This window comes from Peribacillus faecalis, assembly GCF_014712675.1.
GTDB classification, from domain to species: Bacteria; Bacillota; Bacilli; order Bacillales; family DSM-1321; genus Bacillus_AD; species Bacillus_AD faecalis.
The window spans coordinates 1-57,671 of record NZ_JACXSI010000022.1 but is presented as its reverse complement, the minus strand read 5'-3'; the positions used below and the strand labels follow the sequence as shown (position 1 = coordinate 57,671).

General features: G+C 38.4%; 50 protein-coding genes, 1 pseudogene and 3 riboswitches (1 of these 54 running past the window's edge). Of the genes and pseudogenes, 15 read left to right on the top strand and 36 right to left on the bottom strand.

From position 1 onward, the window contains the following. The 8 genes from IEO70_RS10085 to IEO70_RS10050 all read right to left on the bottom strand — a co-directional run. Positions 1 to 197: the beginning of a hypothetical protein gene (locus IEO70_RS10085; protein WP_190998252.1), read on the bottom strand. The gene continues 340 nt to the left of window position 1, outside the view; 197 of the gene's 537 nt are visible here — the first part of the coding sequence; its start codon is at positions 195 to 197; the stop codon falls past the left edge of the window. A gap of 12 nt (positions 198 to 209) precedes the next feature. Further along, on the bottom strand, positions 210 to 995 hold the full coding sequence (locus IEO70_RS10080; RefSeq protein WP_190998251.1) for an ABC transporter ATP-binding protein: 786 nt from the start codon (positions 993 to 995) through the stop codon (positions 210 to 212). 1 nt (position 996) lies between these two features. After that, positions 997 to 2,016 carry a FecCD family ABC transporter permease gene (locus IEO70_RS10075; RefSeq protein WP_190998250.1) on the bottom strand — a complete coding sequence of 340 codons (1,020 nt, stop codon included), beginning with the start codon at positions 2,014 to 2,016 and terminating at the stop codon, positions 997 to 999. Positions 2,017 to 2,018: 2 nt separating this feature from the next. Then, positions 2,019 to 3,002 (bottom strand): ABC transporter substrate-binding protein, encoded by a 984-nt coding sequence (locus IEO70_RS10070; RefSeq protein WP_190998249.1) that lies wholly within the window; start codon positions 3,000 to 3,002, stop codon positions 2,019 to 2,021. Positions 3,003 to 3,493: 491 nt separating this feature from the next. After that, positions 3,494 to 3,673, bottom strand: a riboswitch (cobalamin riboswitch). Between the two features lie 72 nt (positions 3,674 to 3,745). Then, complete coding sequence (locus IEO70_RS19865; protein ID WP_206711557.1) at positions 3,746 to 4,975, bottom strand: DUF1643 domain-containing protein; 1,230 nt, start codon at positions 4,973 to 4,975, stop codon at positions 3,746 to 3,748. Positions 4,976 to 5,085: 110 nt separating this feature from the next. After that, a complete protein-coding gene (locus IEO70_RS10060) occupies positions 5,086 to 6,141 on the bottom strand; it encodes an LLM class flavin-dependent oxidoreductase (RefSeq protein WP_190998248.1) in 1,056 nt (351 codons plus the stop codon). A 2-nt stretch (positions 6,142 to 6,143) separates the two neighbouring features. Further along, a complete protein-coding gene (locus IEO70_RS10055; RefSeq protein WP_190998247.1) occupies positions 6,144 to 7,088 on the bottom strand; it encodes a ring-cleaving dioxygenase in 945 nt (314 codons plus the stop codon). 16 nt (positions 7,089 to 7,104) lie between these two features. Further along, positions 7,105 to 7,554 (bottom strand): MarR family winged helix-turn-helix transcriptional regulator, encoded by a 450-nt coding sequence (locus IEO70_RS10050; RefSeq protein WP_190998246.1) that lies wholly within the window; start codon positions 7,552 to 7,554, stop codon positions 7,105 to 7,107. Positions 7,555 to 7,792: 238 nt separating this feature from the next. On the opposite strand from IEO70_RS10050, the gene IEO70_RS10045 reads away from it, so the two are divergent. Further along, on the top strand, positions 7,793 to 8,368 hold the full coding sequence (locus tag IEO70_RS10045) for a hypothetical protein (RefSeq protein WP_190998245.1): 576 nt from the start codon (positions 7,793 to 7,795) through the stop codon (positions 8,366 to 8,368). A 37-nt stretch (positions 8,369 to 8,405) separates the two neighbouring features. Here IEO70_RS10045 and ssuD read toward each other — a convergent pair whose 3' ends face one another. The 8 genes from ssuD to IEO70_RS10005 form a co-directional block, all read right to left on the bottom strand. Further along, on the bottom strand, positions 8,406 to 9,530 hold the full coding sequence (gene ssuD / locus IEO70_RS10040) for an FMNH2-dependent alkanesulfonate monooxygenase (RefSeq protein WP_190998244.1): 1,125 nt from the start codon (positions 9,528 to 9,530) through the stop codon (positions 8,406 to 8,408). A gap of 22 nt (positions 9,531 to 9,552) precedes the next feature. Further along, the gene (locus IEO70_RS10035; RefSeq protein ID WP_190998243.1) at positions 9,553 to 10,383 is read right to left on the bottom strand and encodes an ABC transporter permease; all 831 of its coding nucleotides are present in this window, start codon (positions 10,381 to 10,383) and stop codon (positions 9,553 to 9,555) included. A gap of 3 nt (positions 10,384 to 10,386) precedes the next feature. Continuing rightward, positions 10,387 to 11,355 (bottom strand): aliphatic sulfonate ABC transporter substrate-binding protein, encoded by a 969-nt coding sequence (locus IEO70_RS10030; protein ID WP_190998242.1) that lies wholly within the window; start codon positions 11,353 to 11,355, stop codon positions 10,387 to 10,389. 14 nt (positions 11,356 to 11,369) lie between these two features. Next, complete coding sequence (locus IEO70_RS10025) at positions 11,370 to 12,137, bottom strand: ABC transporter ATP-binding protein (RefSeq protein WP_190998241.1); 768 nt, start codon at positions 12,135 to 12,137, stop codon at positions 11,370 to 11,372. Positions 12,138 to 12,153: 16 nt separating this feature from the next. Continuing rightward, the gene (gene ssuE / locus IEO70_RS10020; RefSeq protein ID WP_190998240.1) at positions 12,154 to 12,687 is read right to left on the bottom strand and encodes an NADPH-dependent FMN reductase; all 534 of its coding nucleotides are present in this window, start codon (positions 12,685 to 12,687) and stop codon (positions 12,154 to 12,156) included. Positions 12,688 to 12,967: 280 nt separating this feature from the next. Then, the gene (locus IEO70_RS10015) at positions 12,968 to 13,618 is read right to left on the bottom strand and encodes a Bax inhibitor-1/YccA family protein (RefSeq protein WP_190998239.1); all 651 of its coding nucleotides are present in this window, start codon (positions 13,616 to 13,618) and stop codon (positions 12,968 to 12,970) included. A gap of 77 nt (positions 13,619 to 13,695) precedes the next feature. Next, a complete protein-coding gene (locus tag IEO70_RS10010) occupies positions 13,696 to 14,565 on the bottom strand; it encodes a carbon-nitrogen hydrolase family protein (RefSeq protein ID WP_190998238.1) in 870 nt (289 codons plus the stop codon). A gap of 16 nt (positions 14,566 to 14,581) precedes the next feature. Further along, a complete protein-coding gene (locus IEO70_RS10005) occupies positions 14,582 to 15,130 on the bottom strand; it encodes a TetR/AcrR family transcriptional regulator (RefSeq protein ID WP_190998237.1) in 549 nt (182 codons plus the stop codon). 153 nt (positions 15,131 to 15,283) lie between these two features. Here IEO70_RS10005 and IEO70_RS10000 point away from each other — a divergent pair, with 153 nt between their 5' ends. Then, positions 15,284 to 16,042: an SDR family oxidoreductase gene (locus tag IEO70_RS10000; RefSeq protein ID WP_190998236.1), complete on the top strand. Its 759-nt coding sequence runs from the start codon at positions 15,284 to 15,286 to the stop codon at positions 16,040 to 16,042. 580 nt (positions 16,043 to 16,622) lie between these two features. Here IEO70_RS10000 and IEO70_RS09995 read toward each other — a convergent pair. The 3 genes from IEO70_RS09995 to IEO70_RS09985 form a co-directional block, all read right to left on the bottom strand. Next, on the bottom strand, positions 16,623 to 16,895 hold the full coding sequence (locus IEO70_RS09995) for a GNAT family N-acetyltransferase (protein WP_190998235.1): 273 nt from the start codon (positions 16,893 to 16,895) through the stop codon (positions 16,623 to 16,625). A 1-nt stretch (position 16,896) separates the two neighbouring features. After that, a complete protein-coding gene (locus IEO70_RS09990) occupies positions 16,897 to 17,139 on the bottom strand; it encodes a (4Fe-4S)-binding protein (RefSeq protein WP_190998234.1) in 243 nt (80 codons plus the stop codon). 625 nt (positions 17,140 to 17,764) lie between these two features. Continuing rightward, a complete protein-coding gene (locus tag IEO70_RS09985; RefSeq protein WP_190998233.1) occupies positions 17,765 to 18,850 on the bottom strand; it encodes an L-dopachrome tautomerase-related protein in 1,086 nt (361 codons plus the stop codon). 131 nt (positions 18,851 to 18,981) lie between these two features. Between IEO70_RS09985 and IEO70_RS09980 the strand changes: the two genes are divergently transcribed. Beyond that, positions 18,982 to 21,390 (top strand): ATP-binding cassette domain-containing protein, encoded by a 2,409-nt coding sequence (locus tag IEO70_RS09980; RefSeq protein ID WP_190998232.1) that lies wholly within the window; start codon positions 18,982 to 18,984, stop codon positions 21,388 to 21,390. A gap of 40 nt (positions 21,391 to 21,430) precedes the next feature. Here IEO70_RS09980 and IEO70_RS09975 read toward each other — a convergent pair whose 3' ends face one another. Further along, positions 21,431 to 22,321 (bottom strand): LysR family transcriptional regulator, encoded by an 891-nt coding sequence (locus tag IEO70_RS09975; protein WP_190998231.1) that lies wholly within the window; start codon positions 22,319 to 22,321, stop codon positions 21,431 to 21,433. A gap of 187 nt (positions 22,322 to 22,508) precedes the next feature. Here IEO70_RS09975 and IEO70_RS09970 point away from each other — a divergent pair, with 187 nt between their 5' ends. Then, positions 22,509 to 23,384, top strand: a complete 876-nt coding sequence (locus IEO70_RS09970) for a DMT family transporter (protein WP_190998253.1) — start codon at positions 22,509 to 22,511, stop codon at positions 23,382 to 23,384. A 101-nt stretch (positions 23,385 to 23,485) separates the two neighbouring features. Here the strand turns inward: IEO70_RS09970 and IEO70_RS09965 are convergent, their stop codons facing one another. Then, complete coding sequence (locus IEO70_RS09965; RefSeq protein ID WP_190998230.1) at positions 23,486 to 24,196, bottom strand: EcsC family protein; 711 nt, start codon at positions 24,194 to 24,196, stop codon at positions 23,486 to 23,488. A 912-nt stretch (positions 24,197 to 25,108) separates the two neighbouring features. Beyond that, positions 25,109 to 25,252 (bottom strand): hypothetical protein, encoded by a 144-nt coding sequence (locus tag IEO70_RS09960; RefSeq protein ID WP_190998229.1) that lies wholly within the window; start codon positions 25,250 to 25,252, stop codon positions 25,109 to 25,111. 393 nt (positions 25,253 to 25,645) lie between these two features. Between IEO70_RS09960 and IEO70_RS09955 the strand changes: the two genes are divergently transcribed. The 7 genes from IEO70_RS09955 to IEO70_RS09925 all read left to right on the top strand — a co-directional run bounded on the left by IEO70_RS09955 (position 25,646) and on the right by IEO70_RS09925 (position 33,916). After that, entirely contained in the window at positions 25,646 to 26,551 is a 906-nt protein-coding gene (locus IEO70_RS09955) for a response regulator (RefSeq protein WP_190998228.1), read from the top strand. Then, positions 26,548 to 27,588: a HEAT repeat domain-containing protein gene (locus IEO70_RS09950; protein ID WP_190998227.1), complete on the top strand. Its 1,041-nt coding sequence runs from the start codon at positions 26,548 to 26,550 to the stop codon at positions 27,586 to 27,588. The genes IEO70_RS09955 and IEO70_RS09950 overlap by 4 nt, the downstream gene beginning before the upstream one ends. An 8-nt stretch (positions 27,589 to 27,596) precedes the next feature. After that, complete coding sequence (locus IEO70_RS09945; protein WP_190998226.1) at positions 27,597 to 29,021, top strand: glycosyltransferase family 2 protein; 1,425 nt, start codon at positions 27,597 to 27,599, stop codon at positions 29,019 to 29,021. Continuing rightward, a complete protein-coding gene (locus tag IEO70_RS09940) occupies positions 29,018 to 31,702 on the top strand; it encodes a hypothetical protein (RefSeq protein ID WP_190998225.1) in 2,685 nt (894 codons plus the stop codon). The genes IEO70_RS09945 and IEO70_RS09940 overlap by 4 nt, the downstream gene beginning before the upstream one ends. A gap of 53 nt (positions 31,703 to 31,755) precedes the next feature. Then, positions 31,756 to 32,769, top strand: a complete 1,014-nt coding sequence (locus IEO70_RS09935; RefSeq protein ID WP_190998224.1) for an IS1595 family transposase — start codon at positions 31,756 to 31,758, stop codon at positions 32,767 to 32,769. A 185-nt stretch (positions 32,770 to 32,954) separates the two neighbouring features. Continuing rightward, entirely contained in the window at positions 32,955 to 33,290 is a 336-nt protein-coding gene (locus tag IEO70_RS09930) for a hypothetical protein (protein ID WP_190998223.1), read from the top strand. A gap of 11 nt (positions 33,291 to 33,301) precedes the next feature. Then, positions 33,302 to 33,916, top strand: a complete 615-nt coding sequence (locus tag IEO70_RS09925) for a hypothetical protein (RefSeq protein ID WP_190998222.1) — start codon at positions 33,302 to 33,304, stop codon at positions 33,914 to 33,916. A 169-nt stretch (positions 33,917 to 34,085) separates the two neighbouring features. On the opposite strand, the gene IEO70_RS09920 is transcribed toward IEO70_RS09925, so the two are convergent. The 5 genes and pseudogenes from IEO70_RS09920 to IEO70_RS09900 form a co-directional block, all read right to left on the bottom strand. Next, positions 34,086 to 34,901, bottom strand: coding sequence for a MetQ/NlpA family ABC transporter substrate-binding protein (locus tag IEO70_RS09920; RefSeq protein WP_190998221.1), 816 nt, complete (start codon positions 34,899 to 34,901; stop codon positions 34,086 to 34,088). 10 nt (positions 34,902 to 34,911) lie between these two features. Next, positions 34,912 to 35,574, bottom strand: coding sequence for a methionine ABC transporter permease (locus tag IEO70_RS09915; protein WP_190998220.1), 663 nt, complete (start codon positions 35,572 to 35,574; stop codon positions 34,912 to 34,914). Beyond that, positions 35,567 to 36,322, bottom strand: a complete 756-nt coding sequence (locus IEO70_RS09910; protein WP_190998219.1) for a methionine ABC transporter ATP-binding protein — start codon at positions 36,320 to 36,322, stop codon at positions 35,567 to 35,569. Before IEO70_RS09910 ends, IEO70_RS09915 begins: the two co-directional genes overlap by 8 nt. 319 nt (positions 36,323 to 36,641) lie before the next feature. After that, positions 36,642 to 38,200 (bottom strand): annotated as a pseudogene (locus tag IEO70_RS09905) (IS1182 family transposase); the annotation flags it as partial. Between the two features lie 493 nt (positions 38,201 to 38,693). Beyond that, positions 38,694 to 39,686, bottom strand: coding sequence for a Gfo/Idh/MocA family protein (locus IEO70_RS09900; protein ID WP_190998218.1), 993 nt, complete (start codon positions 39,684 to 39,686; stop codon positions 38,694 to 38,696). 183 nt (positions 39,687 to 39,869) lie between these two features. Between IEO70_RS09900 and IEO70_RS09895 the strand changes: the two genes are divergently transcribed. Continuing rightward, entirely contained in the window at positions 39,870 to 40,610 is a 741-nt protein-coding gene (locus IEO70_RS09895; protein WP_190998217.1) for an SDR family NAD(P)-dependent oxidoreductase, read from the top strand. Between the two features lie 488 nt (positions 40,611 to 41,098). Here IEO70_RS09895 and IEO70_RS09890 read toward each other — a convergent pair whose 3' ends face one another. Both IEO70_RS09890 and IEO70_RS09885 read right to left on the bottom strand, forming a co-directional pair. Next, on the bottom strand, positions 41,099 to 41,323 hold the full coding sequence (locus tag IEO70_RS09890) for a hypothetical protein (protein WP_190998216.1): 225 nt from the start codon (positions 41,321 to 41,323) through the stop codon (positions 41,099 to 41,101). 214 nt (positions 41,324 to 41,537) lie between these two features. Continuing rightward, positions 41,538 to 41,816, bottom strand: coding sequence for a hypothetical protein (locus tag IEO70_RS09885; protein ID WP_190998215.1), 279 nt, complete (start codon positions 41,814 to 41,816; stop codon positions 41,538 to 41,540). Positions 41,817 to 42,130: 314 nt separating this feature from the next. Here IEO70_RS09885 and IEO70_RS09880 point away from each other — a divergent pair, with 314 nt between their 5' ends. Then, positions 42,131 to 42,925, top strand: coding sequence for an aspartate/glutamate racemase family protein (locus IEO70_RS09880; RefSeq protein WP_190998214.1), 795 nt, complete (start codon positions 42,131 to 42,133; stop codon positions 42,923 to 42,925). Positions 42,926 to 43,503: 578 nt separating this feature from the next. On the opposite strand, the gene IEO70_RS09875 is transcribed toward IEO70_RS09880, so the two are convergent. The 3 genes from IEO70_RS09875 to IEO70_RS09865 form a co-directional block, all read right to left on the bottom strand. Next, positions 43,504 to 44,379: a peptidylprolyl isomerase gene (locus IEO70_RS09875; protein WP_190998213.1), complete on the bottom strand. Its 876-nt coding sequence runs from the start codon at positions 44,377 to 44,379 to the stop codon at positions 43,504 to 43,506. A 169-nt stretch (positions 44,380 to 44,548) separates the two neighbouring features. Next, positions 44,549 to 46,831, bottom strand: a complete 2,283-nt coding sequence (locus IEO70_RS09870; RefSeq protein ID WP_190998212.1) for a M6 family metalloprotease domain-containing protein — start codon at positions 46,829 to 46,831, stop codon at positions 44,549 to 44,551. Positions 46,832 to 47,465: 634 nt separating this feature from the next. Next, complete coding sequence (locus tag IEO70_RS09865; protein ID WP_190998211.1) at positions 47,466 to 49,961, bottom strand: ADP-ribosylglycohydrolase family protein; 2,496 nt, start codon at positions 49,959 to 49,961, stop codon at positions 47,466 to 47,468. A 176-nt stretch (positions 49,962 to 50,137) separates the two neighbouring features. After that, positions 50,138 to 50,320: riboswitch (cobalamin riboswitch) on the top strand. A gap of 69 nt (positions 50,321 to 50,389) precedes the next feature. On the opposite strand from IEO70_RS09865, the gene bluB reads away from it, so the two are divergent. Next, positions 50,390 to 51,046: a 5,6-dimethylbenzimidazole synthase gene (bluB, locus tag IEO70_RS09860; RefSeq protein ID WP_190998210.1), complete on the top strand. Its 657-nt coding sequence runs from the start codon at positions 50,390 to 50,392 to the stop codon at positions 51,044 to 51,046. 199 nt (positions 51,047 to 51,245) lie between these two features. On the opposite strand, the gene IEO70_RS09855 is transcribed toward bluB, so the two are convergent. The 4 genes from IEO70_RS09855 to IEO70_RS09840 form a co-directional block, all read right to left on the bottom strand. Continuing rightward, positions 51,246 to 52,538, bottom strand: coding sequence for a globin-coupled sensor protein (locus tag IEO70_RS09855; protein WP_190998209.1), 1,293 nt, complete (start codon positions 52,536 to 52,538; stop codon positions 51,246 to 51,248). 72 nt (positions 52,539 to 52,610) lie between these two features. Beyond that, a complete protein-coding gene (locus tag IEO70_RS09850; protein WP_328820906.1) occupies positions 52,611 to 54,677 on the bottom strand; it encodes a sensor domain-containing protein in 2,067 nt (688 codons plus the stop codon). A 123-nt stretch (positions 54,678 to 54,800) separates the two neighbouring features. Further along, positions 54,801 to 54,926 carry an anti-repressor SinI family protein gene (locus IEO70_RS09845; protein WP_190998207.1) on the bottom strand — a complete coding sequence of 42 codons (126 nt, stop codon included), beginning with the start codon at positions 54,924 to 54,926 and terminating at the stop codon, positions 54,801 to 54,803. Positions 54,927 to 54,943: 17 nt separating this feature from the next. After that, positions 54,944 to 55,030: riboswitch (cyclic di-GMP riboswitch) on the bottom strand. 350 nt (positions 55,031 to 55,380) lie between these two features. Then, complete coding sequence (locus tag IEO70_RS09840; RefSeq protein WP_190998206.1) at positions 55,381 to 55,542, bottom strand: hypothetical protein; 162 nt, start codon at positions 55,540 to 55,542, stop codon at positions 55,381 to 55,383. Between the two features lie 277 nt (positions 55,543 to 55,819). Between IEO70_RS09840 and IEO70_RS09835 the strand changes: the two genes are divergently transcribed. After that, complete coding sequence (locus IEO70_RS09835) at positions 55,820 to 57,505, top strand: multicopper oxidase family protein (protein ID WP_190998205.1); 1,686 nt, start codon at positions 55,820 to 55,822, stop codon at positions 57,503 to 57,505. Positions 57,506 to 57,671: the final 166 nt, after the last annotated feature.

The window sequence follows — 57,671 nt, the reverse complement described above, 5'->3', positions numbered from 1 at the left end:
CGAACAGAACCATTAGCGTGATAGCACATTTCTTGAATAACGCGTAAATCTTCCAGAACGATTTGCTCTTTCTCTGTCAAATAGCAAAATACAGCACCAACACTCGTTGTCAAACTGTCTGTACGTATTTCATAATCGACTAAACAGCTTTTCTCGCGCATAAATGGATAGCTTGAATAGCGCCAATTCTTTTTCATGTTGTTCGCCCCCTAATTAGACACAGAATACGGAATGACCTGCCTTTTATCAAGAAACGGGTCATCATACGTATATGATTTTGTTTGAAACACTTTTTGCAAAAATTCCTCTGTTAAAGCCTCTGTCGGAGCTGCAAAGGCAGCGATGTCACCGTCGCGCAGCAGCAACAGCTGATCGCAATAACGGGCTGCCAAGTTAATGTCGTGAATTGCCGCCAATACCGTCTTCCCGTCTTGCGCAAGACGGCAAATAATCTCACTGATTTGCACTTGATGATAAATATCTAAATCAGATGTTGGCTCATCTAAAAGTATCACTTCGGATTGCTGTGTAATTGCTTTAGCGAGAAATACTAACTGCCTCTCGCCGCCCGATAATGTTGTAATAAAACGGTCTTTTAAATGATCAATACCTGTTTGTTTCATAGAATCTTCTACAATTTTAGAATCGTGCTTGTGCGATAGCTGCCATTTCTTCCGATGCGGATGTCTGCCCATCATGACGACTTGCTCAACTGTAAATTGATAATCCAATATCGTTGTTTGTGGCATATAGGTAATGGCCTTTGCAACCTCGATGTCAGTCATTTCATTCAAGTTTTTTTGTCCAAAATGAACGGAGCCCGCATAGGGTTTCAATAATTTCGCAAGCAACCGCAATAGTGTTGACTTGCCAGTTCCATTTGGTCCAATCAAGCCGATAAATTGGCCAGCTTCAATCGATAGATTCATATGATCGACAATGATACGATTGCCTCTTTTAAATGTCAGATCACGCATTTGCAAGATTGCTGTCATGTCACAACTCTCCTTGCTTTTTATATTTCATAATCAAATAAATAAAGAACGGTGCACCGAAGAAAGCAGTGACGATGCCGATTTGAATTTCCGCCGGACGAATGGCTATTCGCGAAATGAGATCAGCAATGATTAAAAAACTAGCGCCGCCAAAAGCACTCGCAAGCAACAAATAACGATGTGCCGGACCAATGATCATTCGAATCATATGCGGCACAATAAGTCCGACAAAACCAATTGCACCCGTCATCGCGACACTGATTCCGGTAACAAGCGATGCGACAATTAAGAGTATGTTGCGGGTACGCTGCACCGTTATCCCCATATTTTGCGCCTGTTCTTCTCCGAGCAGAAAGATATCCAGGTCATTGGCATAATACATGAATAAACCGATACTTAACATAATCGGCACTATTAAAATTTGCACATCTCCCCAATCACGCCCGTTCAGATTACCCATTAGCCACTGGACGATTTGCTGCATGACGCCGGCATTTGAGAAAGAAATCAACAATGACGAGCATGAACTCAAAAAAGAGCTGACGGCAATACCTGTCAAAAGCAATGTCATCATCGATGTCTTACCATGACTGGTCGATATGGCATAAACAATCATTAACGTTATAAGTGCCATCACAAAACCTAAAAGCGGTACGAATACTGCATGAATGGAGGCAAATCCGAAATAGATAGCGATGACACCTCCAAAAGCGCCGCCTGATGACACACCGATAATGCCCGGGTCGGCCATCGGATTACGAAACACGCTTTGCATGACAACGCCCGATATTGCGAGTGCTGCACCAATCAGACCAGCGACAATGACACGGGCAAATCGAATTTGCACTAATATCGTTTCGTACATCGGATTGTAGTCAAACTGAACAAAAGGAAGCAGCGAAAGTAATACTTTCACTGTTTCCTTAAAAGGTATTGTCACACCGCCATACATCGTCGCCATCACCAATGAACATATAAATAAACTAATTAATGTGATGAATGTAACAACATTTTTAGCCAATTTTATTCTCCGTAAAGAACATTATAAATATCTTCTGCACCTTCAATGACGAAATGCGCAGCTGTTGTTAAGTTTGCGCTGTCGATGACGTGGACTTCATCATTTTTGAATGCACTTATATTTTTCAGAGCCGAATCGTTTTTCCATGCTTCTACAAATGTAGCTTTTGAACCGTCATACTGCCAATCGCTCGTAATAATGACGTCTGGATTCAATTCTACAACTTTTTCTTTTGAAAGATTCGGATAATCAGGATACTCGTCACCTGTAATGCCGGCTTCAGTAATAACATTAATCCCCCCTGCAAGCGAAATCATCTCTCCGATTGATGTGTTATCTGTAACAGAAGAATCATATTGTGTTAAGTAAAGTACGCGTTTCTTCACGTCTTGTACTGCTGTTTTTTCTTTCAAATCTGCAATACGTTCTTCAATATCTGTTAAAATTTCTTCTGCCTTCTTTTCTTCTCCAACAAGAGCAGCTACTTCTTCAAGACCTGCTAAAATGCCATCAAATGATGTATCATCCTTCAATTGGTAAGTTGTCAATCCTGCCGCATCTAATTGCTCAAGCACAGCCGGGTCGACATATGTCGGCACAAGTATTAAATCCGGGTTCAATGAAATGACTAGTTCTGCTGTTACAGAATCAATTTTTGTTTTAATGCTGTCTGTTAACTCGGCTACATTTGAAATTGCCGGGTCGGTTGATAGTTTTGTCACCGCCGAAATACGCTCAGGATCTACTATCGCAAGCAAATATTCATCCATCGCTAATGTAGTTGATACAATGCGTGTCGGTTTTTCATTAAGTGTTACCTCTACTCCGCGACCATCTAGAAATGTCTTTGGATACTCAGAGGTTTCTGTTTTTGATGTTTGTTCTACTTTCTCTGTTATTTGATTGTTTGTTGCTTCTTCGCCACATGCTGCCAATAAACATACAGATAATAGCACCATCATTAATTGGCTTAAATACTTTTTCATCCCGTTTACTCCCCTAAAAAATTATTTATATTTGAGCGTAAAAACGCTAAATACCGATAAGAAAAATCGTCACCGGTCCTTTTTCATTTTGATTTTCCTCATTGATACCAATCAATGAAAAAGGAGACATGCGAGAACCGAAATGCGGAAGCGACCTGCAAGTAAGGAACAGCGACTAGGGACGCTACGTCCGCATATCTTCGTCGCTGTGACTCTCATCGTGAGAGCCCCGAACGAGAAACCCGCCTTTGGTTTCTTGGGCGAGGCAGGAAAAGGGAACATCGGCTAAGAACGCCACGTCCGCATGTCTTCGCCGATGTGACCTACATCCTGTAGGCCTCATGGCAGGTGTAAGGTTAGACAGCAAAAAAGCCTGTATTCTCGGCTAAAAGAATACAGGCTTTTGATCATTGTTATAAATAACTAGAGCAAAACAAAAATAAATAGAAACATAGTCCCTAAGTATCGCCTATACTTCTCCCACCGAAAAGTTAGTTACGCATTCGTAAGCAGGTTTCCTGACTCAAGCTTCACCTTACTCTCACGCCTTCCTCTAAAATGAGTGGCCCTGTGATTTCATCAGCTTTTACAGTAGCGGGGGCTGCTCCAGATTTTCACTGGATTCCCTTTTAACTCGCAAATTTGCGAGCACTTATGAATGTTAATATGAAATTGATTTACATGATTTACACCTTATCACAAAAAAACGAAAGTGAAAAGAATTTTTTGTTTTTTTAGAATTATTAAGTTAATATAAACTTTATATCCCTCCAATTGTACGGTGTCGGCTCCAATCTCCCATTAGCAAATAAAGGATGTTTTGGCTGTCCGTATTTTAAGACATCCAAACAATGCACTTCTATATTTTCACTTTCTAATAATGACAAAACTTCTTTATATCTGTTTTTATATGTTCCGTTTTCACCCCAAGCCGCGATCACTAAACCGGCGCTTTTTGCCGCATCTATTATGTAATCGTTTGTTTCCGGACCGATTGGATCGTTAACATGCTTGATTTTATAAAATTCTGTTCCGCAATAGGCGAACAAATTGACTATTTCTATCATGCCATATTTGCCTCCGTGCCAGCTTTTTGCGAATTTTATGCACTTTTTCACGGTATTATCATTGTACATTTCATCAGCAGTACTCGGATTCAGACAGATGAAAACCACCTTTTCTTTTATCGGATCCCATATGCGAGTTAAAGAATATCGGTACATTCTGCTCTCATCAAAAACAGCTCCATCTTTGATGATTCTCTTCATCAGCCAATCTCTTGCCTGGTTAGCAATGAATCTTTCAAATTCACTTACATTAGCAGGCAACATATTTAATGTTTCAAGAATGCGACTCCACTGAAAGACTCCGATTCCTTTAAGTCGTGATAAATAATCAGCCGGTATATACGGCAGTACCATTTTGCTTGCAATTGCCTGCTGATACTGATTCATAACGTCAATTCCTTTTTTTGAATGTTTTTCATCAAGAACGAGTAATGAAACGTAGACATCCTTATTTTGTCCGTAATGGAGCGCAACATCAATGTTGCGGATTATTTGATCTCTTGAAGCATCATAAGTGGTGCTCATGCTAATATCACTCTTATACTTCACTTCAATAACCCAGACAAATTCATCAGATTCTATGATTACATCTACTTCAGTCGGACCTTCTTTCTCTATATTGGCAGCAGGCTTCAACTTCTTCCACAATAAAATATCAATGTTTTCGCTGCAATAGTTGAATGGCAGATCAAAAGTTTTATGAAACAAATGCTTCAGCCAAAAATTCGGGTTGATTTGCTTTAAACTCTTAAAAACATTCCAAGTCATCACATCTTCGCTGTTCTCGCTCCTAAGCTGGTCAATTTTATCGCCTCTCATTCGGCTTAATTCAAGATCGTACTTATCAATAATTAAAGCATTTCGAAAATCTTCATGCAGCAATACACCGGTTTCGGATGTTTGCATTTTTTTCTATCCCCTTTTATTTTTCTTTTCACCAAATTATACCATATAATAAAAGGTTTCGACTTTAATGAATTGTAAAAGCGCACCCAAAATTTCGGGTGCGCCTTTCTTTAATCCTTCGTATACTTCTTAATCGCCGGAATGATATCATTGCCGATGATTTCAATATTTTTCATGATTTTCTCGAATGGTACGCCTCCGAAATCAATTTGTCCAAGAAAGCGCTGCATGCCGAACAGCTCGTATTGATATAGCAATTTTTCGATGATTTGCTGTGTGCTGCCGACCATAAGCGCATCACGAGTGTCCGGCGCCTGCTCGAATTGCATTCTCGGATAACCGCTACCCCTGATTGCTCTAAATCCGAAATCAAGATGCGGATACATGCCGTCAATTGCTTCCTCCGTTGTTTCTCCGACGTAAAATAGGCTTGTTGTTGCAATTGGAAATGTATTAGGGTCAAGTCCATTGCTTTTCAAAGCTTCGCGGTATGCGTCAACAGAAGGCTTGAAATGTTTCGCCGGTCCTCCCAATGTTGTCAGCACCATTGGTATACCCATTAAGCCTGCTTTTATCGCACTCCCAGGTGGTCCGCCAACTCCGCGCCATATTGGAAGATGGCCGTCTTTCGGTTGCGGCAAAATTTCCGCATTTCTTAATGGCGCCCGGAATTTCCCTTCCCATGTAATGCACTGTTCATCATTGATTTGTTTCAAAAGTGCTAACTTTTCTTCAAAAATCTCTTCATAATCTTCAAGTTTGACGCCGAGCAACTGATAAGCGCCGACTCTCGAACCGCGACCTGCGACAATCTCAGCTCGTCCATTAGAAATCAAGTCAATTGTCGCAAAGTCCTCGTATACGCGCACCGGGTCCGATACGCTAAGAACTGTTGCAGTGCTTGTGATTTTTATCGTTTTTGTCGCCTGAGCAATCGCGGCTAATATGACGGTATGTGCCTGTGAAGTGAAATATGTTTGGTGGCTTTCGCCGACACCGAATACATCAATTCCGGCTTGTTCCGCCAATTGGCTGGCTTCAATCAACTCATTAATACGCTGCTGAGCTGAAATGCGCTTGCCTGTTAGCGGATTTAAAATGTGATCACCTAACGAATACAGTCCGATTTCCATTCCTTTTGATGGGTCGATACGAAAATGCTTCATAATTATTTCTCCTCAATTGGTTTCAGATTTTTTTCGATTTCTGCTCTTCTGCTTTGTAGAAATGTCGGCAAATCAAGTTTTTCACCTAACGTTTCAATATCGCCGTCAACCGTGAATCCCGGTCCGTCGGTGGCAATTTCAAATAAAATGCCGTTCGACTCACGAAAATATAAGCTTTTAAAGTAGAAGCGATCAACGATGCCCGATGATTGAAACCCCCGATCCCGTACTTGCTCATCCCAATAGTGCAGCTCTTCTTCATTTTTGACGCGAATCGCTAAATGGTGAATGCTGCCGCGTCCCGGTTTTTCAGTCGGTCCATCTTCCTGCTTCACAACAATTTCACCAAACACTTCTCCTTCTGTTGATTGAAAAATCGCTTCCGCTTCTGATCGAGATATTTCGGTATAGCCGAACATTTCCGTCAATGTACGTCCCAGTTTTTCGAGACGGCGCACCGTTATTTCGACTGAACCCATTCCTTGAATTTGGTGTTGAGCCGGTACGTCGGATTTTTCCCACGTTTGCCAATGCTCGATTTTCGCACCGTTTGATACGAGGAGTACCATGCGAAGGCCTTCAGCATCTTCAAAATGTAGTGCTTGTTTGTTCGCATACGTTGTAATGTCGCCATGCACAACAGCATGCTGTTCAAAACGCTGTTTCCAATAATGCAGACTTTCTTCCGTCGGCACAAGCAAGCCGATACGGGTAATCGCATTAGTTCCTCGATATGTACGTCCGACCATCGGAATTTCAAAGAAAGACAATTCCGTTCCCGGGCTGCCGGTTTTATCGCCGTAAAACAGATGATACATCGACGGATCATCTTGATTGACGGTCATTTTCACCCTGCGCAAACCGAGAATGTCCCGATAAAAATGATTATTGCTGCTCGCATCTTTCGTAATCATCGAAATGTGATGATGCCCTGGTATTTGATACATGAAAAATTCCTCCCGGTTATCTATTTTTGTTCGTAACTTTTTTTTCAAGACTATTTTTATAAACGCGTGACATAAGCGAATACAGCTGCTTCTGTTCTTCCGACGATAAGCATTCGTCAAAAAATGATGATTGGAATGCAAGTTGACCCTCAAACGCTGCTTCAAGTTTCTTTCGTCCTTTTTCTGTCAGCGATATGTTTTTTGTCTTCCAATCTTGTTTGCGTACAATTAGCCCTTCTTTTTCAAGACGTGAAAGCATGCGCGAAATACCACCTTGTGTGACTGTTACCTTCTCTGCCAGCTCGCTTTGTGTGATCGGCTCATAATTAGATATTTGCATGAGCACATCAAATTGTGCTGATGTTAAATCGAATGGCTTCAGAAATTCATTCGATAATCCATTGCTTTGATGCGTAAAACGGGTGAGCCGCAGCCAAATTAATGAGCCGCGCGTATTCTTTTTCATATGCTCTCACTCCTTTGTTATCATCACTTTACTAATCAAGTGATAACCAATCAAGCAAAATGCTTCGAATTCGAGATAATTATAAAAAAGATTCTAAATACAAGCCTGTTATTTCGATTTATTCCGTGTCGTCACATCAAAAAATAACCGCTAAAAATCTCTAAATAGAAATAAATAATTCTTCTTTCTGGTGCTAAACTAAGACTATAATGGAATAAACAGGAAATGAGGTGGGTGTGTGAAACGAATCATCTTACATGCAGTAATACTCTCGCTACTAGTTGTTTTAGGCGCTTGCTCGAATGTTCCATCTATAGGGCTGATTGCTGCAGAAGTAGAGCTTACAAGCGACCCGCATAAAGTGGGTTATACAGAAGTCGAATTGGATAATGGTAAACATGAGAAAATCTCCACTACGTCGCTATACTACACCTTTTCTATAAAAAATGAAGGAAATCGGAAAATCGGAAAAGAGAACGCAGAAGAAGGCTTGCGTGTCAAAATCGAGCCGCATGAAAAATTATTGACTGCTTCCGAGAAAGTGATGGGCTTCAACCTTTTCGACGAAAGCACTTATGAAAATCACGGGGTGGGTAAGGGCTATAGCTATGTCAATGTACTTAAACCGGATGAGTCAAGTGATTTCATTATTTATTATGATTTAGGTTATGAAGCAACCTTCGAAGACTTCCCACCTGCTCCTACCCAGCAACAATTAGATTTATTGATAACCAATGCTTTAGAGGCCACTTTAATTGTAACGGTTGGGAATGAAGAAATTGCCCGCTTCGATTTAAGCAAAGAAGCAAAATAAGATGCCCCCATAATAGAGGTCATCTTATTTCGCTTGATTAAACGCGGCTGACTTCTGCCGGACGATATTTATTACCGATTGTTTCCCCGACACTGTTCTTCTCTTGTTTTGTTTTATATTGCAGCAGAGGGAAAACGAGTTCGGCGAAGCGATATGATTCCTCCAGATGTGGATAACCAGACAAGACGAATGTTTCGATACCGATTTCCTGGTATTCACGGATGCGAGCTGCCACTGTTTCCGCATCACCGACTAATGCTGTGCCGGCACCTCCTCGCACCAACCCGACGCCCGCCCAAAGGTTCGGACTGATTTCCAAATTGTTGCGATTGCCGTTATGAAGATTCGCCATGTTGCGCTGACCGGTAGAATCAGAATGGTTAAATGCTTCCTGTGCTTTTTGAATTGCCGCTTCATCTACGTATTGAATGAGCTCATCGGCTGCTGCCCACGCCTCTTTATTCGTTTCACGAACAATTACATGAAGGCGAATGCCGAATTTGATAGTACGTCCTTCTTTCGCAGCGCTGGCGCGGACTTTTTCAATTTTTTCTTTCACCGCTTCAAACGGCTCACCCCACGTCAAGTAAACATCAGCATGTTTGGATGCCACTTGAATACCGGCATCGGAAGATCCTCCAAAGTAAATCGGTGGATGAGGCTCCTGCACACCCGGATATAAAACTTCTCCACCTTCAACAGCTAAATGCTTCCCTTTAAAATCAACTGTTACACCAGCAAGCAGCTGACGCCAAATCGTTAGAAATTCATCTGCCGCCTCATAGCGCTCCGAGTGAGATAAAAATACACCGTCACCAGCTAATTCGACCGGATTTCCCCCGGAGACAACATTAATGAGTAATCGCCCTTTTGATATTTGATCCAAAGTCGCCGCCATTCGCGCTGCCACAGTCGGATTCATAATGCCGGGACGAACCGCAACGAGAAACTTCAGCTTTTCTGTTACCGAAGCAAGCGCTGATGCTGTCACCCAAGGATCTTCGCAGCTTTTCCCCGTTGGAATCAAAACACCTTCATAACCTAATTGATCGACAGCTTGCGCAATTTGTTTCAGATAAGCGAAGCTCGTGTCGCGTCCTCCCTTTGTTGTTGCTAAATAACGGCCATCACCATGTGTTGGAATAAACCATAAAATTTCCATATTCAATCTCTCCTTTTAATTGTTATTGAACACCTTCAAAACTGTTGCGCCATTTCAATAGGCGTCGCTCAAGCACTCGAACAAATGAGTCTGTCAATTTACCAACTATTCCGAAAATAATAATTCCAACAAATACTTTTTCCGTCTGTGAAAATTGACGGGCATCCATAATCATGTAGCCGACACCGGCACTAGAACCCATCAGTTCGGCAACAACTAAACTGAGCCAAGCAGCTCCAAGTGATAGACGGATACCAAGTAAAATGTGGCTTAAAGCAGCCTGCAAAATCAAATGCGTCAACTGTTTCTTCTTGCTGAACTCCAGCACACGGGCTACATCAAAAAACTTGGAATCTACTGAGCGCAGACCGTTAAACGTGTTGATATAAACCGGGAAAAAAGCAGCAAAAGCAATTAGCAAAATCTTCGACAGTTCATCAAAACCGAACCAAAGAATAAATAAAGGCGTTACCGCCAAACTCGGAATTGTTCGAAGTATTTGCATTGTCGGATCAACGTAGTCCTCTGAACGTTTCGAAAATCCGACCATTAACCCGAGCAACAAGCCAATTCCTGCTCCTAATAAAAATCCGCCAAGCGCGCGCAACACACTGATTTGCAAATGACCAAACAGCTCTCCGCTCACAATCAGCTCGACAAATGATTGGACGATGAGGAATGGACTCGGCAACACTGTGTCAGCGATCAAGCCTAAATCGGCGACAATTTGCCAAACTGCCACTATCACAATCGGCAAAACAAATCCTTTCACCCCTCTTGGAATGTGCCTGGTCGGTCTCTTCTTATTCTTCAAAGACACTGGGTACGACAATTCTTGTACATTTGCTTTCATGTCTTACTCTCCCACTGAAATTTTTTCTACAAAACTATTATCAACCACTTTCGATGTATCAATTTCTTTCTCAATCGCCTTCAATTCATACAGTAGATCGGCAACATCTTGCTGACTGGCGATGAATTCCTTTGTAATCGGCTTCGCAAAAGTATTCGTGTTCGTTAAAACACTATCTACCACTTCCGGATCCAAATCGCGCAGCTCAGAAAATAATTGAACGGCCTCTTCTTTATTTTCCATACGCCACTCAGCTGCTTTCGAAAATACTTCTATGAAAATATCAACGAGTTCCGGATTGTCTTCAATAATGCCGGTGCGGGCAATCGCAAATGAAAGAGAAGAACGTCCGATATCTTCCGCATTCACCAATACTTCCGCTTCGTTTTCAATTAACTGGATTGAGATGAACGGCTCCCAAATGCTCCATGCATCGACCGAACCGTTTTCAAATGCAGGGCGTGCTTCATCCGGCTGCAACTGAATGATTTCTACCTCTTCCGGGTTAACCCCTGATTGCTCCAGAACCTGATATAGAAAACCAAATGCGCTGCTTCCTTTAGCGACAGCTATTTTCTTGCCCTTCAGATCATCAACAGACTGAATATCGCTGCCCTTATTGACAAGAATGGCATTAGCTTTATATCCGTCTGCAGTCGCAGCAATTTCTTTAAAAGCCACACCAGCCGCTTGCCCGCCAATGACCGGTGTATTGCCGACTTCAGTGAAGTCAAGCTTATTAGCAGCAATCCCTTCAAATTGCGGAGGGCCGCTTTGGAATTCCACCCATTCTACATCAACACCGACTTCTTTAAACGCTTCTTCAAACCAGCCATTCTCCTTGGCAATCCATAACGGACTTAACGATTGCTGAATCCCAATTCTAACCGTGTCCTGCTCTTTGGCGGCGCTGTTTGAGCAACCGGCAGCCACCAATAATAAGCCAATTAAAAGCCATAAACGCAATTTCATTCCATACACCCTCCTTAAATCCCCGCTCCATCCGTATAGCTGGTGATTTCTGTTTTTTCAAATTCAAGTAATACTCGCTGCCTGACCTCCTGAAAAGAAGGATTCGTGCGGTTTCTTGGGTAGCTAAGCGGAACCCGCATCCATTTTTGCACCTTGCCCGGATTTGCGCGCAAGATGGCAATTTCAGTTCCTAAATAAATCGATTCATCAATATCGTGCGTCACAAGCACCATCGTAATTTTCTTTTTTTGCCAAATATCAATTAGCACATCCTGCAAATGCTGTCTTGTAAAGGCGTCGAGTGCTCCGAACGGTTCATCGAGAAGCAGCACCTCAGGTTCACGAATAAGCGCGCGGGCAATAGCGACACGCTGCGACATTCCGCCTGAAATCTCGCTCGGATATGCTTTTTCATAACCTTTCAAGCGGACAATCTCAATCATTTCATCAACTTTTCTTCTTACTTCTGCGTCCTTTAGGTTGAGATCGGCGGCAATATTTTGTTCAACTGTCATCCAAGGAAACAGCCGATGCTCCTGAAAAATAAATCCTTGCGTTATGCCCGGCTTCACGACCGGTTTTTCATTAATTAAAACAGTCCCGTTAAATTCAGTATCAAGGCCAGCGATAATTTTCAGCAAAGTACTTTTACCGCAGCCGCTTGGACCGATAATTGTCAAAAAATCACCTTTTTCGATCTTTAGATCAATATCATCAAGCACGACTTTTTTGCTATTTTCATGCAGAAATGCTTTCTCTTTGACTTGGACTGTAACAGTCATCTCTCTCACCTCGCCATCAGACTTTTTGCGTTTGTCGCTTCAACACCGGCTTCAATTCCGTTATCAAACGCTCCTCCACCTCATCCTCGAATGAAAAACTTCCATCTTCATGCTTCGAAATTTGTTTATCCAAAATATAGACTGACTTAGCAATTTCAGTTGCACCCAATTCTGATAGCAGCGGCTTCAAAGCATAATTGACAGCTAAGAGATGATTCAGCGATCCTCCGACTGCAACCGGAATGATAAATTTATTTTCCAACGCTTTTTGCGGCAGCAAATCTAAATACGTTTTTAAAATTCCGGAATAAGCTGCTTTGTAGATTGGCGTCAAAACGATGACTGTATCTGCCTTTTCCACAAGACGATTTACATTTTTGATGGCTTCACTTGCATAGTTGGCTGTAATCAAATCTTCCGCCGGTAATTCGTGAACTGTGATTACGTCTGTTTCTACATTATTTTTCTTCAAAAACTGCCCAACAAATTGTTCCACCCCTGTTACTCGCGATTGTTTCGCATTTGCTCCATTAATAATTACTGTACTCAATGTAAACACCTCTTTTAATTTTATTATTCACATAAGATTACTCGACTTTAGAAATACAAAATTGCCTATTTTAAAAAATAAGTGCAGAAAATACAATTTTATAAACAAAAAGGCTCCAAGCCCATATATATGGACCTGAAGCCTCTAGTTTTCTAGTCAGCGAATATTTTAATTCCGAGTAAATCTATATGTGAAATATACAAGACTTGGAAGGTTCTGTCAACAGTTAATTTTAAATTTCTTTCCCATGTTAAGCGTGCGTTCAAATCAACTGAGCTTATTAATCTTTGAAAATCGAAATTAATCTTAAAACATCCAAGAATATGTTTAAAAAGTCGAGAAACAGATCCAATACCGCTTCCGGCACTTCGTCTTCGGTAAATGCTGCATCTTTCATCCGTGAAATATCATACAATACGTAACCGCTGAAAATTAAAATACCCGCAAATGACAAGCCGATATGAAAAATATCTGTCTGAATCCAAATATCCGCTACGTTCAGCAATATTAAAGCGATTAGCGCAATAAATAAAAAGCCGCCAAGACTGCTGAAGTTCTGTTTCGAAATGTATGCATAAATTGCTAAAACTGAAAAAAGAACAGTGGTGATACCGAATGCAAGCAGCACCAATTCAGCACCTATATCTGATATATAAAAGGCAATCGACGGATAAACGCCAATCCCCATTAAAATGACGAAAAAGTAGACTGTCTTAAGCGTTAAATTAGAAGAGAAACCGCTCTTCCTTTTTCTCAATTTGACAAAGAAAGATATAATCAGCAGTACAATGACAACAAAAGGCATCAAGACTGCAATTGCAGGCGGTATGAATAAAAAGCCGATAATCATTCCAATTAAGGCAATAACTAATGAGCCTGCGAACTTAGGCAACACACTTCTGGTAATTAAATTTTTGTTACTATCATGCATTTGACTGAATTCTCCTTTATGTAGGGATCGTTTTATATACCCTATTTACGGGGAATAGCAGCTTTTAGTTTCATATTTTATTTTTTTGCTTTATAAAAACGGACGCCATCTCGAATATCTTTCGGCAAAATCAGCTTTCTGAACAAGAAGTTACCTTTAATGAGGTCGTTACCTTGAAATTTGATCGTTCCACATCTTTTCTTATCTGCTAATTGTGCTTCCAGTCCAATTACTTCTTGAACACTGCTGCTCAGCTCTTCACCTTCAAAATGATAGATTTTCGATAAACCGTTTAATACAAAGCCTTCTTTCGCCATTAGCTTGCCTGTCAGGCCGAGCATCGGATCCAGTTTGCCTACACTGTTGACGTAAACGACAGGAACATGGTACGCCTCTGCATACGTCTGACACATATAGTCGATGACCGCCCGTTCCTGTGCTTGCTTTTTCGGGTCGCTTGGTGCACCATGCGGGAAAAGGATGAGCGATATTTCATGGTCTCTAATATTGTCATAAAAATGCTTTCTGTGCGCATCGTAGCAAATGCCAACAGCTACATGACCGAATGGCATCGCAATGATATGTCCGAAATCTCCGCGTTTGAAAATATAAGATTCCCCCTCGCACTTTCGGACAATCCCATATACTCGGCTGCCATCAGCAATCATGTACGAATTATAATAATCGTTTCCTTCTTTCTCCAAATAACCGACTCCAATGTATGTTTTATATTTGTCGGCAATTTTCATCGCCCATTGTGACGTATCTTTGCTTTCCACATCAGCATATTGCCAAATCGTTTCATTCCCGATATAACTGCAAAACGCAAGCTCAGGAAGAACGACGAAATCCGGACTGTCCAGTTTGGCTATGAGCGACTCAATATAATTTTTTCGGGTTTCGATGCCTTTTAAATCATTGTTTAACTGCAATGCAAAAATCCTCATGCCATCACCTGTTTCACTAATAAATTTTTGAAAACTTCAGGATCATCTCATTCAATTCTTCGACCGTTTCTTTATATCCTCCTGTTACCCATTCAATAACGATACCAAGTACGGCATTTGCAGCATAGCTTGCTTGATAGTTTTTTTCTGTTACTCCTGTATCTGTTTCGAGGGACTTCAAAAGCCGTTCGCGGATGACATCCAATAAATCGTAATAATACATTAGCGGTGAGTTTTGATTAAAAACAATGGTATAAAAGCGAGAAAATTTTTTCACATGATGAAATATACGAATCATATGCGGTTGCAGGTCTTGCAATCTATGTTTCACTCTTTCGACAGGCTCATCGTATGCCTGACGCAAATCTTCGGTTATTTCTTGAAAATAGTGAGAAAACAAGTCTTCGACGCTTGCGAAATGCAAATAAAAAGTACCCCTGTTCACCCTAGCTTCTTTGCATAATTCAGAGATTGATATTTTCTCCAATTCTTTATCTTCAAGCAAATGAAGCAGAGCATTTTGTAAATTTTCCTTTGTTTTGATGACTCTCAGATCGGTTTTCATTTTTTTTATCCCCTTTAATGAACATAACATTCACCTTTTGTTCATTAATGTACAGTTATTCATTTTCTGTTTATTGTGACTTTTTAAACTATCTATTATAATAATTATAGAACAAATGTTCAATATCATACAAATGTATGGGGGATGAAAACTATGAAATTACAATCAAAAGTTGCCATTGTTACTGGCGCAGCATCCGGTATGGGGAAAGCAATCGCTGAAGGTTACGCTGCTGAAGGGGCAAAAGTTGTAGTATCCGATTTGAACCTTGAAGGCGCGCAAGCTGTTGCTGACGGCATTATTGCTACTGGCGGAGAAGCTTTCGCGATTCAAACAAACGTAGCAAAAGACGAAGATTTGACAACGCTATTTGATGAAACCGTTTCCAAATACGGTAAACTGGACATTTTAGTCAACAATGCCGGCATTATGGACGGTATGGAACCGGTAAACGAAATTACAGATGACCGCTGGGATCTAGTCTTTGCGGTAAACACTACTTCTGTTATGAAATCAATGCGTCTTGCAACTAATTTATTCCTTGAACAAGGAAATGGCATCATCATTAACAACATTTCTGTCGGAGGATTAAACGGCGGACGCTCTGGCGCAGCTTATGCAGCATCTAAACATGCGGTTGTCGGTTTAACTAAAAACACAGCCTTCATGTTCTCTCAAAAAGGCATACGCTGCAACGGTATCGCACCAGGCGCAGTCGCTACAAATATTGGACAATCTATGACAAACATCAGCCAATTCGGTATGGGCCAACAACAAAAAGGTTCCGCCCTAATCCCAAGAGTCGGCGAACCACAAGAAATCGCTAAACTAGCAATCTTCTTAGCCTCCGATGACTCAAGCTTCATCAATGGTCAAATCATTGCTGCTGATGGCGGTTGGACTGCATATTGATTTTGAGATTTTTTGGGCAGCTTCGAAGCGGATTTCAGCTTTGGAGCTGCTTTTTTTGGGGTATTTCCGGAGACGGACGAATTATTTGCGAATACAGATGAATTATTGCCGTAAGCGGATGAATTGTGGTTTAAGCGGACGAATTATTTTTGAATTTGGAAGAATTAATGATAAATGCGGATGAAATAATTACAAAAGTGGAAGAATTGTGGCTGGGCTTTTTGTAAAAAAGGTTCTTCAAAACTGCTCGCCCAATTACAGTTGGTTTTTGTCCAACCAGAGGATCAGCTCGACTATTTTGAAGTCTGGATATTATTCCTAAAACCAACTTCGATTTCATCGACTTATGGCAGATTAATTAAAGTATAGAGACAGTATGCTCTTAAACTATTTAAAGCTGATTAATTGAGAATAAGGAAACCCTCCGAAAAAATAAGGTTTCCTTTAGGTTTATCTAATAACCTTGAAAGATCTACAACACTATAAAAACCATTGTCCATTGCATTTTCCAATGCTGTTTTACCATTTAAAAATTCTATATTTGGATTAGCACCGTACATTAAGGTCCTTACATTTCAAATTACTTCAACACATCAGCATATGCTTCACGATTCTTTTCGAATTCACCTTTAGCAAACGGACATAGAGGAATGACTTTCATATTGTTTGAACGGGCATGCTCAACAAAAGTTTGAACCATTTTCTTTCCTAAGCCAAGACCGCGTGCTGCATCGGAAACACCTGTATGATCAATGATATAGAATTTATCATTGGAATTAACAAACGTCATTTCTCCAAGTGTTTCATTTCCCTCTGTTACGACAACACGAGCTTGTTCAATAGTAATTTCCATTCTATCGTTCCTCTTTTCGGATATATTTTAGAGCGCCAGCAGGACATGTTTCAATAATGCGTGCAACTTCATCTGCAGGCTCAGCGTCAGCAATTACCCAAGGTTTTCTCTTAGGATTAAATACCTCGATGCTCCCCTTCACACATTTACCTGCATGCTCACAGCGTTCTTTTGAATAAAACACATCGATTTCTTCTCCGCTATATTTTCGGTAACCTGCTTCTAATAGCTGCAGTTCTGTCATTTGTATCATTCCTTTAATATTTTTTAATAATTTAACTGGAAAACGTTTGTTATTTTCCCTTAATTATACTACTTACGAGGATTATAATATATTAAGAGATTAAATCAACTAATTCGTCTGATTAATAACTTTCAGTGCAAACTATATCATGCTCTAGATTAAAAAACTAAAGCCGGTGAGAGCTGAACTTAAGACTATTTTTATATTTACAAGGTATTCGGATTATATCTGGATAGCTTTTTGTATGCCCCTATTTAATATTCACTATATACATACATTTCCGAGTTGTTTTGAGATACAAAATAATACTGTTATGTTACAATTCCCCAAAAACTAAGGAGGTGATACTATTGCGTTAACAATAACATTAAGTTGCTATGCCTTTTCTTTTTAAAATTGCATACATATTTGCAACCCAAATTACGAGCTTGAAATAATTATTTCATTCTTGCGATTTAGGTTGCATTTTCAATTGTGTTAAATTGCATGAAACTCTGGTATTTTAATGAAAAGTGGACATCAAATTGGCTTGCAATTCGAAGTCCATTTTGCTTTATAATTTCAACTATTGTACTTCAAAGCTGAACTAATTAGAGCTGAACTTCACCGGCTTTTTCATTAATTATCAAAAGGTAGGAGCAGGCATTTCTCCAATCTTCATCCTAAGCAAACTATATGGCTTTTGTCGCAAGTCTTTTCCGTAATGAAATTTTGCCTGCCGATGCAATTGGTTGACAATGACGTATAAGTATTGGTCTGGGCCTATTGAGAAGGTATCCGGCCATAGTAGCCGCGGATCATGGGCGATGGTCATCATTTTTCCGTTGGGTTGTATTTTTCGAATGCTGTTATTTTCATAATCTCCGGCATAAACCGCTCCTTTTGCATCAGTAATCATGCCATCTGATGCTCCTTTTTCTCCTAAATATTTGACATGACTATGCAAATCCTTTTCCGGTATCTTTCTGTCTTTTAACGCTTCCGCTGAAATTGAGTACAGCTGACGGCTTGTCAGCGGACAAAAATACAAGGTCTTTCCATCAGGAGAAATCGCTATACCGTCAGCCGACATTGTAAGCGGAGAAGTGGTGCCGTCCTTGTTTCGGTTAATTAAAATCCGGCCTTCCACTTTTGGTATAAAAGTCGGGTCAGGTGACGTGGATTTTACGCCATGTAACCGTCTGAATGCCACTCCACTGTCTAAGTCGACAACGATGATTGCTCCAGGCCCTTCGGAAGCAGAATCGGTTATATATGCATAGCCTGCCTTTCCAACACGAAAATCGAAGCGGACATCATTTAAATATGTGGTCGGCAAAACGGAATCTTCTTTAAAAGCATAAACTTTTCTTATTGTATTGGTTTTCAGATCTACAGCGACCAGTTTTGCTCCACCAATAATCGGTTCGGAAAAGTTGGGTGCCGCTGTGTCTAATACCCAGAGGGTTCCCCTTCCATCCGCGACTACACTTTGCACACTAATGAAGGAAGTTTCAAGTTTCGCTGAGTTAGATATGTTTGTTTCCATATCAGGATAAGGCCTCAGCTCCCCCTCCACAATTTCCGCCACGGTAAATTTCACATCGTCTCCCCACTTCGGAAAGCAAACAAAAATCCTACCCGCTTCCGAAACCGTCACACCTGTGGGCATTGCCCCATAAAATGCATGCACCAACTCAAACCTTCCAAAATACCGTTCTGTAGGCAACATAGGTTGATCCTCCTTTTTGACGGTGCCTGTCACTTCCTGGGTTTTGTTAGTTTTTGTCGAACGAAACCCTCCACTATAACACCAGTCATATTGATCTCTGATAAAATGAAATTGAAAGCGAGGCGAGAACAATGAATAACACAATTGAAATATGGAATGCACATGAAAATAATTTAAAAAATATCGATTTGTCAATACCGAAGAATAAGCTTGTCGTCGTGACGGGAGTCTCTGGTTCGGGAAAATCATCGCTTATTTTTGATACGTTGCTGAAAGAATGTCAGCGTCAATATATGGAGTCAATCGGATTGCTGAATGAAGAGTTTGAAAAACCGCAATACGAGAAAATGACAGGTCTTTCCCCTGCAATTAGCGTATCGCAGCATCATACGAATAAAAATCCACGTTCGACTGTCGGAACAATGACGGATTTGTATTCCTATTTACGGCTGATTTTTTGTAAAGCTGGCTTGCGTGAGTGCCCTCATTGCCACGAATGGACAGCAGCGAGCGAAGATTCGGGAAATGAGACAATCTTATGCCACCATTGCAGCCAATCTTTAGACAATTTAACATTGCCGCATTTTTCTTTTAACAAGGCACAAGGAGCATGCCAAACGTGTAAAGGACTGGGAGAAATTTATGATGTAGTTATTCTGCGAGTCGTTGACGTTTCGAAATCAATTGAAGATGGCGCGATTTTTGAATGGGACCATCATTATATTAAGCGTTATCGCGAGACGTTTAGTAAGGCGAGCAACTTATACGGCTTGAATTTCGACTTTTCAGAGCCGATTGAAACATGGTCAAAAGAGGCGCAGGCATTTTTACTCTATGGTTCGCATGATCAGAGATTTACAACTTTTTATCCGGACATCGAGCCAGCCAAAAGTGTATCGGAAGGACGTTTTGAAGGGCTTATTCCTAATCTGAACCGTCGTTTGATTGAAAGCGGAAGCTCTCCTTCCAAGAAGGCAAAAATAGAGAAGTTTTTTGATATGGAAATTTGCCCCGCATGTAATGGGAAGAAACTGAATGCGACTAGTCGTGCTGTTCAAGTAGGAAATCAGCCGCTTGGAGAAGTTTCTGCTTTTTCCATTGAACAGTTAGGCAAGTGGGCTGAAACGTTACATATTCCTAATGTACAGCCGCTTATCGAGGAACTGAAAAATACGGTAAAAAAATTATTATCAATTCGCCTTGGTTATTTAACTTTAGACCGTGTCGTATCTACGTTGTCCGGCGGTGAATATCAACGTTTCCGATTAGCTTCCCTTCTTCAATCAGGATTAACGGGTGTTCTATATATTTTGGATGAACCGACGATTGGCTTGCATTCCAAAGATACGGATGAATTGGTGCAGTCATTACGAAAAATTCGTGATTTAGGCAACACGGTCATCGTGATCGAACATGATGTCGATGTCATTAAACAAGCGGATTGGGTCATTGAAATTGGGCCACATGCCGGAAAAGACGGCGGATATGTCGTTGCATCTAGTACTGTGGATGACTTGCTGCGGAATGAGCAATCAATGATTCGCCCGTTTTTACTTGAATCTCTTAAAATTAATGATTCACGGCCATCTTTAGAAAATGTCATCAAAATCGAAGGAGCCACAAGTCATAATTTAAAATCCGTACATGCTGTGATTCCGGTGAACGCTTTAACAACAATCACAGGAGTATCCGGTTCCGGAAAATCATCGCTCATATTTGACGCGCTTGCAAAGCAACGTAATATCGAATCGATTTCAGGATTGGAACAATTTGAAAACATTCAAATGATTGAACAGTCACCGATTGGAAAAAGCTCTCGTTCCAATGCTGCGACCTATACAGATGTATTCACACCTATTCGCCAATTTTACGGTAAAATTGCCAAGCAACAAGGAATAGATGTTACTGCAAAAGATTTTTCTTTTAACGTAGCAGGAGGAAGATGTGAAACATGCGAAGGTGCAGGAACTATTACGACAGTAATGCATTTTATGCCGGACGTCCAAACAAAATGCCACGCCTGCAACGGAATGCGCTATCAGTCACGTGTTTTGCAAGTAACTTATCAGGATGCCAGCATTTATGATGTGCTGCAAATGTCAGTTGATGAGGCGCTCGCTTTATTCAAAGGACAAAAAAGCATTACAGCAAAACTCCAGGTGCTGCATGATGTCGGCTTAGGCTACTTACCATTAGGACAACCAGCACCAACTCTTTCAGGCGGTGAAGCACAACGAATTAAAATCGCCAAAGAGCTCGGCACGAAAACGAGCGGTACGACCTTGTACTTATTGGACGAGCCAACAACAGGACTTCATCCGTTAGATGTGAAAGTTTTAATGCAATGTGTGCGGAAACTTGTCAAACAAGGACATACTGTCATTGCTATCGAACATCACCTTGGCTGGATTGCCGAGAGCGACTGGCTCATTGACTTAGGACCTGAAGGCGGAGAAAACGGCGGTTATATCATAGCTCAAGGAACTCCTGCTGAAGTAGCTAAATCAGAAACTTCTATGACTGGCAGGTTGTTAAGATAAAAAAATGATCAAGGCGTCATATAAGGCGCCTTGATTATTTTCAATAATCTAAAAGATTTTGCTGTTGTAGCCATGTTTTAACGATTTCGATAAATCGTTTTGCTGCGGGAGATATCTTTTTAAGTGATGGAGTAGCAAGACCGATTGTCCGAAAATATTCCCCTTCCATATTCATGACCTTAATTCCATGCAATAAATTGAACAGAACCATTTCAGGAAGGATTGTAATTCCAAGACCGTGTCGAACCATCGAAATAATAGCTTGATCATCTGCTACCTCATACTTCACCTTCAAAGACTGATTATTTTTTGTGATAAACCGAAGAATATCGTTATGTGTTCCCCATTTTGGCATAATAAATGCCTCATCTTTAATATCTTCATATGAGATATATTCTTTTTCGCATAACCGATGATTAATAGGAAGAATACAGCGAATTTCGTCTTTTTTTAACGGCAGAAAATCTAATGTTTTAGAGGACGGCTTCGTCAAAAAGCCTAGGTCAATTGAACCATCTAATAGCCATTGCTCAATTTCATCATAATGGTCCCCTTCAAGCAATTTTATTTGAATGGACGGATATTGAATTTGAAACTCTTTAATAATTCCAGGAATCCATTGTGTGGATACGCTTGTAAATGTTCCGATTCGAATTGTCCCGGTCTCCAATCCATGAATGGCAGCTACTTCTTGCTGCAATAATTCGTTGTGCTGTAATATCGTCCTGATATATTTAATCATCCGCTCACCATTGCTTGTCAAGCGAATGCCCGAACGGTCCCGATTCATAATTGAAAATCCCCACTCCGACTCAAGGCTTGAGATGGCATGACTAACTGCGGATTGCGTTAGACCAAGCGATTCAGCCGCTTTCGTTAAACTCCCTGTGTCAACAATTGTATTTATGATTTCAAACTTTGTAAGAGACATCCCCATACCCCTTTTATATGAATTTTATTCATTTAAAACATTAAAAACATTCATTTTATTTATGTAAATTGTACGCTTATAATAGCAATTAGGCAATCTTGGCTATAGAGCATTTGTAAAAGAAATATTTAGTTTTTTCAGAGGGGGAACGGCAGATTTGTTTGGCATAAAAGCAAATAAGCAAGTAATGGCAGATTTTATGATGTTAGTCGTAACTATTGGTTGGGGCTCATCTTATTTATTTACAAAAGTTGGCCTTGATTCTTTAGGGGTATACAACTTAATATTTTTGCGGTTTGGCATAGCCTTTCTATTAGCGGCACTTATTTTTTATAAACGTATATTGAGAGTCGACTTTAAAACGATTAAATATAGTTTTATATTAGGAAGTATTTTATTTATTGCTTTCGCATTCTTAAATAGCGGCATGCAATCTACTTCTGTATCCAATACCGGATTTTTAGTCAGTCTTTCCGTTGTGTTTGTCCCGCTTATCTCTGCAATATTTTTGAAGCAAAAAATAGAAAAAAGACTTATTGTTGGTGTCAGTGCTGCATTGGTCGGGATTGCACTGCTAACTTTAAATAGCCAATTGCAGCTGAGTCTTGGGGACATTCTCTGCATTATCTGTGCTCTTAGCTATTCTGTGCATATTATTGTGACGAGCAAAGTAACAAAAAATGTTGATTCCATTGCTTTAGGGGTTTTACAGCTTGGCTTTTGTGGCGCCTGGGGATTCTTATTCACATTGCTATTTGAAACACCTCAGCTCCCGCAAAATGCAAGCACTTGGTCTTCGATCCTGGCATTAAGCATTTTATGCAGCGCATTGGGCTTCATCGTACAATCAATTGCACAGCAGCATACAACCGCAACACATACCGGACTCATTTTCTCACTAGAGCCCATTTTCGCGGCCGTATTCGCCTTTATCTTTATCGGCGAAACACTATCAACAAGAGGCTACATCGGTGCAACCATAGTATTAATGGGTATACTCATTGCCGAAATTGATTTTAAGAAACTATTATTTAAAAGGAAGTTTTCTGAGCAAACAACATAACGGTGCCTGTCACTACCCGGGCTTTCGTAGATTTTGTCGTAAACTCACAATACAAAGGCGATTCTCTTAATGACAGAATTGCCTTTGTATCTATTACAATCTTATTCCATATCAATTATTATCGGATCAGCATCTTTTGAGTTTCTATTATTATAAGCAGTAGCGAAACCATCTTTTCCAATAAATAAATCTATTGCAACCTTCCCTATAATTTTAGTACCTACAGCGTCGGTTGTACCACCAATTACTCCTCCTAGTAAAGGAACCGCTTTACCCAAATTAATAACTCCCTTTTGCCCAAACTTTGTCAGTAACCTAAAGCCAACCTTTTGATTAATCTTCGTAATAACAGTTCCAGGTATTCGCTTAATAGTCGATACCGCCAGTTTTTTACCTAATTGAATACCTACATTTTTGAGAATATCCTTAGCTTCATTCCCAGCTAAACAAGCATATACAAATGTCTTTACTTCGTCATCTTTCACATCGTGCCCCCCTATATACGCTATAGCTGCAGCCATTCTTGTTTGGATGAAAAGAACACTAGCAATGTTGGCAGGTACAGCAACAGGTAGAGTAATAATTCCACCTAAGCCAGTAACGAACCCACTTGTCGCACTCTTAGACATTTGCCAATTTACTAAGCGTTTAGCTTGTTCTTCTGGAGTTCCACCTTTCTTTTGGTAGTTAATAGCTAGCTCAAGTGCCGTATCAGTACCCGGTATACCTCCATTAATAGCTTTGTCATAAGACCACTCCAAAGCCTTCATAATTGTTTGCTCTGTTAATGATTGTTCTTTCGCTTTTTTCATCGTATTAACCCCAATCGGATATATTAGTTTTTTAGGAATAATTAATTATTTTCATTTATTATACTCTCTATTTTAAGGTAAAAATAGTAAATTCCCGTATTGAAAGATTTTTTACAAGTTACAATACTTTTTTATCATTAGCTTGCAAGCATTTACGTTTTCTATTCTATTATTCAAAGAAAGCTATGTACTTTAATAAACAAAGAGTAATCAAAGAAAGATTTTGTCCCAGACTCTTTCATTTTTATATAAAAGCAAAGATTAGTCTTCCAAAAATCCAAGGCGTAACAGCCACCATGTTCAGTTCCTCTCAACCTGTTTCATCACAATTTTACTATGCGGAATGCTCGGCACTGATACGAGGCTGTAGCTTAGGTCTTGTGGTGGGATGTCATAGTTCTACATCCGGTGCCTGTCACTACCCGAGTTTTGTCTGTTTTCGACGAATAATTGCGCTTTAATAAATAAAAAAGCCTAAAACCTTAAGATGGCTTCAGGCAAATTTAATAATCTTCGACACATTTCGGGTGGTGACAGGCACCAAAAAAGCTGCCTATTAATAGGTAGCTTTCCATTAACATATAGTAGCGGATGATTGCTTCTTTTTATCTTTACTTCTCGTGTCACTCGAGAGGTTTGCTTTTTTGAAAGAATAATGGTGTCATCAACTTGGGTAGAAGTAACCTAGTCAAGGATTATGTGTTGATTGAGTTGACCATTTGTTCTTTCTAAAATACTTACAATTACTTTTTAACTAGTGTCTTGTTGTAATCTTACACGGTATAGCATTCATACTTCTAAATACTACTACTGTAAGCAATCATCCACTTTATGACGAGTGTTCGTATCGCCTCGTCCCTTATCTATACCCGCTTTATAGGATTATATGCATGTTTTCTAAATATTTTAAATTTACTTAATGACTCCAAGAATTTTTTTGTGAATATCCTTCCATGAAGCATCCAAATTAATTGTCATAACTTCCATCGACATTCGTTCGTCATAAAGGTAGCTTTCATCAACAGTCTTTCCGTTAAAAGGATACATACTCATCATAATTGCTCGGCTCCTTAAAAGCTATATACCTATGATAAGCAACATCAAGATAAGCATCCCTCAATAACAACTGTTCTAACTCCTGAATTCCCATATTTATCACCTTTTCACGTTATATATACCTATTCTACTTATAACTTATTGTATCTCCTATTATTTTTGCTTATCCGGTGCCTGTCACTACCCGATTATTGTTAGTTTTTGACGAACAATAGAAACACCCCATTTAACAAAATGGAGCTACAGATTCATGTAAAATACATCTTCTAATGTAAATATATTGAAAAATCTTGAAAGTTATACTAATATTAGTAGCTGTGTATCTAAAAGCGTTGAAGAGCACCTTGGAAATCTTATTAGAATTAAAAATTAGACAAAAAGAGGAATAATCTTATGAAGAACTCTCTATTGGATAGAGAACTATCCATTTCAAAAAGTGATTTTATTGACGAAAAGCAAATGGCAATCTTTTTTAATGTATTAACAGCTAACGTTGAACGCACACGAACATCAATGGTTGCTTCCCTTCTCACTTTCGGTAATCAAAAAAACCTGAATATGGAGGATCAACTTGAAATCGAAACAGTAATCGGGAATTTTTTGCAATCAAAAATCAGAAAATCCGATTTAGTCTGTAAATTAGTAAGACCTTTGGAGTGGTGTATCATCTTAACACAAAGTGGAGAAAAAGAAGCCATTGTCTTTATTGAGCGCATGTTCTCTGATATACAAAACATCCAGAATCCGTTGTTCGCAAAATATAATTTAACACCATTTACGTGTATTAATGAAATTAATAACAGTGACGTAACATTTGATCAAGTGATTAATATTAGTCGACAATCAGTGAGCAGTACAATCAATAATGAAATTATTAAAACAACTGATTTTAAAGATCGAAAAAAAGAAAAAATTAAAGTAAGTATTTTAGAAGATAATGAGATTTTTGCCCAAGCCCTATATACGACTGTTGAAAATATTCCACTCAATGAATTTGAACTAGATATGAAAATATTCAGTGATGGTTATGAATTTTTGCAATCAAATTGGTTTTATTCAAGTCATACCCATATCATTCTAGTAAATGATATATTGCCTCGTAACAACGGTCTAGAGGTAGTACACCGATTACGAGAAATGCCGAACAACCATAAATACCTTATTTTTATGATGACAAAACGAAAGTCCGAGCAAGATATGATTCATGCTTTTAAAAGCGGTGTAGATGAGTATTTAATTAAACCATTTAATATTCGTTTATTTGAAGCCCAATTGAAAAGAGTGTTGCAAAGATTATGATCATAATTGATATTTCAATAACATTGTTACTATTCTTTATTATCGTTTGCGTTCTTGTACTCGGAATTCTATATACTTATCTGACATATAAACACCAGATAGAATCAAAACGCCAAAGCAAGAAAAAGGAATATATCAAAAGCAAGCAAAACGACTGGCATTTGTTTTTATTAAATGATGCTGAATTACCAGATAGTCTAATACCGAAACAAAAGTATGAGCTTCTTGGTGTGGAAGATATCCTTCTAACATATATTCAAAATTTTAGTGACTCCACTGTACAGTCAAAAATAAAGCAGTTCGCTAATACATATTTAGTAAATCATTATGCAAAGCTTCTTAAAAGCAGAATCTTAAATAAGCGAATGATTGCTCTAAATCGGATTTTGGATTTTCAAATTGATGAATTAATAGAAGATTGCCTGCAATTAGATTTACAAAAGTTGTCAAAGGAAGAGCAATTTCAAATACTAAAAATTCAGGCCCGTTTCAACCCTTCCATTTTTCTGGAAAATATAGTAGCCGTACAGAAATTATCTGATATTGAATTTAAAAAAATACTTTTAACTAATGATGATTGGATAGTGCAAGAATTAATAACTCAATTTAAAAAACTGAACCTAAAAAAACAATGTTCACTGATTGAAACAATCGGTTTAAAACGAACTCTTGATTTCTCCCCTTTCTTAGAGAGCTTACTAGCACACGAACATGCAGAAATAAGAATCCATTCGTTAAAAGCTATTTATGAATTAGGAATCACAACAAATACCAATCAATTTCTTCCATTTGTCAGCTCGCCAAACTGGGAAGAAAGGTTAATGGTGGCAAAATTATTTCAGCACTTACCATTAACTCAAACCCGCTATCATCTTGTGCAATTAATCCAAGATTCATCTTGGTGGGTGCGTTACCAAGCGGCTATTACAATCATAAACGGAAAAGGTGGCAAGAACATATTAGAAAATATAACAGAGATAACTACTGATCAATATGCCATTGATATAGCAAAAGAAGTTTTAACGATTAGGGGATGAAATAAGTAATGACGAATACGCTTGATGCCATCATGATTGTTCTAGGATGGATCATTATTATTTATATGGCTTTTGTCATTTTAGCATATAGTACTATGCTGATAATTGCCTTAATACAATTAAGAAAATACCGTGATTCAGACCAACTAAAAAAGGATGATGACTATATTGATTCAATGTTTTCAAAGCCCGTTTCTATTATTGTTCCGGCTTACAATGAAGAAGCAGGCATAATCGATAGTCTTCATTCCTTATTGAGTTTACGTTACCCAGATACTGAGCTGATTGTTGTAAATGACGGTTCGACAGACAGTACTCAAAAGAAAATAATAGATTATTTCAAAATGAGACCCATTGATAAAACAGTAAGGGTCCAAATTCAAACAAAACCTATTAACCAAATTTTCCAATCAACCGTTTATCCGCATTTATTTTTAATTGACAAAGAAAACGGAGGAAAAGCAGATGCATTAAATGCAGGCATTAATATGTCTAAAAACCCTTATTTTTGTTCAATAGACGGAGATTCAATATTAGACGGAAACTCATTGTTGCGAGTGATGAGACCGATTATCCTGTCTGACGGAAACGTAATTGCTGCTGGAGGAAATGTCCGAATCGCAAATGGGCTCGATATACATTTAGGGTCTATTTTCGGTAATAGCCTATCTAAAAACAGTCTTGTTTTAATGCAAATTGTCGAGTATGTACGCGCTTTTTTAATGGGCCGTATCGCTTTAAGCAAGTATAATCTAATTTTAATCATTTCAGGAGCTTTCAGTGTTTTCTCAAAAAAACATGTCATTGAAGTTGGCGGTTATTCCACAAATATGATTGGTGAAGATATGGAACTAGTTGTTCATTTACACCGTTATATAAAAGATAAGAAATTGAATAAACGAATTGAGTTTGTGGCTGACCCTGTATGTTGGACAGAAGCACCTCAAAGTTTATCCGATTTAAGAAAGCAAAGAAGAAGATGGCATCAAGGGCTTATTGAGAACCTATGGAAACACAAAAAAATGACTTTAAACCCGAAGTATGGAACGATAGGACTTATCTCTTTACCTTATTTTTGGATCGTAGAATGCCTTGGTCCGATAGTGGAATTAATCGGCTATCTTTATATTATTATCTCGTTTTTCCTTGGTAATCTCTACTTCGAGTATTCAATTTTACTTATTTTATTATTTATCTTATATGGGTCTATTTTTTCAATAGCTTCAACTTTATTAGAGGCATGGTCAATGAATGTATACCCTAAAACGCGAGAATTAACAAAGGTACTTTTCATCTCCCTATCAGAGATTTTTTGGTATAAACCAATTACTCTCCTCTTTAGATGTGAAGGAATCCTTCGTTTTATTCTCGGGAGAAATGACTGGGGAACGCTAAAACGAAGAGGGTTATCTAAGGAAGGAGTATCAAAATGAAAAAAATATATGCTATATGCCTAATTTTGTTCTCCCTCCTGATTGCTCCATTTATCTTATGGGAAATCACTCCAGAAAAAAAGTTAGCAATCGCTATAATCGATAAAACGGTCACAAGCGAAAACTATCGAGAGCATCTAGGACTGACTTGGTTATTGAAGTATTTAAAGTACACAAATAATGACGGAACAACGATTGACGCTGCCACTAATTACTTTGGATTTGTGCCTAACGAGGAGTCAGAAAACTATAAAGTAAAGGAATTGCCAACCAATTACGATAATTTCGATGTCATTTACTTAGCTGACACATACGGTGTTTACAATGAAGACCTTCCTTGGATACCTAAATTGCGAGCGGGATCTCGCTCTCAAAAAATATATGGAGGGCTTCAGCAAAATGAATGGGATGCTATCGAAAACCGTTTACATCAAGATAAAAAAAGTCTACTTGTTGCCGAGTTCAACACATTCGCCTCCCCTACTAATGAAGCTGTAAGAGAAAGTGTTACACAATATTTAGGACTAGAATGGAGCGGCTGGACAGGTCGTTATTTTGATGAATTGAATCCGGAAAAGAATCCTGAAATTCCACAGTGGATATTGGATGAATTCGGAAAGTCATGGGATTATACAGGGGCAGGATTTATTTTAGTTAATGATTTAGATTATGAAGTTTTCGTTTTAGAGGAAGAACCGCATATCAAAGAAAGAGGGATTCACCTTACCTTCACAAAAGAAGGAATCCAGCAGTTTGATCTTACAGAAAGTCCGGATTATCAATATTGGTTTGACATCGTAACTCCGAACACAGGGACAACTGTACTCGCTAATTATAAGTGGGATTTGACTGAAGAAGGAAAAAAACTATTGCAACAACATGACATACCGTTAGAATTTGCAGCAATATTGAAAAATGAGCATACTTCTTCAACAAGCTATTATTTTGCTGGCGATTTTAATGACATTTCTGAAACACCTTATTTCTACAAAATTAAAGGGCTTCAGCAAATTAATAGCATAGTTCAAAAGTTTTCCGACCAAGCATTTTATTGGAATACATATACGCCGATCATGGAATCTATACTAAAGCAATTTGAACAAACCGAAATAAAAGAAAACGAAGTGCGTGCCGAAGAGCTTCAACTTCATGCTCGAATTCACAACAATAAAATGGAAGTAATGAAAGATGGTGAATGGAATCCCCTTATCATGAAAGGTGTCAATATTGGTATGGGTAAACCCGGTAGCTTCCCTGGTGAAGCAGCTATTTCAGAAAAAGAATATTACCGTTGGTTTGAGCAAATCGGTGAAATGAACGCAAACACAATCCGTGTCTATACCCTTCACCCACCCGACTTTTACAATGCTTTAAAAAGATATAATGACAGTCATGCGGAAGAAATATATGTATTACACGGCGTATGGATTAACGAAGAGTTATTGGAAGAATCATTAGATGCATTTAACGAAAAAAGCATTCTGGATTTTCAGCATGAAATGAAAACAATTTCGGATGTTATTCATGGAAATGCAGTGGTAAAAGAAAACGCTGGTCATGCTTCAGGCTTTTATAAATCTGATATTTCGGAGTATGTGATTGGATGGATTTTAGGAATTGAATGGTATCCGGAAATGGTGGACAATACAAATCAACTTCATAAAGAAATCGGAGAGTATAAAGGAAACTATTTCGAAACAAAAAATGCTCAGCCATTTGAGCATTGGCTTGCTATGCAAATGGACGTGCTTACTCAATACGAAATAGATAATTACCATTCTATTAGACCTATGAGTTTTACGAATTGGCCAACTACTGATTTATTAGATCACCCTTCAGATGGTACCGATTCTGAAGATTTGGTGAGTGTGAATCCAAATGTTATATATACGAAAAATGAGATGGATTTAGCCGGTCAATTTGCATCGTATCATATTTATCCATATTATCCTGATTTCATGCACTATGATCAGAAATATCAAAACTATGTCGACCATAGAGGTGAACGCAACAGTTATGCCGGATATTTACACGATTTAGCCTCCTCGCATCGGCTGCCGATACTAGTTGCTGAATTCGGCATTCCAAGTTCACGTGGTTTAACACATATAAATGAATTCGGGAAAAACCAAGGATTCATGACCGAACAAGAACAAGGCGAACTCATTAGCGAAATGTATGAAGACATGATTGCTGCAGATCTGATGGGAGGCATAATCTTCACATGGCAGGATGAGTGGTTTAAACGAACATGGAACACAATGAACTATGACAACCCAGATAGAAGACCTTATTGGTCGAATGCCCAAACAAATGAACAACAATTCGGCCTGTTAAGCTTTGACCGTCACAAAATCCAAGTGGATGGAAATATCGCTGAATGGTCAGCAGCTCCTCTATACGAGAAAAAACAAGGAGATTTACAAAAATTATACGTTGACCATGATGAAAGATATTTGTATATTCGTCTCGATTACAATCCGAATGGTAAAGGGACACCAAAGCTTTTATTAGATACAGTTCCGAAGCAAGGAAATGAATTTATAGTGAATAACGATACCATTCAATTTTCGAACGGAGTTGATTTCCTTATCAATTTAAACGAACAAAATGCACATATTCTTGTCGATTCATACTATGATCTCTTTTTCTATGGCTCTGTTCGTATAATTTGTTGCTGAGGATGACATACTGTTATAATAATTGAACTTATTATAGCAGGAGTGATTTTTCGATGTGGCTAGATATGTATGAACGCTTTTCAGAGCTTTCCAAAGATGAACAGATAAAGCTTTTCTTTGCTATGAAAGAAGACTTGTTTCCTGATTCTACTACCAATATTTCAAATAAAATTGTAGATATTCGGGAGAGACGGTTTTCGAATGGATTAGCCTGTGTGCATTGTGGGAGTATGTCTGTTAAAAGAAATGGTACATATAAAGCTCGTCAACGTTACCTTTGTAAGGATTGCGGTAAATCGTTTAATGATATGACTGGTAGCCCTTTGTCTGGTACGAAATATCCTCATAAATGGCTTAAATATTTGGAAATGATGGTGAATGGTTGTTCGTTAAGAGCCATCGCTAAAGAATTAAAAATTCACCTAAGCACCGCCTTTTATTGGAGACATAAGGTGTTATTTGCCCTACAATCACTTGGTCATCAGAAACTTTTTGGCATAGTCGAAAGCGACGAAACCTTTTTCTTGGAGAGCGATAAAGGTAAGAAAAATCTCACTCACCGAAAACCTCGAAAAAGAGGCGGTTCTGCATCTAAAAGAGGCATTTCTAAAGAGCAAGTATGCGTGGTTGTTGCTCACGATAGATATGGTCAAATCCTCTCTGAAGTTGCTGGTAAAGGGCGGATAACAGCACTTGATATAGATGCTGTACTAGGAGACTATTTAGATGATTCTGCTTTACTTTGCACAGATACTGCGACCAACTATAAGAAATTTGCGGCTATAAAAGGATTAAAGCACGAAGCGATTAATGCTCGTAATAAGGAATATGTCCGACAAAAAATTTACCACGTTCAACACGTTAATAGTTACCATCGACGATTAAAAGATTGGATTGAGCGATTTAATGGTGTAGCAACAAAATATCTAAACGGTTATTTGATATGGCATCGTTTCTTAGAATTAAACAAAAAAATTCCTTCTAAAGAAAATACTAATGAAATGTTGTTGAACGCCTGTAAAAAAGCCAATTTCACCACTGTAACCGATATTAGAAATTTCAACTGATGTATTTTACTAAAGCGGCATATTTCACTATCGTTGCAGCTTAGTTTGAATAAGGTAATAGTATAGTGAATAGTACAGTCTTTATTCAACTGCGTTCACAAAAAAGGGATATTATAGTTTTTTTGAAACTAAATGTTATTTTTGTCGTATTATAATTAAGAAATTAAATTTCCAGGAGGTGTAAAATGGATAAGAAAACAAGAGAAGCAATAGATTTAATTAATAAAGTAAAGTTATCAGATGATATCATTTATGAAATTTTCAGAAGCGAAAAAAGGTCTGGCTGGTTTCATTTTTGGGATACTGTCTTTGACGTTATACCGTCTACTACAACAAAGTTATTAAACAACAAGGTTATGTATTTGCTCGCTTCTGAGAAAAGTGGGAAAATCATTGAAGTTGAAAATGGGGCTATTACGAATATAACGGAAATTCCTGATTGGACAAGTGATAAAAAAGAGAATTTTAACAAAATAGTTATAGGTAATTACACATATAAGAAATTCAAAAAAATTTCGTAAGAGAAGAATCCTTGGATTCACATAAACAAAAAGAGGACCAAATTAATGGTCTTCTTTTTGTTTTATATAATAACAACAATCTTTTAGAACATAGCCTTTTCTATCAATACAAGAAAAATGATGCCGCTGAAGAAAATCTGCCCATTAATAATAGTGGTGTATTCACTCCGATTCTTTATGCTTTAGATAAGGAATATTATAATCCCGAGTTAAATACTACGTATGATTTTAGAACAACAGAAACAGGAAAGCTCAGACAAGGAAATGGCAACCCGCAATCAAAAAATTACGATTCATTAGCAGATTACTATATTAATAAAAAAGAAGGTAGTATCGAATTTCGTATTCCATGGCTAGTAATCCAAGCAAAAGACCCTAGCCGAAAAGAATTCACCGGGGACCTTTACAAAGGTGGACTTGAATCAAGCACCATCATCGAACAATTAAACATCGGTGTCCTCTTTGAAAATGAAGAAGGTATCATTACGGACTCTTTTCCAGCAATACAAAACAACCAACTTTCAACTCTGAATGGCTACACTTGGGAAGATTGGGACAAACCTTTATTTGAAGAGCGATTGAAACAATCGTATTATATTATTCAGAAATTGTGGGATGCGGAATAATAGGGGTTACAAATCTATAAGAAATCCAGCATAGAAATAATATCTATGCTGGATTTTTTTAAAACGATTAGTCAATCAAACTGTGAACCTCTCGAGTCTATCACCTTTCTAAAAATACTATTATAAAGGCTATTTTTCGACATACTTCGAGTAATGACAGTCACTCCAATTACTCAAACGCTGGCAATGCCGTGTCAGCATGCTTCTCTTCCAGGAACTTTTTCACTTCTGGTCCTGTCATTTTCTCTGCTAAAATTTTAACAGCCTCTGTATCAGCATTATCCTCTCGCGCCACTAAAGAAATGGCGTATCTCGATTCCAACCCTTCTGTTATTAGAGCATCTTTTGCTGGTGTTAAGCCAAGCGGCGCCGCATAGGCAGGATACAGCATGACAAGGTCGGCATCGTCCATCATTCGCGCCAGCATCAGCAAATCAACTTCTTGCAATTTATAATTTTTATCATTGGCTACAATGTCAGCCTGCGTAGCATTAAGATTCGTATTGTCTTTTAATGTAATCAATCCTTTTTCATCCAATAAAATTAAAGCGCGGCCCAAATTAACTGCATCGTTCGGTACAGCAATAACCGCTCCTTCCGGCAGCTCGTCAATCGACTTGTATTTCTTAGAATATCCGCCGAAAATCGCATGATAAATCGGTTCAACAGCCACTAAATTAGCATCATTTTGACTATTATATTGTTCCATAAACGGCGCATGCTGAAAGAAATTCACATCAATCTCTTCATGCTGCAACGCGTTATTCGGCTGAATATTATCTCCAAGCACGACAATCTCCAAATTAATGCCCTCTTCTTCCATTAATGGCTTCACAATTTCCAATATATCCGTCATTGGCGGAATTAGTGATCCTATTTTTAATGTCACCTCTTCAGCATTCTTTTCTGATGAACTTTCTGAAGAATCACCACAGCCTGCTAAAACTAGCAGTGCAACAAATAATATACCCCATAATTTTTTCATAATATTCCCCTTATCTTTTATCTAATATTTTGGCAATCGTTGTTCCGGTAAACTGAATGATTTGAACAAAGATAATCATAATGACAATTACATACATCATCAGTTCGGTTTCAAAACGCTGATAGCCGTATCGAATTGCAAAATCGCCCACTCCTCCGCCTCCGACAATACCCATGATTGTCGAATAGGAGATAAAGCTGATTGTCGATGTTGTCAGTCCTAAAACAAGTCCAGATCTTGCTTCGACATATAAAAATTTAAAGACGATTTGCCAAATGGATGCCCCCATCGCAATCGCCGATTCAACGACACCACGAGGAATCTCTAATAGCGATTGCTCAACCAACCTTGAATAATATGCGATTGCCACAATCGATAATGGAACAGCTGCCGCTAACGTACCGAGTGCCGTTCCGACTATTAATCTCGTAAAAGGAATCAGAAACACAACCAGCAGCAAAAACGGGAATGAGCGGACAATATTAACGAAAAGATTCAAACTTGAAAACGCCATCCTATTATCAAGCAAGTTCCCTTTCCGACAAAGATACAGTAAAGTCCCGAGCGGTAACCCAATCAATAGTGCAGCTGCGACTGAAATGCCAACCATCACAAATGTTTGTCCGATTGATTGCCAAATTTCCGTCTCATATTGCAAAAGGATATCAGGCATATGCATCCCTCTTTTCCTTCTTCAGCTCCTGGAGAAACCAAACCGGATCATATTTACCGCCCATATATTCCTGGGGCACATTCGATACCGTTTCAACAATCTTTCCATTTTCCATGACCGAAACGTAGTGACAAATGCTTCGGATCACCTCAAATTCATGACTGACAATGACAATCGTGACTCCGAGTTCTTCATTCACATTTTGCAGCACCTTTAATATATCAGCCGTTGTTTTCGGATCAAGCGCCGATGTCGGCTCATCGCATAAGAGAATAGATGGCTTCGTTGCTAAAGCTCTCGCAATCGCAACCCGCTGCTTTTGCCCGCCGCTCAGCTTTGATGGATACTGCTTTCCCAAATGTTCAAGGCCAACAAACGCTAAACATTCCATCACCCGATCATTTCTCAATTCCTTTGGGTAGCCGGCCAATTTCAAAGGTATTGCAACATTATCGAACACCGTCTTATTATCCAACAAATTAAAATGCTGAAATATTATTCCGATGGAACGCCTCGCTTCTCGCAGCTCCCTATTGGATAGCGAAGTTAACTCCTGCTGATTAACCGTTACAGTTCCTTCATCCGGTAATTCCAGCAAGTTGATTAACCGTAGTAAAGTCGATTTCCCGGCACCGCTCGTCCCAATCATCCCGTGAATCGTTCCCTTTTGAATATGTAACGAAACTGATTGCACAGCATAATGTTCGGACCCCTTAAAGCTTTTTGTAACATTATGCAGTGATATCACCCATATCCCCCCAATACTGATATAATTAATCCACACCTGGAATATTATAACTGAATAATCCAAAAATGCCCAATAAAGTGCCTGTCACTCCCCGAATTTTACTAGTTTTTGTCGAACAAGTATGATTACGGCAATAAACTAACAAAACCAAAACCCTTACTTAAAAAGGTTTCAGGCAAATTAAATAATCTTCGACACATTTCGGGGAGTGACAGGCACCAAAAAAGAGGCTGGGACAAAACTAGCTTCAAATGACGAAAAACGTGAAATGGACAATTCCATTTCACGTTTTTCTGTTTTTGTCTATGAATCCTTAGCTGCTGGCCGCGAACTTCCGTAGATTCACGGCCATTAATGCCAATCCCATTTCATTTTCAACCTTCGACTGTCCGCGGACGGAAAATCGGGTGAAATGCAAATTAGCCTTCAATAATCCAAAAACTGGTTCCACATCTGTTTTTCGTTGACGGTAGATGGAACTTGTTTCTTCTTCCGAAAGCTTCGCTCTCACATATTCTTTTTGCTGTTCCCATTTCTCATTTACCATTAATTTTCGGTTGTTGCCTTCCTTGGCTTTGGTGCAGGAAGAACGGAATGGGCAACCTGTACAGTTTTCGCACTCATAGATTTTAAATTCGCGTGTGAATCCCGACTTGTCTGTCCGTACCGAATAATTTTTAAATACAAGGTGTTGCTGATTCGGACAAGTGTACATGTCTTTTTCTTCATCATACTGCCAGTTATCTGAATGGAACTCATTTTGTTTGTACTTCTTCTTTTGCTCTTTTTGATACATTCCATAGGTAATCAGCGCTTCCCGTTTGCGGTTCGAAAGGATATCATCATAGTTCTGTTCACTTCCATATCCGGCATCTGCGACAATATGTTTCGGCAGCTCAAAATAATGCTGCTCGATTCGATCCAAGAACGGAATCAGGGTGCGGGTATCAGTTGGATTCGGAAAGATACTGTAAGCCAGCGCGTATTGACCTTCTGTTGCGATTTGGATGTTATAACCTGCTTTCAATTGGCCATTCTTCATGTAGTCATCTTTCATCCGCATAAATGTCGCATCTGGATCTGTCTTCGAATAACTGTTACGTTCGCCAAAGATTTCAAAATCCCTCTGATATTTCTGTTTGCGTTCAATATAATCCATTAACTGCTTACGAGCTTGTTTAGGGAATTTCCTTTCGCTTCTCAACGCTTTTCGCTCAGCTGTGTCCTCAGATGCTTCAATTTGTTTGTCATATTCAGATACAGCCTCATCTACTTTTTTCACCATTTGGGTGAGTTCTTCTATCGATAATTGTTCCTCGTTCTCCCTTTCCAATTCAGGCAAGATTTCTTTCTCAAGAAGCTCGTTGTATAGTTGGTTCGACTTTTCAATCAGACCTTGATGATATTTTTCAACCAATTTCTTCCAGACGAATGTGAATTTATTCGCATTCGCCTCGATTTTTGTGCCATCAATAAAAATAGCTTCCTGATCAATCACTTTTTCTGATACCAGTTGACAACGGAATTGAACGAAACATTGGCGGATCAATTCTTTTACTTCCGGATGGATGCGGAAACGATTGATTGTGCGATAGCTTGGTTCATATCCTTGCGCCAGCCACATCATACGGATGCTGTCTTTCAGAAGCCCTTCAATCGTCCTGAAAAGACCGATTGCGTATAGGCGCACAAGATAATTTTAAGCATCATGCGTGGATGGTAGGCAGGACACCCTGTATTTCGGAGAAATGGTTCCAGTGCTTCTTGCGGGATACTTTCTACTAAATGGTGGATGGAAAAAGCAATATCATTATTTTGTAATTTTACTTCTAAATCTAAAGGCAAAACTAATTGATTCATGTTATAATCTTTAAACATAAGGACACTTCTTTCTGTGATTTTGTTGTGGTGACTTAATTTTAGCAGAAGTTGTCCTTATTTTTATCTAAAAGTTCAAAGCCGGTGAAATTTTACTTGTCGTAAAACTTCACCGGCTTTTTTAGTTCAGAGGAGGGTTTTGTCCCAGCCTCTTTCCATTTCCATATTGTAGCGGATGATTGCTTCTTTTCATCTTTACTTCTCTTGTCACTCTAGAATTTTTGCTTTCTTTTTGAAAGAATAATGGTGTCATCAACATGAGTAGAAGTATCCTTTTCAAGGATTATGTGTTGTTAGAGTTGACCATTTCGCATTCTTTCTATAATACTCGCAGTTACTTTTTTTGTAGTGTTTTGTTGAACTCTTACACGGTATAGCATCTTTACTTCTCAATACTATTTTGTAAGCAATCATCCACTTTATGACGAGTGCCTGTTACCTCGTCACTATTCTATTCCCGTTTTACAGAGTAATAACCATCTTTTTTAAAAATTTATTTCACCTGTACAACTTCTCCAGTCTCAATCGATTCCAGACAAGCTTGCAGCACTTTCATATTTTTCACAGACTCTGCTCCTGGGTAAACCGGTTCTGTTCCTTGTAAAATTGCTGCTGAAATATGTTCGACTTCTGCCTTATAAATATCTCCGGCCATCTTTTCAATGCGAGTTGATTCATTTGTTTGAATGATGATTTCGCCGATGCCGTCATTTATATCCGGTCTGTAAGCGTGAGGTAGTTTGATCGCTCCTTGTGTTCCTATAATTTCTAGTTCATTTCGCATCAACATGTCGAAGCTGCAGTCAAACGTCGCTTTAATACCATTTTCAAAATCCATGCTGACATAAGCGGATGTATCGACTTTCGTTTCCAGATCCAACTGCGCTTGCGCGTATACTTGCACTGGTTCTGCGTTTAGAATGGAACGAATCGCGTGAACGCAGTAGCTGCCGACATCAAACAGACTGCCGCCTCCCATTTCTTTGTTCATACGAATATTGCCTTCGCGATTTTCCATGAAGAACGAGAAGCTACCTTTTACTAACTTGATGTCGCCGATTTCACCTGAGGCCATTAATTCTTGAACACGCTTATACTGCGGATGGAATTGATACATGAACGCCTCCATGAAAACCACCTTCTGCTCCTTGCACACACGCACCATCTCAAGTGCTTCTTCGCTACTAAGCGCAACTGGCTTCTCACAAAGCACATGCTTGCCGTGCTCCGCCGCCTTAATCACCCATTCTTTATGTAAATGATTTGGCAGCGGAATATAGACAGCATCAATATTGGCATCTTGTAAAAGTGCGTCATAACTTTCATAAGCGACCGGAATTCCACACTCTGCTGCTGCACGATGGACTCGCTCACCGCGGCTCGCAATCGCTACCCCTTCCGCATTTTCCGCTCGCTTGATTGCCGGTATCAGCACTGACTTCGCAATGCTGGCCGTACTTAAAATACCCCATTTTACTTTTTTCATTGTTGTAACTCCCTTCTTAGTGAGGCTTTATGTATTCATTTATTGACTTTAATGAATGTACTATACGTACGAAGATTTGTTAATTGGGGAATGGTTGGTAAAAAACTTAAAAGCGATTTTGAACATTTTATTGTGTAAATACTCGTAAACTTAATTGAAAGAACTTTTTAGGGGGAATTTAAGATGAATTTAAAAGACAAAGTAGCCATCGTAACAGGAGGAGCAAGCGGCATTGGTTTAGCTACCGTTAAAGCATTTGCCGTGAAAGGCGTAAAAGTTGTGATCGCCGATTATAATGTTGAAGGCGGTAAAGAAGTGGAACAAGCATTAAAAAATGAAGGACACGATATGCTATTTGTTTCAGTTGATGCGGGAGATGAAGCCGATGTTGAAAGTCTCGTTCAGGATACTGTTAAAGCATATGGTCAATTAGATATTATAATTAATAATGCCGGTATTGGCAGTTTAGCAGAAACGCATACACTGTCATATGAAGACTACCATAAAGTGATTCGCATTAATCAAGACGGCGTATTTTTCGGAATGAAACATGCTATTAAAGAAATGCTTAAAAATGGCGGTGGCGCGATTGTGAATACCGCTTCGATTTTAGGTGCTGTCGGTGAGCCAAGCGCTCTTGCTTATAATGCATCGAAACATGCTGTAATCGGAATGACGAAAAGCGCTAGTCTTCAATATGCAGCAAAAGGAATACGAGTGAATGCGATCGCACCAGGATACATCGAAACCGGATTAGTGAATAAAGAATCGCTAGGTCCTTTCTACGATGGTTTAATAGCGAAACATCCGCTTGGAAGACTAGGAACATCCGAAGAAGTTGCTCATGCGGTTGTATTTTTAGTTGAGAATGAGTTTGTAACTGGTTCGACTGTGTTTGTTGATGGGGGATATACGGCTCAGTAGAAACTATTATTTTAAAATCAGGAAATTAGTAGAATTTCAGCGTAGAGACTTCTTCTAAGTTTATGTAGGATTTATGCTTAGAAGAGGTTTGCAAATGGCCCTCATTTCAATAAATAGTTTAACGGTGCCCCCAAAGCTAATACTTTCGTTAATTATTCATCTACATTTTACAGACATTAGAATCCAATACTATATATAAAGTAAACACATGTGATTTTGATATTCATTTTCTATAGTGCTCAAATAAAGAACACCGACTTCACTATACTGGCCATACTAAAAATAGGAGTAGAGTGATTTGAAAATATCCTAAGAATCTATTGATTCATAGCATGCTATCCATTTCATCACTTCACTTATATTATAAATTATAAAGGTTTAGAATTTCCGACTTTAAATCACCTTATTTATACCTTTGTTAAATTTATTTAAACATTAAAAAGGACTGCCCAATTGACAATCCTTTTGTTAACCTATCTTTCTATTATTCACGCTCTCAATTGCTTATAAGCTTCTTGCGCAACTGCCGAATAAAACTTTTTATCTCCAAGCAGTTTAGTATACGAGTTTTTATTTTCTCTATAAGAATCCATTGCAATTCGTTGAAATTCTTTTGGAAAAATATTTTTAGTAAACATTGCTTCATCATTATTTTCAGCATATTGTTTTAGTTTTGTATTACTAGTGATTGCCTTATTAAATAGTTGTTCCACAATTACCTTATCAGCTTCCGTAAAATCTCCCTGGAATCGTTCATTAACACGATTAATAATACTTGCTAATAACTCTTTTTCTTCTGGTGGTTTTGGATTGGCATTATTGTGTCTATATTCTTTAATTCACCTGCGTAAGATGAATTCGCTTCTAGTGCAATACTGCCCTTAAAATCTTCCTTAATTTTAAAGTACTCTAGTTTAATTTTATCATCTAATCATGCAGTTCTTTATCAAACATTCGCACTAGTTGGGTAATATAGTTGTACCACTTATTAAAATTACGTAATGTCACTCGAAATTCATATTGTTGATCTTCTGATAATTCCTCATAACGACCAATAATAGGCTTAAAGGCACTACTTAACTTACCTAAAGTTGTAGCATCTTGTTTATTGCCAGCCTGATATATTTTCATAACAGAATTAATGTCTGTTTGGTTATATATGTGATATTTTCTTAACTTATCACTAGTATCATAGATTAAGTTCACATCAATTTCTTTATCTAGAGTAGTACCTTCATAACATGGCTGAAAAGCTGCTTGTATTTCTTCTGAGGTGTTAACAAAATCGTATCTGTTTTACCGGTACATGTACGATTTACACGGGATAATGTTTGAACCGCCTTAGGAACAAAATATATTCTTCATAACATTTTTTCATTAGTAACATATTTTCTTACACTTTGACTATTGTAAAATATCTGCAATAATTAGCCCCATTTAATATCAATGTTCCAGACCTGACATATTTACGTATTAAATTGAAAATACTACCCCCATACAAACCAAAGCAGGTGAACCCAATGCAATCAAAAAACAACAAACCCATCTCCCACTACGGCTATATCGGTCATCAAACAAAAACAGGACCAATCTCCCAGAAGAAAGGCCATTATGTGACAGGCTACGCAGTCGGCATTATGTATCTCGATGAAAGTGCATATCCGGTTATTCCCGGTAACGTAGCCAATTGCTATACTTATAGCTTTCCTGTGCAATACAAAGTCGTACCGTGCTGCACCAGCACTGCGCTTTTGAACAGTGATCGTTCCTTGCTTGATGGCATTATTCAGACGGCTAAGCAGTTTCAAAGTGAAGGTGCGAAAGCGATTAGTGCGGCGTGCGGTTTCTTCGGCAATTTTCAATCCGAGGTAGCTGATGCGCTTGACATCCCTGTCTACTTATCCAGCCTTGTCCAAATTCCATGGATTGAGATTGGCTTGAAATCCAATCAAAAAATTGCGGTTCTGACAGCTTATGAACAAGGTTTGACAACGAGCCTTTTCAAAAGTTGCGGTGTTCATAACACTGACCGTCTTGTTATCGGCGATTTAAGCAAAGAAAAAGAGTTCTCAGCGATTGCCGAAGGAAGAGGCGTTTTCGATAATGAGAAACTGCGAGATGAAGTGGTGCAAAAAGCAGTCGAGCTTGTTGAAGCGGATCCTGATATCGCCGCTGTCTTGCTCGAATGCAGCGATCTTCCGCCTTATGCGTACGATATTCAAAAAGTGGTTCAGCTACCGGTGTATGATTATATAACGCTCATCCGCTGGGTGCATTATGCGAATAGCCAAAGACCGTATGTCGGGTTTATTTAACACACAAGCAAGAGGCTTCCTGTATCAGGCAGCCTCTTGCTCGTTTATATTTCTTTCGATTGTTGTACTTTCAGAAATCTAATTCCTATTTTCAAACATTTCATCAATTTTATCTTTATTGTAATCATAGATTGATTGGAGATTGTTATTAAGTTCTTTAAATAATTGTTCAACAGTATGATTTTGGTTATTGTAGAAGTCATACTCCTCAAAAATACGCTTAAACTCTTGTAATCCACTTATCTAAAGTCCTTCATTGCTTCCTAATCGAGTATGCAAGTGATGTCCATCCTATTAGTTGGAAGCTTTTAAGGCTTGATCCAACTTCTGTTGATCAAATGCTTGTAACGGATTATTAGTTCACTTGATGAGCAGGATAAAGCTTTATCTCTTTCTTCGTTTGAACCTTTAACCTCTAATTGTACCAGTGCAAATGATAGAATCATATTTACACCGCCGCTGTTTCATTCATATACATCGTGAAACGATGTCATTTTCATTCAGATTATGTACAAATCCAATGGCTACAAGACCAAACTCCTTTATGTTGAACATTAACCTTGAGGGGATATATTTGTTTATTTTGGTTCTACATCCTTAAATACATCTTTAAATACATCTTCTTTTATTTCAATTTCTTTATTTAAATTGTTTAATACCTCTTGTATCGGTTTTGCGTCTTTTTCCATCAACACACGCTTAATTTGGTCTTTTACTTCACTTAATGGTGTCTCCTTTCTATCTGTCACTTTAATAATGTGATAACCAAATACTGTCTTTACTGGTTCGCTCACTTCACCTACTTGTAATTTCATAGCGGAAGCAAGAAATGTTGGATCCAATTCCTTACTGCGACCGGAAAGATAGCCCAAATCCCCTCCTTGCTCTGCAGAGACCTTATCCGTCGATTGTTTTTTTGCTAATTCAGCAAAATCGGTTCCATTCTTTAGTTCCTTATCAACTTCTTGAGCAATCGCCTCATTATCCACCAGAATATGGCTAGTTTTCACCTCAGTATATTGGTCTTTATGTTGTTCATAGTAATCTTTTATTTGCTTATCTGAGACTTTCACCCCTTCTGTTGTTGCTTTAGAGAAATATAGAGATTGTTCGATATAATCCTTTAGTTCATTTTCATTAATGAAGCCCTGTTTTTGCAGGAACATTTCAAATTCATCTTTATCACCGACTTGTCCCTTTATCTCTTCCAGCCGTTGGTTCACTTCTTCATCAGATACCTCATATTTACCTTTTAAAATTTGCATATAAACCAATTTCTGAATCAATTCATTTCCAGGTTCGGTATTAACTACTTCTTTGTATAGATCCTCTTTTGAGATGTTTCCAAATTCTGTTTTAATAAGCACATCGCTATTACCACTAGAGGTTAAAGCCGAACAGGCACCAAGTAAAAATAATAATAAAATAGCTGTAATTGTAATTATATTCTTCAATTATCTCCACTCCTACTATTGACAACTCTCTTTAATCGCCATTCAGAAAACTGACTAAATAAAATCACAGGAGACCATTCGCTGATTCCCATATTTAAGATAGATTTTGAGTTTGCCCCCTGTAATAGTCATTCCAGTACAGGGGGCAGATACTAAAAAAGCGATCTTACTATTGCCAGATTTCAATCATTGCATCTGCATGAGCTTTCAGACTGTTATAAGCTTTCTCGGAAATCTGATTTGCATCTTTTTTAAGTTCCAAAAACTGTTTGAAATTATTTATGTGTTTAAGCACCTTATCCGGAGAGTTTTTCTTTTCAAATTGACCAACGGAATTCAAATGTGCCTTCAATGCTTGCGCTGCACCTGCTTTAAATGCTCCCTCTTTGGCAAAGCTATCAATAACGGAACTTAATCCGGTTGCATTAAGATTGGACGCCAAAAGATTTGTATAGGTAACAGTTTGAGTGGAATCCGTCTCTGAAGTTGCTGTAAATGTGAGGATATCTGGGGCAGTCTTGCCCTTTGGAATTTTTACGTACACAGGTACATCGACGATTGCTCCAGGCTCTATAGCGAGTACATTGTTATCAAGTTGAACTAACCAATCATCACCTGCCGAAGCGTTGACACGAATAAGATCTTTTTCTTCACCGGTATTAGTTACTTTGAAATGATAGACTGCTATTTTGTCCTGTACGGCAGGTTCTATAGCTCCAGCACTTACTTCCACCCCACGTTTATAGGTGCCTCCACCCTCTGTGTTACGGACAGCAACCTGGTAACGAAGTACACCATCATTGTCTTTGTAATTCCCTAAAATATAGAAATGAAGTTTATTGTATGGATCAATATACTCACTGACTATAGTATCTCTATTAATTGAACCATCGAATTTTCCGGCAACTAAACTTGCCCCACTCCCAGCTTTGAACAATGCATCAAGAGCCTGACGAGGGTCACCTTTTCCAACCATTGCTGTTGTGCCATCAGGTCTAGTAAAATCTTTTAAATCGATATCCTCAGGATGCGAATCAACTACCCAAATGTTCGGAGCAGTCTCTGCATTTTTGGTCTTGGCTATCAATACGCCTGAGTCTGCCGCAAAGGAGTCCGTACCAATACGGTCTACCACTTCAATAGTATAGTTATCGTATAATCTATTGTTCAGAATATCGTTACGCCAATCACCCGCAAGGTAATCTGTAGGTGTTAAATCGTTCATACTGATGTTGATACCGTAAAGTCCAGTTCGACCAAATTCACTGCCAATCGGTACTTGACGTGCGGTAATATCCGCAAACACCGGTCCGGTCACTTTTAAGTCATCGCGATTAATGTGCAGAACTTCATCATTTTCTAAAAATCCTTGTTTCATCTTATTACGAAGCATATGAGGGGCAGATAAGGAAGCACCAAGAGTAGAAGGAATCATCCAGCGAGTGTGCGTTCCACCGGGACCATTGAACGATCCACGACTCATTGTTTCCCAATAACCTGAATAGGTTCTAGGGTCAAGTGCTGCATTATTATAGTTATCACCAAGGCCGCGGAGATGCCCAAATTCGTGAGCAAATGTGCCCATGCCATCACTTTCCCCTTGAATGGAAACACGAATTCTTTTACCATTTATCGTTGCGCTAGATGCAGCAGACCAAATCGTTTTTGCTGCATAATAAGAAGTCCATGGCACGTAACGAGTTTTTGCCCAGTTTGGCATGTTTCCAAATCCTGGTAAATCTGGTGGTCCAAATTCATCAGGTACAGATTCCGGATTCAGAAACATCATTTCACCGAGTTCCTGCCATACTGTTGATTCATCATAGCCAGCATGAACGATAAACGCAAAGTCATATTCTTCTCCTGAAGCAGCTATGTCAGCGGCGGCTGCATTGACACCATCCTGAAAAAGGTTTCCTCTTGTATAATTGCTTGGAAGTGTATTAGCGTTATGACTGCTTTCAAGCCCATACTGAAATTCATTTTTATCCAAACGGTATGGACCATAAGAATCTAGGGTTACACCCCATTTTCCATTAGAATTTTCTTTCCAAAAACCGTCAATTGTCTGGTAGTTGTTTAATTCGCTAGGAGTATTCAAGAAATCTTTCCACCATTCCCCTAATTCTTCGCGTGGTACAGCATCGACTTGCGGATTACCAATGAGTTCTGAACCCTTAGCTTTGGTCAAAATAAAATCCTGATCTGGAAAATCGACCAAAATTAAAGCCCCTTTAAGTTCCGTTTCCGGTTTAATATCAGTGTTATTCCAGTCAATACCCGGAATCGGATTATAATCATTCCACGTCATATCCTCTGGATTCACCCACGACAAAGGATCGATTGGGTCAGGCATTTTATCTAGTCCTGGCTGCGCAGCAAAAGCAGCTGTTGAAGACATTGCAAGCAAAATACCAGTCGTAATTGCTGTAATTTTATTTCTAAGCTTCAAAAAGATTCTCCTCCCTATTAGATAATGAACTACTTCATTTGTATGGTGTTTTTAAAGCCTAACTGTTGGTGAACTTATGTCGTTATTTCTATATTTCTATTAACCTCTCACCTCCTTTCATAGTTTAATAACATACTGGTTATCTCCTTCTAAAAGTCAAAAACTATAGTCATTAATCGGTAAACCATCTACAAAAAATAACGTAACTAAACCATTAGGAAAGAAAAAATAGAAGAATTTACAATTGGATTTATGAATGTGGGAAAAACATGTAGTTTCTATAAAAGATTCATAGACTATTCAACGATAGTGTTACCTAATTTTTACATATTTTATATAATATATCAAATTTATTAGACGCTTTAAATTTAAGTAGATAAGATTCACAGATTCACATAAAACCGGAAACATATCCCCAATATTAATGGGACTGAGTGAAATTCCAAAGGTTGTGAGTGAATGATTAGGACATAACAATTCATATTTACTCGAGGAAATGGAGAAGAAGATGGCTGAGCAATTTGATGATAGGCTTCGACATATTGATCAGTAAGGGCGATTTTAGTACCAGATCAGGGTATATAACATCATTCAAACAGCCGCACCCAATCAAAATCGGGAAGCGGCTGTTTTATCATTTGTGCATCGGTTGGCAGTTGATATATTTCACTTCCCATTCAAGCTCATATTGGTTAGATGCCGGAGTATATTCAGAGATTTGACAATCATTGTAAAGATCCTCTGCCATTTCTAAGATGATGTCTTTTAACTCTAGTTTTTCCAAATAATGTGCAGGAATGGCGTTGTAGCCTAGGAATGCACCCATTATGTTCCCTGTTATAGCGCCAGTAGAATCGCTGTCTCCATCATGATTGACTGCTGCTATTATAGCAGCGCCAAAGTTGCTTGAATGTTTCAAACCACTATAAACCGCAATGGCTAATGCTTCTTCGGCTACCCAGCCTTCCCCTATTTGTTTTATAGCTTGAGCATCTTCTATCGTTTGCTCAGATAAAGTCATAGCTAATTCCATGATTCGTTGAAATTCTTTAGCTTGCGGATATTGTTTAAATAAGTTCACGATAAACTTTGTGCTTTCGCTAATGATTTCTTTCAATTCTGTCTCTTCTCCATATACAATCTGAGAAATGATATCCACCAACGATGCCGCTGGAATAAAACCAAGCGGATGGCCATGAGTAATAGCTGCCACTTTCGCTCCTATTAAAGCTGTTTCTGTTCGGTCCCATTTTCTCGGACAATACAAACCGACAGGAGCTACACGCATGACACCGCCGCATCCTTTACTATGATTAATCGATTTCTCCATTGTCCCCATTTCCCCGCTTTTCAGCGCGCTTAAACACGTATTTCCCGGAGCTCTGGCACTGTGTAATTCCTGAACATGAAATAACCAGCTAAAATGATAATCTTGTTTATTTCCACTTTGCGTTTCAAGCCAATCTTTATAGCACAAATATACATAGTTTTCGATACTGCCCATGATTCCCCTCGTCATGCCGCGAGTAATCCCAAGCAACAAACCATTAGCCGTAAATAGCGTCATTTGTGTATCATCAGATATTCTTGCTTGACCATGATGCAGCTGATACTGAGTTATTCCATTTTCACCATATTTCGATTGAATAGTGTCAAGCGACATAAACTCAACAGCATAACCAAGTGCGTCTCCTGCAGCACCGCCAACTAAACAACCGCTAAAAGCATGCAATGAACCTTTGTCCGTTTTTTCTATATCGGATGAGTTAAACAAGCTAGACCAATCATCCTTTAATGCAGAAGCAATGATTTTAGCATGGTCAAAAGCGATATGTGCCGTGTGCTGCGCGCCTACTTTCAATTCACCATTTTCATCTATGTGCATATCAACTGCTGCTTCAAGCTGTTCGAATTCACTTTTTAACACTAGCATCAGATGGTCTCGCTTCCTTGTCCAACTAACGGCAAACCATTCAGCTTCAGATGCATCATCCCCAGCATGAGCTAAAACGTTTTGATCAACATTTGCCTTATAGGCACAAGAGATTGTCCAGCCGCGCGGATCTCGATTCGGTTCGCTGAACACACCTACCAATTCCAACGAAGGTGCCTCTACTCCGGTTTCTTCTTCCAATTCGCGAATTGCAGCTCTCTCAACAATTTCATTTTCATTTACATATCCGCCAGGCAATGCCCATTGATGTTTAAACGGCTCATTTTTACGACGAATTAATAAAAGGAAATCTTTGTTTTTACTCTGTCTTACTATGACATTATCTACTGTCACAGATGGTCTCTTCCACTTTTCTCCTATATCACTAGATGGATAAGCAGAACAATACTCGATAAAACGCTTATAGACTTCACCAATTAAGCCTTCCGATACATACTTTAATGCTTCTTGTTTTATAGGCTCCGGTATGCCGTAGTAGGCTTCTGCTATTCCGCCTGCAATCGCAGCAATGGTGTCGCTATCCCCTCCGATTGAGATGGCATTTCGGATCGCATCTTCAAAACTGACAGACTCTAAAAATGCGACAATCGCCTGCGGCACTGAACCTTGGCAGGATACATCAAAACGATAATGAGGCCGTATTTCATCAAGAGTAAAATCCAGCTTATAATAGTTTTGCTCTATGTACGATTTAATTTGTCGCTTATTTTTCCCGATTCGTGCTAAAAATGTTGCGGAAACCGCCGCTTTTGCCCCTTTTATACCCTCAGGATGATTGTGCGTTACTTCCGCAGATGCCTTTGCCAATTCTTCTGCTTCCTGCAAACTACTTGCCACATAAGCAACTGGAGATACACGCATAGCCGATCCGTTTCCATAGCTGCCATACGGTTTCGGATGGTCGGTTTTAAGCCAATCCTTAAATGAATGACCATAGCCGGCATGAGGGTAAGCATTCCCGAATTTTTGCATACTATCAACCAGTTCGCTTTTAAATAGATTAATATCTTTTGATTGTTGATACGTATACAATGCTTCAGCCACTGCACAGGACATGACCGTGTCGTCCGTTATGTGTGAATACGATGTAAAAAGCGGAAAATCCTTTGTCTTAATATGATGATGTCTCGGCTCATAAATAGAACCGACAATATCTCCAATTATTGCTCCTAACATATTTCACCCTTCTTTCCATTTTGAATGTAACATGTATTTTTTATTCCCTTATCGGAAATCATAAACCCTTAAATGGAAACTATTTTTTGCCTATCACCCCCACTAAAATGTCTTAGTTGCTTTATTCCAGGCAAAGTAGAATCCTTGACACAATAATATGCCAATGATAATTTATAAATAATTTATATTTTACTGGTGCTTCTAAATTTAGAAGAGAATAGGGAAATCAAAAAATGATGCGGGGGAGCCCACCACTGTAGTTGAGGAGTCGCTGTCGAACCACTGGAAAGAAAAATCCGGGAAGGGGCAGATTGATGTTGAATCAGAGCCAGGAGACCTGCCAGTATGAAAGTCCAAATGAGAAACGGCACAATCTCAGTCTATTTAGGCTGAGATTTTTTTGTGCTGCGAAAAACGGAGGAGATAGGATGAATACTTTAACAAATGAAGAGAAGCAAGGAGTATATAAGGCTATATTTAATCGACGTGATATTCGGACATTTATTGATAAACCCATTGAAGAAGAAGCGTTAATGAGAGTGTTAGAAGCGGCTCATAGCGCACCTTCGGTTGGTTTTATGCAGCCGTGGAATTTCATTGTCATTAAAGATGAGGCCACCAAGAGAGAATTAGCCGGAATTGTGGAGAAAGAACGTCGAGCTTTATCTATCCATTATGAAGGAACAGAGCGCGAATTGACGTTTCTTGATTTGAAAATTGCCGGAATTATTGAAGCACCGGTTACGATTTGTGTCACAAACAATCCTTTTAGTGCGGGTGACCACGTATTAGGGAGAAATTCTATCCCGGAAACGGATTTAATGTCTACAAGTTGTGCCATTCAAAATATGTGGCTGGCAAGTTATGCGGAAGGATTAGCCATGGGGTGGGTCAGCTTTTATAAAAAAGATGACGTAAGGAGAATACTAGAAATCCCCTATCATGTAGATCCTGTCGCCCTAATATCGATTGGATATACAGAAAATTATCCGGATAGACCATTATTAGAAATCTACAAATGGGAAAAAAGACAGCAACTTGATAAGCTCATATTCGAGAATAAATGGAACGAAAAAAAGAAATGACAAACATTTATTTTGGCTGTTTTCGGAACCTTTGAATCTAATTAAAATGAATATAGCTAGAAAACAAAAGATTAAACGACTTGAGCCTACTAAAATACCGGGCTCAAGCCGTTATTATTTTCATGGGCTACTTGATAGGCGTAATTCAGATATGACCGTCAAGTTTTAAAAATCTCAATTCTTCTATGGATGAGAATTCTTAATCCATTTCTTGTGCTATAAAGGCTAATTGTTCTGCTGAAATTACTAAATGGTCAAAAGCTTTCCCTATTTCATGAGATATCATTGCAAAAGATTCTAGCTCCTTTAGAATCATATTGTTTTGCTTCTCCGTATCTTCCATTGTGTGCACAATATATTCAAATTGTGATTTTGTTTCTTCCATGTTTTGTGTTCCTTCATCCATTTTAATTCGAATATTACTTAAAGACTCCAATAATCCAACAACCTGCTTATTAGAATCTTCTATAAGTGAAGAAACATTCAAGACAGATTGTTTAGTTTCATCCGCTAACTTTCTTACTTCTTCTGCCACAACCGAAAAACCACGACCAGATTCTCCGGCTCTCGCTGCTTCAATTGCTGCATTTAAAGCAAGTAAATTAGTCTGATTTGCAACATTGGTTACTAAATCAACAATTCCTTTCATTTTCTTCATGATTTCTTGCATGACATGTACATCATCAAAAATTGTATTTACTGATAGATTAATATTGTCTAAATTGGCATACTGTTTTTTTAATAGCTCTTCTCCATTATAAGCGCTCTCTTTTGCTTGTAAGGATAATGAACTCCCCTTTTCAGCATGTGAAACAATCTCATTAGATTGAGAATCTAATAATTGGAAACTCGAGTTTGTTTCCTCCGTTATGGCAGCTAAGTTTTGCGATGCAGCTAAAACATTATCACGAACCAACATTTTTTGCGCTTCCACTTTCATCTTTAATTGTTCTGCTTCTTGATCGAAACACTCCAATACGATTTGTTGTTCTAAATTCAATATTTTTGAAACGGCTTTCATTAACTCCTTATAGGTTTCCGACTCTTCAATATGTGTATCAAAGATATTCATAATCGATAAATATAAGTTTTGAAATGCACACATATACCACTTTGACTTTAAACCGATTTTGACGTGTATGAATGCAATACGTCTTCTCGTTTCAACAAATTGATCGTCAATAACCCCATCAAAAATCTCGATAATATGCTGTTTCAACGTTTTCTTTAATCGTTCAACAGAACTATTTTTTTCAATAATTTGGATTAATGATGGTTCATAAGCAATATTCTGATAAAAAACATCTACAAGATTATCTATACTTTCTATGATAAATGGTTGTACTCTCTTGATTAAATGCAACTCATCTTTTGTTAACCCAATCATATGTAATTGTTTCTCTAAATCACTACCTGTTTTAACATCAATTTTAATTTCATCGATCGGTACGTTCTTTAGTTGATTTTTTGACTTCTGCTTAACGAAAAACAATGCTATATCCCCCAGTGTAGTATCTGTGTTTGATTTTATATTATTTAAAATAACTAAAAAATTTACGTAAGACTAATTTTCCATTACACTTAACAGTTTATATATTTCCTTTTCAGGCAAAGGACGGCTAAATAGATATCCCTGACCTTCATCACATGATAGCTGAGAAAGAAAATCTAATTGTTCATCCGTCTCGATACCCTCTGCTATTACACTAAAATTTAAAAGCCTAGCCATACTGATTATCATTTTAACAATAGGCCCATTATCTGTTTGAATCTCTTCAATGAATGAACGATCAATTTTCAAACAATCAACCGGAAAATCTTTTAAATAAGCTAACGATGAATACCCTGTACCAAAATCATCTATTGATAGTCGTACCCCGATTGCTTTTAATTTTTTCAAAATTGGGATTGTAATTTCCGGTACATTCATAGTGCTCTCCGTAATTTCTAAATCTAAATAACATGGTTGTAAATTAGTCTTCTCTAACATTGATTCAACTAGTTTAACTAAGTTATCTTTGAATAAAGAAGAAGGTATATTAATACCCATCCGAATATTAGCTATTCCACTTTTCTGCCATTCACAATTTTGTCTACAGGCCGTCTCTAGAACCCATTCACTTATCGGCTCAATTAATCCTGTTTCCTCAGCGAGAGGAATAAATTCAGAAGGTGGAATGACCCCTAAAGTTGGATGCTCCCAACGAATTAAAGCCTCAACCCCTACTATCTTTTTAGACCTTAGATTAAATTGCGGTTGGTAAACAAGAGTAAATTGGTTCTCTGCTACCGCTTGCCTTAAAGCATTTTCTAGCTTCATTTTTTTCGTCATATCGCTCAGTTCATCAGTGTAGAAACGAATCGTATTGTTTCCGTTTTCTTTTGCTGAGTACATCGCACTATCTGCTTTTTTCAAAAGCGTTTCCACATCATCTCCATCTCTAGGAAAAAGACTAACTCCTAGACTGACAGATAGGTAGATTCTTTCATTATTAAAATAAAATGGCTTTAAAAATAAGTTCTTAGTTTCATCTATAAATTTTTCAACTTCTTCATTTGACTGATTTTTGAGTACAATAATAAATTCATCTCCACCGAAGCGGTAGATATCTGCCCTATCAGTAAGTTGCCTCATTAAGCGGTCTGAGACACCACGAAGAATTTGATCACCGACATTATGACCTAGCGTATCATTTACGTATTTAAAACGATTCAAATCCAAGTAAATAAAAGCTAGTTGACTCACTTTTTTATCTTGATGGATACATCGATTGATATTATCTCTAAAGGCACGACGATTACGTAAACCAGTCAAATCATCATGATAGGCATTATGAAAAAGCTTCTCTCCGAATTTTTTTTCTCCTGTAATATCTTGTCGAATAGCAATAAATTGATAAGGGATACCCTTCTCACATAGAAAGGGAATAATTGTCGTCTTTACCCAATAAAACGAACCATCCTTTGCTCTGTTTTTAATCTCACCTTTCCAACATTCTCCACTCTTAATTGTTTTCCACATCTCTCCGAAAAACTTTTTAGAATGGTAACCGGAATTCAAAATGCGATGATCTTTGCCAATCAATTCTTCTCTGCTATATTTAGAAATTTCACAAAATGTGTCATTCACATATGTTATTCTGCCTCTACTGTCTGTAGTAGCTACAATAGAAGATTGATCTAATGCAAACTTAAAATCTGCCAATGCTCTCACAGTAGTAGTTAATGCTGAATTCTCCTCTTTAACTAAAGTAATCTCTTTTCCCATAACTAATAATGATTTTCGACTACCATCTTGTTCGTAAAATGGTATTTTGATGACAGAAAAAGTCCTCAACTCTCCTTTAAGATCGGAAATTTGCTGTTCATGTTTAGTTATTTCTTTACTTTCCCAAGTCTGTTCATCGGTATCATTAGAGTGCACAAAAAAATCCTTATAATACGGAAACAAATATGCCAGTTCAGCATTTTTCTTTCTACACCAATTAAATTCATTAAATGCAAATAATTCTTTCGTATAATCATTCACTTTAACCCAATTGCCATCTTTATCTTTTAAATAAACCAAATCCATATAAGATGTAAGAATATTTTCTAATATATAATTCTCAGAATTTACTTGTTCAAGCACATTTCCCAAACCTCAATTTCCCCTCTCATTGATGTTTCATGCCGTTCATTTTACAGTCTTTACGTTTCTTATTAGGGTCAATTAATTATCAGAACGTATAATATCACCTTACCTGTTAGAATCTTAGTTGCTTCTTAAAAATCTCCTGACTTCATCTAATGATATCCCGGTTTTCTTAGCTAATTTCATTAGTTCAACCCATTCTTTATCTAGTTCTTTTAATATTACATCATTCAATTGGTCCGACATTAATTCCCTCCCAATCAAGAGGCAGCCTAGCTATCCTAGTCAAAAAAGACCTTAGACCTACGACTTTGCGTCATAACCTTTCGATTATTTTGCCGTTTCTCTATTTAAAAGCGAAAACATAACCATTTAAATTTAACCTTTTTTGTCAATGTTTTCAAGTATATATTCTTTTATATTGCTTGTCACACCCGTATTATAATAGTATTTGTCAGTTAAACATTTAAATTGTTTCTTTAAAGTCCTTTCCGCTATACACAATCAAAGAATACATATCCTAGAACCAAAGTCCTATGTCACCTTTATACAAAATACAACGAAAGGCTTCCTCATTCGGGCAGCCTCTTATCTATAAAAGTTATTTATTCATTAACTCTTAATTGTTCAATTGTAAGGGAAGAAGCCGTACAAGAATACCCTAATCAAGATAAATAAGAGGTAAGGTTGAGTTTCTCAATTAACTATATAATTCAAAATGAGGATCGAAGTTCTTCGCAAAGTCCGACATCATTTCATCAAGTGTTACATATTCTAATTTTCCTTTCTCAATTTGGAATTCATCGTATTTCCCGACTTCTTCGACATTGAGTTCCGATGATGCTTGCGTTTCGACCGCCACCGCCTTTTGCTCGGTTAATTCTCTTGACTATTGCAACCTGAAAGGAAACCAATCGCCGCCAATAACCCGATCATTTTTTCTATATGTACCCCTATAAATACCTGATTATTCGTTATTATATAAATATTTTACTTTTATGTAAAAACTATCAAATCTCTTTCCTATTAAAGATATTTTTCTTTGCCTAGCGTGACATCTACTTAAGCGCTTTTGAACCTTGCTGCATAATCTATCTTATAGTTTGTCTTTGGTAAAATTCATTTAAGGAGAGTGTAAAATGGCTTTAGAAAAATTTGTAGATGCCCTACCGATTCCTACTGTTATTAAACCCGAAAAAAAGATTAATAACATTCCGTTTTATAGAGTTACGATGAAGCAATTCCAACAAAAATTGCATCGGGATTTGCCGCCGACTACTGTCTGGGGTTATAACGGGTTGTACCCTGGTCCCACGTTTGAAGCCACACGAAATCAACCGATTAGGGTGCAATGGGAGAACGAATTGCCTTTTGAACATTTATTGCCAATTGATCGCACCGTTCATGGTGCAGAGCCTGATACACCGTCTGTCAGGACTGTTGTACATTTACATGGAGGTCGAGTGAGACCCGAATCAGATGGTTATCCGGAAGCATGGTTTACACGAAATTTCGAAAATGTCGGACCAAAATTCACAAATAGAGTATACGAATACCCAAACTGTCAGCGTCCAACGACGTTATGGTATCATGACCACGCCATTGGAATAACGCGTTTGAACGTTTATTCGGGACTTGCAGGTCTTTACATTATTAGAGATAAGGATGAGGCAAGTTTAAAACTTCCTAGTGGCAAGTATGAGATTCCACTGCTTATACAAGATCGTTCATTCTATCCAAACGGTGAACTTTTCTATCCAACCCAACCAGGTCAAGAGCCGCCCCCTGCACCGCAACCGCCATTAGACCCGACAATCCCAAATCCATCCGTTGTACCAGAATTTTTCGGCAATACCATTTTAGTAAACGGGAAGATCTGGCCATTCCTTGAGGTCGAGCCTAGAAAATACCGCTTCCGCATTCTTAATGGGTCCAACTCTCGTTTTTACCGAATTGCTTTGAGTTCTGGAGGGAGTTTTATTCAAATTGGTACAGAAGGAGGTTTATTAGAACACCCTGTAAACCTTTCTAGCATTATTATCGCACCAGCAGAACGCGCTGATGTCATCATCGACTTCTCAAAAAATGCAGGACAAAGTATCATTTTGACAAACGACGCCCCTGCCCCATTCCCAGATGGTACCCCGCCTACAGCAGACCTCAGTCAGATTATGATGTTTCGTGTCCGTAAACATAGTTTTTGTCCTGATATTTGTCCTGATAGAAGTAAAATTCCAACAACATTAAGTTGTCTAAACCGAATTAATCCCAATGAGGCTTCTATCGTTCGAAAAAACACCTTAATTGAAAGTACCGATGAGTTTGGACGCTTAAAACTCTTGCTTAATAATCTGGAATGGAATCAACTGCCACTTACAGAAACCCCGAAAAACGGACAAATAGAGATTTGGGAGCTATACAACACTACGCCTGACACACATCCAATTCACTTACATCTCGTTATGTTCCAAATATTAAATCGTGCTACTTTTACCGGTGATCCTAATGGACCTAATCTAGTGGTTGGTCCACCTCAGCCCCCTGACCAAAATGAGCTTGGTTGGAAAGATACTGTCCGTGCTAATCCCGGAGAAGTTACTCGTATTATTGCTCGCTTCGGACCATTCACCGGAATCTATCCATGGCACTGCCATATCCTTGAACACGAAGACAATGAAATGATGAGACCATATGAAGTTCTTAATAATCCTGATTTTAATCCAGGCAAACCAATTCTTGAACAATGTAAAGATGAATCATTTGCTCAATGCTTTGACCGTAAATCATCCAGACATATTGCTCATGATGAAAGTGATGATTACTAATGTAACTATCTTAATATTAGACTAGCTTTTAATAGAAAAAGGGAACTGCATAGATATAAAATGTACCCTATAGAGTAGACACTTCAAAAAAGGTCTACCTATGGGGTACATTTTTTATATAATGAAGAAACATCAAAGAAATACTGGGGAAGAATATGAGTAAAAA

Excerpts from the sequence above, each read along its gene's own strand:
- IEO70_RS10080 (WP_190998251.1), bottom strand. The coding sequence starts at position 995 with ATGACAGCAATCTTGCAAATGCGTGATCTGACATTTAAAAGAGGCAAT.
- IEO70_RS10070 (WP_190998249.1), bottom strand. The coding sequence starts at position 3,002 with ATGAAAAAGTATTTAAGCCAATTAATGATGGTGCTATTATCTGTATGT.
- IEO70_RS19865 (WP_206711557.1), bottom strand. The coding sequence starts at position 4,975 with ATGCAAACATCCGAAACCGGTGTATTGCTGCATGAAGATTTTCGAAAT.
- IEO70_RS10060 (WP_190998248.1), bottom strand. The coding sequence starts at position 6,141 with ATGAAGCATTTTCGTATCGACCCATCAAAAGGAATGGAAATCGGACTG.
- IEO70_RS10055 (WP_190998247.1), bottom strand. The coding sequence starts at position 7,088 with ATGTATCAAATACCAGGGCATCATCACATTTCGATGATTACGAAAGAT.
- IEO70_RS10050 (WP_190998246.1), bottom strand. The coding sequence starts at position 7,554 with ATGAAAAAGAATACGCGCGGCTCATTAATTTGGCTGCGGCTCACCCGT.
- ssuD (WP_190998244.1), bottom strand. The coding sequence starts at position 9,530 with ATGGAAATTTTATGGTTTATTCCAACACATGGTGATGGCCGTTATTTA.
- IEO70_RS10035 (WP_190998243.1), bottom strand. The coding sequence starts at position 10,383 with ATGAAAGCAAATGTACAAGAATTGTCGTACCCAGTGTCTTTGAAGAAT.
- IEO70_RS10030 (WP_190998242.1), bottom strand. The coding sequence starts at position 11,355 with ATGAAATTGCGTTTATGGCTTTTAATTGGCTTATTATTGGTGGCTGCC.
- IEO70_RS10025 (WP_190998241.1), bottom strand. The coding sequence starts at position 12,137 with ATGACTGTTACAGTCCAAGTCAAAGAGAAAGCATTTCTGCATGAAAAT.
- IEO70_RS10015 (WP_190998239.1), bottom strand. The coding sequence starts at position 13,618 with ATGCATGATAGTAACAAAAATTTAATTACCAGAAGTGTGTTGCCTAAG.
- IEO70_RS10010 (WP_190998238.1), bottom strand. The coding sequence starts at position 14,565 with ATGAGGATTTTTGCATTGCAGTTAAACAATGATTTAAAAGGCATCGAA.
- IEO70_RS10005 (WP_190998237.1), bottom strand. The coding sequence starts at position 15,130 with ATGAAAACCGATCTGAGAGTCATCAAAACAAAGGAAAATTTACAAAAT.
- IEO70_RS10000 (WP_190998236.1), top strand. The coding sequence starts at position 15,284 with ATGAAATTACAATCAAAAGTTGCCATTGTTACTGGCGCAGCATCCGGT.
- IEO70_RS09995 (WP_190998235.1), bottom strand. The coding sequence starts at position 16,895 with ATGGAAATTACTATTGAACAAGCTCGTGTTGTCGTAACAGAGGGAAAT.
- IEO70_RS09990 (WP_190998234.1), bottom strand. The coding sequence starts at position 17,139 with ATGACAGAACTGCAGCTATTAGAAGCAGGTTACCGAAAATATAGCGGA.
- IEO70_RS09985 (WP_190998233.1), bottom strand. The coding sequence starts at position 18,850 with ATGTTGCCTACAGAACGGTATTTTGGAAGGTTTGAGTTGGTGCATGCA.
- IEO70_RS09980 (WP_190998232.1), top strand. The coding sequence starts at position 18,982 with ATGAATAACACAATTGAAATATGGAATGCACATGAAAATAATTTAAAA.
- IEO70_RS09975 (WP_190998231.1), bottom strand. The coding sequence starts at position 22,321 with ATGTCTCTTACAAAGTTTGAAATCATAAATACAATTGTTGACACAGGG.
- IEO70_RS09970 (WP_190998253.1), top strand. The coding sequence starts at position 22,509 with ATGGCAGATTTTATGATGTTAGTCGTAACTATTGGTTGGGGCTCATCT.
- IEO70_RS09965 (WP_190998230.1), bottom strand. The coding sequence starts at position 24,196 with ATGAAAAAAGCGAAAGAACAATCATTAACAGAGCAAACAATTATGAAG.
- IEO70_RS09960 (WP_190998229.1), bottom strand. The coding sequence starts at position 25,252 with ATGATGAGTATGTATCCTTTTAACGGAAAGACTGTTGATGAAAGCTAC.
- IEO70_RS09955 (WP_190998228.1), top strand. The coding sequence starts at position 25,646 with ATGAAGAACTCTCTATTGGATAGAGAACTATCCATTTCAAAAAGTGAT.
- IEO70_RS09950 (WP_190998227.1), top strand. The coding sequence starts at position 26,548 with ATGATCATAATTGATATTTCAATAACATTGTTACTATTCTTTATTATC.
- IEO70_RS09945 (WP_190998226.1), top strand. The coding sequence starts at position 27,597 with ATGACGAATACGCTTGATGCCATCATGATTGTTCTAGGATGGATCATT.
- IEO70_RS09940 (WP_190998225.1), top strand. The coding sequence starts at position 29,018 with ATGAAAAAAATATATGCTATATGCCTAATTTTGTTCTCCCTCCTGATT.
- IEO70_RS09935 (WP_190998224.1), top strand. The coding sequence starts at position 31,756 with ATGTGGCTAGATATGTATGAACGCTTTTCAGAGCTTTCCAAAGATGAA.
- IEO70_RS09930 (WP_190998223.1), top strand. The coding sequence starts at position 32,955 with ATGGATAAGAAAACAAGAGAAGCAATAGATTTAATTAATAAAGTAAAG.
- IEO70_RS09920 (WP_190998221.1), bottom strand. The coding sequence starts at position 34,901 with ATGAAAAAATTATGGGGTATATTATTTGTTGCACTGCTAGTTTTAGCA.
- IEO70_RS09915 (WP_190998220.1), bottom strand. The coding sequence starts at position 35,574 with ATGCCTGATATCCTTTTGCAATATGAGACGGAAATTTGGCAATCAATC.
- IEO70_RS09900 (WP_190998218.1), bottom strand. The coding sequence starts at position 39,686 with ATGAAAAAAGTAAAATGGGGTATTTTAAGTACGGCCAGCATTGCGAAG.
- IEO70_RS09895 (WP_190998217.1), top strand. The coding sequence starts at position 39,870 with ATGAATTTAAAAGACAAAGTAGCCATCGTAACAGGAGGAGCAAGCGGC.
- IEO70_RS09880 (WP_190998214.1), top strand. The coding sequence starts at position 42,131 with ATGCAATCAAAAAACAACAAACCCATCTCCCACTACGGCTATATCGGT.
- IEO70_RS09865 (WP_190998211.1), bottom strand. The coding sequence starts at position 49,961 with ATGTTAGGAGCAATAATTGGAGATATTGTCGGTTCTATTTATGAGCCG.
- bluB (WP_190998210.1), top strand. The coding sequence starts at position 50,390 with ATGAATACTTTAACAAATGAAGAGAAGCAAGGAGTATATAAGGCTATA.
- IEO70_RS09845 (WP_190998207.1), bottom strand. The coding sequence starts at position 54,926 with ATGTCGGACCAATTGAATGATGTAATATTAAAAGAACTAGATAAAGAA.
- IEO70_RS09835 (WP_190998205.1), top strand. The coding sequence starts at position 55,820 with ATGGCTTTAGAAAAATTTGTAGATGCCCTACCGATTCCTACTGTTATT.